The sequence below is a fragment of the Burkholderia sp. LFS061 genome (assembly GCF_047978125.1).
Taxonomy (GTDB): Bacteria; Pseudomonadota; Gammaproteobacteria; order Burkholderiales; family Burkholderiaceae; genus Burkholderia; species Burkholderia pyrrocinia_C.
In genome coordinates this window covers 115,344-173,014 of the sequence record NZ_JBFPFS010000009.1, presented here as the reverse complement: position 1 = coordinate 173,014, position 57,671 = coordinate 115,344, and the positions used below count along the sequence as shown (strand labels likewise).

The window sequence follows — 57,671 nt, the reverse complement described above, 5'->3', positions numbered from 1 at the left end:
GACCACCCGCGCGAGCGTTGCGTCGTCGAGCGCCTCGATTTCCGCGCCGAGGATCGGCTTGCCGGGTTCGAGGCCGACCTGGCGGCACACCTTCATCGTGACGGTCGGGTTGTCGCCCGTCAGCACCTTCACCGCGACGCCGTTCTCGCGCAGCGCGGCGAGTGCCGGCGCGGCCGACTCCTTCGGCGGATCGAGGAAGGTGAGGAAGCCGCGCACGACGAGGTCGCGTTCGTCGGCGGTGCGGTACTGCTCGCGTTCGTCGCCGCGCGCGATCGTGCGCGTTGCGAGCACGAGCACGCGGAAGCCGTCCTCGTTGTATGCGTTGGCCTGTTCGAGCAGCCGCTTGCGCGCGACGAAGTCGAGCGGGCGCACGCCGTCTTCATCCTGCACATGCGTGGAGACGGCCAGCATTTCCTCGACCGCGCCCTTGCAGACCAGCAGGTGCGTGCCGCGCGTATCCTCGACGACGACCGACAGGCGGCGGCGCACGAAGTCGAACGGCAGCTCGTCGATCTTCTTGTAGCCCTGAGGCTTCGCGCGTTCGCCGATCTCGTCGGCGCGTGCAACGACCGCGATGTCGATCAAGTTCTTCTGGCCGCTCTGGTGGAAGCTGTTCAGCCAGCCGAGCCGCAGGATTTCCTCATTCTTGCGACCGGACAGGTCGAGGTGGTGTTCGAGGATGATCTTGTCCTGCGTGAGCGTGCCGGTCTTGTCGGTGCACAGCACGTCCATCGCGCCGAAGTTCTGCACCGAGTTCAACCGCTTGACGACGACCTTGCGGCGCGCCATCGCGATCGCGCCGCGCGCGAGGTTCGCGCTGACGATCATCGGCAGCATCTCGGGCGTGAGACCCACGGCCACCGCGAGCGCGAACGTGAGTGCGCTCAGCCAGTCGCCCTTGGTCAGGCCGTTGATCATGAACACGATCGGCACCATCACGAACATGAACTTGATCAGCAGCCAGCTCACGCTCGCGACGCCGCGGTCGAAGCTCGTCTCGATGCGCTTGTGGCTCACGACGTTGCGCGCAAGCGAACCGAAGTACGTATCTTCGCCGGTCGCGACGACGACGGCCGTCGCCGTGCCGCTGACGACGTTGGTGCCCATGAAGCAGACGTTCTCGAGATCGAGCAGCGGCGTCGACGCATCGTTCGCCGCGCCGGCCGTGCCGGTGCTCGCCGATTTGCCGGCGACCGCGCCGAGCGTGTCGTATTTCTCGACGGGCAGCGCTTCGCCCGTGAGCACGGCCTGGCTGATGAACAGGTCGCGCGACGCGAGCAGGCGCACGTCGGCGGGGATCATGTCGCCAGCCGACAGGTGCACGATGTCGCCCGGCACGACTTCGCGCATCGGCACCTCGCGGCGCGCCGGCTCGGCGGTATCGGTGATCGCGCGCTGCACGGTGGCCGTCGTGCGGACCATCGCCTTGAGCTTCTCGGCCGCGCGCAGCGAACGGAATTCCTGCACGAAGCGCAGCAGCGCGCTGATCGTGACCATCGTCAGCAGGATCGTCATGCCGACGTAGTCGCGATCGCCGGGCGCCGCGAAGTAGACGTCGGTGAAGAAGCTGATGGCGGCCAGCACCAGCAGCACGTAGACGAACGGGTTGTGGAATGACATCAGCAACTGGCGGGACCAGTGCGGCGGCTTGTCGTGCGCGATTTCGTTCGGGCCGTGGTGCTGCAGGCGGTCGGCGGCCTGGCCGTAGGTGAGGCCGCGCGTGCTGGTGCGCAGCGACTTCAGCGTGTCTTCGAGCGGGCGGGCCGCTTCCTGCGCGGCGCGCATGATGCGCGGTTCGTTCTGCTGACCGGGGCCGGTCTTGATGAAGCCGCGCTGTTTTTTCTGGGAATGGTTTCGTTGTGTCATGGTCGCTCCTGGCGCGCGAGGCGGCGGGCGGGGAGCGGCCGTGACGTTATCGACGCACGAGCGCTCCCCGCCGCGTCGCGTCAAACGCGATCGGCTGTGGATCGGTAAAGGCGGGAACGCTCGCCGGCGCGCGGAGTGCGGTCGGACGGACGATGCGCAGCGTCGCACCGGCGAGCGGTAATCGACTACTGTCGTCTGAGTTCATCTGCACTCCTGTCGGTTGCGGGTAATCGGCACGGGCGATCGGTAGCCGCGCACGCACGAAGGCGCGCGGCCGGACGGCACGCGAACGGAAAACGCACGCGGCTGGCGCCGCGCGCAACACGAACGCACACGCGCGACGGCGCGTCGCGTGCATTCGACAACATCGAAAAATTCGGCGGGGAATCTGGCCGGTCAGGCCGGAAGGACGCCGCATCCTGCTTCCCGGGATGCGGCAGAAGACGAGGCTCTGCGCGTTTTCCTCAGGCAGCAGTCAAGTTGGTCGAGCACCAACTACAACTCGCATCGGTGTTCACAGAACACTCCATGTAATTAGACGGGGGCGATGGTAAAGGCTCGTCGTGCGAAGCGTCAACCTTTTTGTCAGGTGTTATTTCGAGAAACGGAACGGGCGATGAGCGATCGCCTGAGCGCCGGCCGCCGGATCGCCGGCCGCCGGAAAAAAAACAAACCGCGCGCACGCCATGTCGGCATGCGCGCGGCAGAGTCGAGGCAGGGCACCGGTTACTGGTTGGCTGCCGCGACGGCGATCCCTGCATCGAGAATGCCCGAGCCCGCCGGCATTGCGGTGCACGACGTGCCGGCCGCCAGCTTCGCCGCGCGCGTGCCGCCTTGCAACTTCTGCTGGATCTGCGCGGGCGTGAGGTTGCCGTTTACCGCGAGCATCAGCGCGGCGACACCCGTCACCTGCGGCGTCGCGAGGCTGGTGCCGCTCGCCGGGCCGTAGGTGTCGCCGCCCGGCGTCGTCGTGCCGCTGTTGGCCGTCGACAGGATGTTGACGCCCGGCGCGCTCAGCGTGATGTTGGCGCCGAAGTTGCTGAACGATGCGCGGCGGCCGCTCGCGTCGGTGGCGCCGACGCTGATCACGCCGCGGCAGTTCGCGGGCTGGTCGAGCCCGGTCGACAGGCCGTCGTTGCCGGCGGCGACGACGACGGTCACGCCCTTCGCGTTCACGTCGTCGATCGCCTGCTGGAACGTCGTGCTGCACGCGCCGACGCCGCCGAGGCTCAGGTTGATGATTTTCGCGGGCGTCGGGTTCGTCGGTACGCCGGTGACGGGAATGCCGGCCGCCCAGCGCATCGCGTCGGCGATGTCGCTCGTCACGCCGCCGCACTTGCCGAGCACGCGCACCGGCAGGATCCGGCCGAGCCACGACACGCCGGCGATGCCGATGCCGTTGTTGGCGGTCGCGCCAATCACGCCCATCACGCGCGTGCCGTGCCAGCTGCTGGCGCTCGGTTCGCTCGCGCAGTGATAGTACGGGCCGCTCGTGTTGTCGAGTTCCTGCTGCGTGACCCAGTCGCCCGGGTCGGTCGCGTCGGGGCCGCGCGACAGGCCGTTGTTGCTGGTGTTGACGTTGGTGATGAAGCTGTAGCCGGGCAGCAGGTTGCCGACGAGGTCGGGGTGCGGCCGATAGCCGGTGTCGAGCACGGCCGTGACGACGGTCGGCGAACCCTTGGTCGTGTTCCATGCGGGCGGCAGGTCCACGCCGGCGGTCGGGTCGGACAGATACCACTGCTGGCTGTAGCTGGGGTCGCTCGGCGTGTCGCGGACCTTCATCGGGTGATCCGGTTCCGCGTAGTCGACGTCGGCGTCGGCGGCGAATGTCTGCGCGAGCGCCGTCGCGTCGGCGGCCGCGACACGCTGGCCGAGCGACAGCACGGCCGCGCCGTTCGAGATCGTCCGCTCGACCTGCACGTTCAGCGGCGTTTGCGTCGTCGAGGCCGCATACGCACGTGCGGCGCCGGTCGCCGTCGGTGCCGTCCAGCGCGTCATCGAACGCTGGATCACCGCATCGAGCCGCGTGCCGTCGTCGATAGCCGCCATCGCACGCGTGGCCGTCAGCGTCTTCAGCTTGACGATCAGGTGGTCGACCGGCGGCTCGTCGGGCGTGGTCTGGGCGGCCATCTGCACGGCGGCTTGCTGGGTCGTGCAGGCGTTGCTGCCGGACGTGGTGGGCGGGGTCGTCGGGGCGGGCGCGGGGGCCGGCGTCGGGGCGGGGGCCGGTGCTGCGTTGGTCGGCGACGGGTTGCTGCCGTCGCCGCCTCCGCCGCCGCAGCCGGCGAGGGGCAGGAGGGCGGCGGCAGACAACATGCCGGCGAGCATGCGCGCATGAGCGGAACGCGCCAGCGCGAAATTGAAACGTTTGGCTTTCATGTTGAAAGTCGATCCTCGTATAGAACCGTCGTGCCGGCGGTGTGCCCGGTCCGGCAAAACCGGACCTTGTCGTTTTTTGTCTGGTGGTCGCGGCGGGGTTGCTGCGACGCGCCATGCACTGGGTAACGGCCGCTGTGGCGGCTTCTTGAGTATGTTTTGTGTGAAAAAAGAGCAAGACGCAAACGATTACGTTGCGGCATTGCAGCATGAACGCGCGTTTGGAACGGGTGGCACAGAAGGTGGGGGCGAGCCCGCAAGCGGCCGGTCGGGCGAAACGCGCGGGAGCGGGCGTTTTTGCGCGCCACGGAAAACGGCTGCCCGCGGCGTAGCCGCAGTTAGCCGCAGCGGGGTGCGCCTGACGCTTTCCCTGATACGGTGCGAATTTTGTCGGGCGTACGATCGCGACTCGATCAACGTTTCGTCAGGAGAAAAGCATGGATCGCCGCTTCCGTTGGCTGGCTGTCGCGCTGTCCTGTGCGCTGGCGGGCGCCGCGCATGCGCAGGCGCTCACCGGTACGCTGAAGAAGATCAAGGACACGGGCATCGTGTCGCTGGGCATTCGCGAATCGTCGGTGCCGTTTTCGTATTCGGACAACCAGCAGAAGAACATCGGCTATTCGCGGGACATCGCGGCGCGCATCATCGACCAGTTGAAGACGGACCTGAACCTGCCGAACCTCACGGTGAAGGAGATTCCGATCACGTCGCAAAACCGGATTCCGCTGCTGCAGAACGGGACGATCGATTTCGAATGCGGATCGACGACGAACACGCTCGAGCGGCAGAAACAGGCCGCGTTCTCGAACAGCATTTTTCTCTATGGGATCCGTTTCAGCACGCGCAAGGATTCAGGCGTGAAGGATTTTGCGGACCTGGCCGGCAAGACGGTCGCGACGACGGCCGGCACGTCGGACGAGCGCCTGCTGCGCAAGCTCAACGAAGAGAAAGGGATGAACATGACGATCATCAGCGCGAAGGATCATGCCGAAGCGTTCATGAACGTCACGACCGGGCGCGCGGTGGCGTTCGTGATGGACGAACCGCTGCTGTACGGCGAGATCGCGAAGGACCGCAACCCGGGCGCGTACGCGGTGACGGGCACGCCGCTCGTCCACGAAAACTACGCGTGCATGATGCGCAGGGACGATCCGCCGTTCAAGCATGTCGTCGACGGCGTGATCGCGAAGATGCAGACGTCGGGCGCGGCCGAGAAGCTCTACAACCAGTGGTTTACGCAGCCGATTCCGCCGAAGGGCGTGAGCCTCAACTATCCGCTGTCGGCGGAGATGAAACAGTTGTTCAGGAATCCGACTGACCAGGCGCAGTATTGATCCGAACTCGGTGCCGCAATGAAAAAACCGCAGGCGCGTGCCGGCGGTTTCGGGGAAGGGCGCGGGCGGCGCGACGCGCGTCAGGCCTTGATCTCCAACCCGCGTGCTGCCGGTGTGGCTGGCGCTGTCGGCGCCGTGGAGCGTGCGGGCGGTTGAGCCGGCACGAGGACGACGACTGGCTCAGGCATCGCCCAGGGCGGCATCGCGAACCCGACCGGTTGCGGCATCGGCATCGCAAGCGCGTTGGCGAGCGCGACTTGCTGTAGCGCCATCATCTGCTGCTGCAGCGCGATCATCTGCGCGTGTGCAGCCGCCATCCGATACTGCGCGGCCTGCATCTGTTGCAGCGCCGCCGGCGACATGCCGCCCGACGACGTCCGCATCTCGAAGCTCGTACCATCTTGCGGGCTGTGCCAGCTCCAGGTGCTGACCTTCATCGGGCCGATCGCTGTCTGGACGACGTGCGTTTCGGCTTTCACGGGCACGGCCTGCCCGTTGACATTGACGAACATCGGTTGTGCGGCCGGAGCGGTGCCTGCCTGCCCGGCCATCGCGAGCATGGGCATCAGCGCCAGCGCGCCCGCTGTCATATACGAATGGAATCGCATCTTCGTATCTCCATCGAACGATACTGATCGAATCAACAATGAACGAATCGTGCGGCTCACGGAGAGAGCCACCGGCGACTATGCGGACGCCGGCTTAAATCAGCATTAAAACCGTGGCCGAGCAGCCCGGCTAGCGCATTTCCAGGCGTGCCGCAATCGGCATTCAACCTCGCCCGCGCCAGGGGAATCCGGTCGCCCGACGCAACAACGGGCACAATACGGAATTCGCCACGATCGCACGCATGTTCGCAATTCGAACATGCGCGGCCGCGTCACCGCTGCCCGACATCCTTCCCAGTCGCATGAACGCCACGCTTACTTCCGCGCGCGAGTCGAATTCGCCGCGCTTCCTGCTGTTCCTGATCTGCCTGTTCGCGTCCGCTGGCCAACTCGCGATCGATATCTACGTGCCCGCGCTGCCCGACATGGCGCGTTCGTTCGCGACGACGCCGCAGGCGATCCAGTCGAGCGTGTCCGGCTACATGGCGGCCTACGCGCTCGGCCAGCTCATCTTCGGCCCGATCGCCGACGCGTACGGGCGCAAGCGCGTGCTCGCGTTCGGGCTCGTGATCTACACGATCGGCTGCCTGCTGTCGCTCGGCGCGCAGAACCTGGAGACGTTCGTGCTGGCGCGCTGCCTGCAGGGTTTCGGGATCGCGACCACCAACCTGCTCGCGAAGGCGATCATCACCGATTCGTTTTCCGGCCAGGCGCTGATGCACGCGTTCACGTACATGTCGATCGCATGGGGGCTCGCGCCGATCGTCGCGCCGGTGATCGGCGCGCACCTGCAGGAATGGTTCGGCTGGCGCGCCTGCCTCGTGTTCCTGCTCGTCTACTCGCTGGTGATGTGGGCGCTGCTGTGGCGCTATCGGGAAACCTTGCCGAAACCGGTGCATCTCGAGCCGCGTACGCTGATGGCGAACGCGGGCAAGGTGCTGGCGAGCCCGGTGTTCCAGAGCTGCTTCCTCGCGCAGGGGCTGTGCTACAGCATCCTACTCGTGTTTAACATCGTCGGGCCGTTCATGGTGCAGACCACGCTGCACAAGCCGCCGACGTTCTTCGGTTATCTCGCGCTCGGCATTGGCCTGATGTATTTCCTCGGCGGGCTGTCGAACCGGATTCACGGGCGCGGGCTGCCGAGCGCCGAGCAGCGGCTGCGCATCGGCGCGCGCGTGATGGCGGGTGCGTCGGTCGCGATGCTGGTGCTGGCGCTGACCGTCGGCCTGCGCGTGTGGACGCTCGCGACGCCGGTGCTCGTGATGGGCTTCTGCGCGGGCGCGATGTATCCGACGCTGATGGCCAAGGGCAATTCGCTGTTTCCGCATATCGCGGGCCTGACGAGCGCGATCCTGGGATGCGCGCTGCTGCTCGTGTCGTCCGCGATGATGGGGCTGGCCGGCTTCGTGTCGATCCACGTGCTGACGCCGCTCGCGGTGTTTTTCGTCGCGCTGTCGTTCATCGTCGTATGGATGGTGACGAAGCTGCTGCGGTATCTGACGCAGCAGCAGGCCGCGACCGTCGTGTGCGGGAGCAGTGAGGCCGCGTAAGCCGCTTACAGCGGATGCGCGGCGCCGGCCTGCATCAATAGCGAAACGGCAACCGGATCCGGCAATCCATTCGAATCGATCGCTCCCGCTTTCGCCAGCGCACCGAGATCGCTGTCGACACCCGGTTGCCCGACCACGAACGACGTGGTCAGGAACGCCGGCGTCGTCAGCGTGATCGCATACCGCTGCTGCAGATTCGTCACGACTGCGGATTGCGCGGCCTGCACGGCGTTCGGGCTGCCCATCACCTGCTGGAAGTGCAGATTGCCCCGGAAATTGCCGATCAGCCCGGCCGTGTTCGTGCCGAGCTGTGCCGCGAGATAGACCAGCATCAACTCGGTTTCGGGCGTCGTGTTGAAGGTGCCGCCCGCGTACGCGAGCGAATGCAGGCTCGTGCCGCCCGACGTCACGGTGATGACGCACGGCAGCGCGGCGTTGACCGTCACACGGTAGTTGCCGCCGCCGTCCGTCAGCGTCGTCGCCGAGCCTGCCGCGCAACTGACCGCCACCGGCGCGCTCGCGAGCGCGCTGCCCGTGGCAGCAGTGCCGGACAGTGAGACGGTTTGCGTGTTGCTGTTGAAGCAGACATCCACGCCGAAGCAGGCGTCGCCGTTGCAGGCCTGGAGCGTCGCGAGCGCCGCGACGCAGAGCGCGCCCAGCGCAGGGCGGGTGAAACGCGTATGGCGAATGTTCATGGTCGCGGGCGTCCGGGAGAAGGGGGCAGCCGGTGAGCGTCGTGGAAGCGGCGCAGATTCCATTCTAGGTCCCGAATCGGGGCGTTGCTTGCCCGCTTGTTCGAGAAGCGGCCGCCGGTCAGTAAGCGGCTCGCTCAAGGCTTGCGCGCGGCCGTTTTCGCGAACGCGCCGCGCACCTCGAAGCTGATCGCATCCGCGACGTTGCCGCGCGCGTCGACGAGTTCGAGCCGGTGCCGGCCTGGCCACGGCATCCACGCGACGCGGTTGGCATGCCCGATCACCTTGTCGTCGAGCCGCCACGCGAACCGCGCGGCGCGCCCGGCCGAGCGCTCGAACCAGATCCGCTGGTTCTTCGGCGGAATGTCCGGGTCGATCGCGAAGATCGTGCCGTCGGTCGGCGCGCCGATCGTCAGCGGCGCGCGCGCACCGTCCTTGCCCGGCGTGACGGGCGCGGCGAGCCGGATCGTGTCGACCGCCGTCCCCGCGATGAACCACTCGCTGCGCGCCGGCTCGATGTCGCGCTCGAACGTGATGCGGCGCGTCTCGACGCCGATAGGCGCGCGCGGCGCTCGGCTCGGCAGGTCGCGGTGCAGGTAGCCGACGACGGCCGACCACACGGGCGACGCACCCGTGACACCCGACACGTCCCACATCGGCGAACCGTCCGCGTTGCCGACCCACACGCCGACCGTATAGCGAGACGTGAAGCCGACGGTCCAGTTGTCGCGCATGTCCTTGCTCGTACCGGTCTTGACCGCCGAGAAGAAGCGCGTCGCGAGCGGGTTGTCGAAGCCGAACGTGCGTACACGCGCATTGTTGTCGGAGAGGATGTCGGTAACGACGAAGCTGGCCGCCTCGCTGAACACGCGCGTGCCGCTGTCCGCATGCGCGGGCGCGCCGGACGCCGGCGCCGGCAGGTCGACGACCTTGCGCGCGACGCCGCCGTTCGCGAGCGCGCGATACGCGTTCGTCAGCGACAGCAGCGTGACGTCGGCACTCCCGAGCGCGAGGCTGAAGCCGTAGTAGTCGCCTTCCTGCGCGAGCGGCAGGCCGAGCGCGGTCAGCGTGCGCGCGAAGCGGTGCGGCGTGACGAGCACGAGCGTGCGCACGGCCGGCACGTTCAGCGAACCGCCGAGCGCGCTGCGCACGCTCACCCAGCCCTTGAAATCCTTGTCGTAGTTCTGCGGAATGTACAGGCCGCCGCCGGCGGCGAGGTTGATCGGCGCGTCGTCGAGCAGCGACGCGGCCGTCAGCCGCTTTTCGTCGAGCGCCTGCGCATAGAGGAACGGCTTGAGCGTCGAGCCGGCCTGGCGCGGCGCGAGCACGGCATCGACGTCGCGTGCGCTCGACAACGCGCCCGACGATCCGACCCATGCGCGAATCTCGCCGGTCGCGTTGTCGATCACGACGACCGCGCCGTCCTGCACGTTGCGCCGGTGCGCGGGCGCGTTGAGTTCGGTCAGCGCGCGCATCAGCGTGTCGCGCGCAAAGCGTTGCAACGGTGCATCGAGCGTCGTGCGGACCTGCGCGCCGGCCGCCGGCCTGACCTCGGCCGCGATGCGCCGTGCGAAGTGCGGGGCGAGGGCCGCACCGTCGTCGCGCATGGCGTTGGCCGGCCGCGCTGTGACGAACTGCACGTAGCCGTCGAGCGACGCGCACGCCTGCTCGGCATGCATGTCGCGCAGGATCCGGCACGCGCGCTCGGCGACCTTCGCGGCCGTCGCGTTGGGCGCGCGCACGAGTGCGGCCGCGATCGCGGCTTCGCGCGCGTCGAGGCCCGACGGCGCCTTGCCGAACAGCACTTGCGACAGTGCGCCGAGCCCGACCGTCTCGCCGCGGAACGGCACGAGATTCAGGTACGCCTCGAGGATCTGGTCCTTGCGCCAGCCGCGTTCGAGCAGCAGCGCGTTCATCGCCTGCGTGGCCTTCTGCGGCAGCGAGCGCTGGCCCGAGCGGCGCGGCGAATCGCTGAGCAGCCCGGCGAGCTGCATCGTCACGGTTGACGCGCCGCGCGTGCGCTCGTTCCACAGGTTGCCCCACGCGGCGCCGGCGATCCCGCGCCAGTCGACGCCGCTATGTTCGTAGAAGCGCTTGTCTTCGGAGACGACGATCGCCTCGCGGAACGCGGGCGACACGTCCGCGAGCGACACCCAGTCGCCGCGCCGTTCGATGAGGTCGACGCGCGTGCGCTGCAGCGGCGTGCCGTCGCGCGCGAGCAGCACCCAGTCGGAACTGCGCCAGTCGCGGCGCACGTCGTCGTAACCGGGCAGCGCATGCGCGACGAGCGGCGCGGCCAGCACGATGGCGACGAATATGCGGCCGGCCAAACGCGCCGGCCGCGGCAAAACCCGATCGATCATCACGCGCTCACTGCTTGGCCGCGTCGGCCGGCTTCACGGTCATCGGCGGGTTCGGCCACAGGCCGTACACGGATGGCGCGTACAGCGCCTCGACGCGCGTCGGCGGCAATCCGAACGTGCCGACGTTGTTCAGCCGCACCGTGTACTCGACCGAGAATTTGCCCTTCGGCAGATAGTCGTAGTACGCGCGGTAGCCGTCGAAGTCGCGCTCGATGAACGCCGGCCACGCGCCGTCGGGCGTCTTCTCGCCCTGCGTCGCCGCTTCGGAGTCGCGGCCGAGGCCCGAACCGAGGATCGTCGCGCCGGACGGGATCGGATCGTTGACGACGACCCACGTCATGTCGCTCTGCGCATCGATGTCGAGATGCACGCGCACGACGTCGCCGCGCGTCAGCACGCCCTTGACGGCGGGCGACACCGGCGTGACGGTCTTCGTGATCCGGTAGCCGGCGGCGAACGGCGAGCGCAGCGGCACGGCCGCGAGGCTCTCGACCGTCGCCCACGGGCGCCCGGTGCCTTCCTGCGTGACGGACAGCGTGGCCGGCGCCTGCGACGCGCGCGGCCACGGCATCAGCACGCTGCGCGCGGCGGCGGCGCGGGTCGCGGCGGTGGCCGACGCCGGCGTGTCGGCCGGGGCCGGCGCCTGCGACCACGAGATCGCGCGCTCGTTGCCGCCGAGCGCGACCTTCGTCGCGCCGGAGACGGGCGTGCTCTCGTAGGTGCGCGAGAAGCGCTCGACCGCGAGCAGCCCGAGCGCGTTCGACGTCGTCGTCTGCCACGCGCCCTGATGCTGCAGCGCGAGCAGGCCGGCCGTGATGCGCGGCATCTCGTCCTTCCACGCCGGGTCGCCCGCGAATTCCATCGCGAGACGCGCGGCGTTGGTCTCGTTGCTCGTCATCAGCCACCACAGGTCGTCGTCGCGCGCGGTCGAGAACACGAGCTGCGTGCCCTGGTACGTGAGGCGCGCGCGCAGGATCTGTTCGACCTGCGCGCGTTTCTCGTCGCGTTGAGGGATGTCCTTCACGCGCGTCAGGATCGCGTGATAGTCGATCACCGCCGACGTCGGCCACTGGTTCGGTGCGATCTCGATCGAACCGAGCATGCGGCCTTGCGCGGCACCGTGGCGCGACAGCGCCTCGATCGCGGCGAGCTTGCGCAGGTCGCGATCCTGGCGCGGCGCCCACGCGTTGCGCTCGATGCGGCCGTCGACGAAGCGCGCGAGCCCGGCTTCGAGCTGCGTGCGCAGGTCTTCCGGCAGCGCGAAGCGCGGGTCGGCCCGGCTCGCCTCGTCGGACAGCACGAGCAGGTACGACGACAGCGTCGGGCTGCCGTAGTGAGAATCGTCGGACGACGGCGGGAAGTAGCTCGCGAGCCCGTCGCTGTCGAGATAGACGGGCATGCGCGCGACCAGCGCCTGCCATTGCGCGGGGTCGCGCAGGCCGATCGCGCGCGACGCCTGCTGTTCGAGGCAGCGGTACGGATAGCGCTCGAACCAGCGGCGCACGCCGGGCAGGCCGTCGGCAAGCTTCGACTGCAGCGACACGGCGATGCCGCCGCGCGGCGCGCCCTGTGCGTTGCTCACGGCGCCGGCCGGTGCCGACACGGGCACCGTCAGCGTGCCGTCGACCTGCGCGAGCGTCGCCTGCTGCACGGTTACCGGCAGTGCCGGGACGACCTTCTGCGCGACCGCCAGCGCGTCGGACGCGCGCTTGCCGCCTTGCTCGGCCGCTTCGATGCGCCAGTTCAGCGCGCCGGCCGCGTCGAGCGCCTGCTCGGGCACGGTGATCGTCCACGCGACCTCGGTTGCCGTATTGGCCGCGAGCGACACGGTTTGCGGCGCGACGTCGAGGCCCGTCACGCGCGGCGTCACGACGACCTGCATCGCGCGGTCGGTCGTGTTGCGCAGCGTGACCTGCGCGCGGAACGCGTCGCCTTCGCGCACGAGCGGCGGCAGGCCGGAGATCAGCTGCAGATCCTGCGTGCTGCGGATCGACGTGCTGCCCGTGCCGAAACGGTCGGGGCCGACTGCCGCGATCGCGACGATCCTGAAGCGCGTGAGCGCGTCGTTCAGCGGCACCTCGACGGTCGCGCTGCCGTTCGCGTCGAGCGTCACGCGCGGGTTCCACAGCAGCAGCGTGTCGAACAGCTCGCGCGTCGGCGCGCTGCCGCCGCCGCCGCCGGCCGGCACGGCCTTGCGGCCGAAGTGGCGGCGGCCGACGATTTCCATCTGCGCGGTGGCCGTCTCGACGCCGTACGCGCGCCGTCGCAGCATCGCGTCGAGCAGGTCCCAGCTGTTGTTCGGCATCAGTTCGAGCAGCGCCTCGTCGACGGCCGCGACCGCGATCTGCGTGCCGGCCGGCGCGGGCTGGCCGTTCGGCAGCGTGACCTTCACGTGCGCCTGCGCCTTGCCGCGCACCGTGTAGCGCGTCGCGTCGGTCGTCACGGTCACGCCGAGACGGTGGACGCCCGTGCCGACCTTGATCTCGCCGAGGCCGTAGCGGAACGCGGGCTTCGACAGGTCGACGAACGCGGTCGGCGCTTCATAGTGGCGGCCTTCGCGCCAGAACGCGCGCGCCCATTCGACCGGTGCTTTCCAGCCCCACGTGAAGAACGAGTACCACGGCACTTCGCGAATCCGGCCGCGCAGCGCGAGCACGGACACGTAGACGTTCGGCCCCCACGATTCGCCGACCTTCAGGTCGACGGTCGGGTTCTTGCCGTTCAGCTCGACGATGTGCGTTTCCATCACGCCGCCGCGCTCGACCGCGACGAGCGCGGTCGCGTAGCGGAACGGCATGCGCACCTGGAAGCGGGCCGTTTCGCCCGGTTCGTACGAGGTCTTCTCCGGGATCACGTCGATCCGGTCGGTGTTGTCGCCGCCGAACCAGAGTTCGTCCTCGCGCGTGACCCACACCGACGTCGATGCGTTCGACGTGCGGCCGTCGCCGTCCTTCGCGACCGCGATCAGCTGCACGTTGCCGGCCTGTTCGAGCGTCGCGTCGCAGGCCATGCGGCCCTTGTCGTCGGTCTTGCCCGAGCACAGCACGCCGAGGTCGCGCGTGTCGCTCTTGTTGTCGTACGCATAGAAGCCGCCGACCATCCGCTTGCGCGACGACGTCGTGATGTGCGCGACGCCCTTGATCTCGATCGGCACCGATGCGCGCGGCTTGCCCTGCAGGTCGACCGCGAGCGCCTGCACGGGCACGCGCTGGCCGACCGACACCCAGCGGCCGGCCTTGATGCCGGCCACCACCGCGGCCGGCCACAGGATCGTGTCGCCGCGGATCGTCTGCACTTCGCCGTTCGGGTCGGAGAACGTCGCTTCGAGCGCGATGCGCTTCGGCGCGTCGACGTCGGGCAGGCCCTTGAGCGTGACCGAGCCCGCGCCGTTGCGGTCGAGCGTCAGCGGCAGCTTGTCGGCGATCAGCTTCGTCGCGTCGGGATCGTGGTTCGACGACGACGCGTTGTCGCCGTCCTGCGAATCGTCGTCGGCGTTGCCGTCGCTCGTGTCGGGGCGATACGGCGTGAAGCTGAAGTCCTCGAAGCGATCCGCGAACGGCGGCGACGCCCACTTCATCAGCGCCGACACCTGCACCGGCAGGTTCGATGCGCCGCCGCCCGACACGTAGTCGATCTGCACCGCGAGCGGCGCTTCCTTCACCGCGACGAGCGGGCTCTTCTGAGCGTCGAGCGCGCCGATCGATCCCTTCAGCACCGGCAGGCGGAACGCCTCGACGCGGAAGCTGCCGCTGTAGTAGGTGGCGGTCGGCGCGTCTTCCGGGCCGGCTGCAAGTTCGACGCTGTATTCGCCGAGCTTCGCGGCCGGCGGCAGCGTGAACTGCGTGTCCGCGCTGTGATCGGCGGCCCACGTGAGCGGCAGCTTGTACGTCTGGCCCGTGCCGAGATGGCGGATCGTCACGCGCGTCGGGTATTGCGACGGGAACGCGAGGCTCTGCAGCGTCTCGGTACGGATGAAATGCTTCATCGACACGGTTTCGCCTGCGCGCAGCAGCGTGCGGTCGAACACCGTGTGCGCGCGCATGGTCGGTGCGCTGTCGGTGTCGGTCGGCACGTTGAAGCGCCAGGATTCGATCCCGCGGTTCCAGCCCGAGCTGACGAATGCCATGTCGGGGCCCGTCTTCGGATCGTCGACGCGCGCCGACACGAAGTAGTCGTCGAAACGCTCGGACGAGCGGCATTCGTGCTTCGGTTCGAACGGCCCGTCGATCTTCAGCAGGCCCTGCGCATCGGTCTTGCCGGCGGCGATTTCATCGCCGTTGCAGTCCGACACGCGAATCTGCGCGTTCGGCACGGGCTTGCCCTTGTCGAGCGTCGTGACCCACACGAGGTTGTTCTCGCGGCCCTGTTTCAGGTGCACGCCGAGGTTCGTGACGAGCACGGTGGTGCGCACGTACATGCTCGACGGCTTCGCGAGCAGCGAGCGGCCGAGCGCGGGCGACGCGAGTTCGAGCACGTAGAAGCCGGGCTTGTCGATCGGCACGCCGACGATCTCGAACGGGCGCAGCGTCTTCGGGTCGGCCTGCGGCAGCGTCAGCGCCTGCGCGCCGGGCTCGCCCTTGAGCAGCGACAGCGAGCGTACGTCGATGCGGCGGTCCTTCGGCGCGGGCTGCTTTTCGCCGGCCTGGAGCGGCACGTAGACGGGGTGCTGGCCCTTGCGTTGGAGCAGGCCGGGAATCTGGCTGTCGATCGAGCCGGCCGTCATCGACCAGTTGTCGAAGCGGTCGACGGTGCGCATCCACTGGCGGATCGCGGTGTCGTTCTCGACCTTCAGGTTCGCGAATTGCGCGCCGCCCGCGTTGAGGCCGGCGATATGCAGGTCGGCCTCGACGTTGCGCAGCGTGACGGGCACGAGCGCCGGCGTATCGGGTTCGGCGAAGCGCTCGACGATTCCGAAGGTGCCCGACGAGAATTTCGCGAGCGGCGGCATCGGCGCGGTGCGCGTCGCCAGCGGGAACAGGTCGGCGTTGGACAGCGAGCGGTCGGTCACGTCGCGCAGGCCCGACGGCAGTTCGATCGTCAGCGCGGCCTGCGCGGGCAAAGGCGGGTTGAACGTGACGGTCGTCACTTCCTCGCTGTGGTCGTCGGCCGCGAAGGTCGGCGACAGCGAACCGTCGGAGCCGCGCAGCTTGATCGCCTCGGCGTTCTTGCGCGAGATCGGCGCGTTGAACGACAGCGTGAGCGGGCGCAGCGGCGTGCAGGGCGCCTTCGCGTTCTCGCGTTCGCACGAGAAGCTCGCGGCGAACGGCGCGCGCACGGTGAAATCGAAGCGTCGTTCGGTTTCGTTCGCGATGCCGCTCGGGCTCGCGACGCCCTTGCCGTACACGAGCTGCATCTTCGCGCTCGCCGGCAGCGCCTGCGAGCACGACAGCGTCAATACGCGCGCGGCGTCCTTCTTCAGCCCGAAATGGTCGAGCAGTGCGTTGCGCGTATCGTCGTCGGCGGCCGTGACGGGAATGCGGTTGCCGATGCCGGCCGCTTCGCACCAGATGTTCGCGAGCGCCGAGCGCGGTTCGGCCGGGCCGTTCAGCTTCATCACGAAGACCTGCCGCTCCTCGATCTCGCGCGAGCCGGGGCGCACGTTCACCGGGAACGGGCCGCCCGTCTGGAACGTGAAGCGGCGCGGGCCGCTGGCCGCATTGCCGGCGACCGAGCGCAGCGTGTCGTTGAGCGCGACCGAGCAGCGCACCCCGGGCGGCAGGTCGTTTTCGAAATCGTAAACCCAGGTCTTGTCGTCGAGCCAGTGACCCTGGCCGCGCGCGGCGGTCGAGTCGTTGCAGGTCACGCGCGCGGGATTCGGCGCGGACGCCGAGCCGAACGCGACCATCGGTTCGTCGAACTTGACGACGGTCTGCCGGACTTCGGTGACGGTGCCTTGCGGCGACACGCTCACCGTGCGCGCCGCGAGCGCATGCAGCGACAGGGCCGCGGCGCCGCCGAGCGCCGCGACGGCACCGATGCGCCAGAGCAGCCGTGTGGTGTGGTTGGTTCGAATCGTGTTGTTCTGTTTGTCGTGCTGCTTCATCGCTCGATTGCCCTCGGAGGGAAGCTTTCTGTTTGATTGCACGGGATTCTAACCGACCGTCGTGCGCACGCATCGTCGCGCGCAGCCGCAGTGTGTCGCCGGTATGCGACACCGGTGCGTCCGTCGCAGATTTGTCGCGTCGACGACACAAAAATGCAGCGAAATGTCGATTGTCTCGGATTGCGGAACATTTAATGGACTATAAAAAGATTGTTCGATCCGATTTGTGCGCGTACATTTCAGGTCCGCGCCGAAGTTTGAGAAATATCAAGCGTGGTTTTCCCGAATCCGGCGTTCGAGAGAAGGAAACATGCACAACGACAACACTCCCCATTCGCGTCGCGATGGCGACGCAGCCGCAACCGGCATCACGCGGCGTCAATGGCTGCAGGGCGCACTGGCGCTGACGGCGGCGGGCCTCACGGGCTCGCTGGCGTTGCGGGCCCTGGCCGATGCGCCCGGCACCGCGCCGCTCGATACGTTCATGACGCTTTCCGAAGCATTGACCGGCAAGAAGGGGCTGAGCCGCGTGCTCGGCCAGCGCTTCCTGCAGGCATTGCAGAAGGGCTCGTTCAAGACGGCCGACAGCCTGCCGCAACTCGCCGGCGCACTCGCGTCCGGCTCGCTGAATCCCGATCAGGAAGCGCTCGCGCTCAAGATTCTTGAAGCGTGGTATCTCGGCATCGTCGACAACGTCGTGATTACCTACGAAGAAGCATTAATGTTCAGCGTCGTATCCGATACGCTCGTGATCCCTTCGTATTGCCCCAACAAACCCGGCTTCTGGGCCGAAAAACCGATCGAGAGGCAAGCCTGATGGCCGATACCGATACGCAAAAGGCCGACGTCGTCGTCGTCGGTTCGGGTGTCGCAGGCGCGATCGTCGCACACCAGCTCGCGATGGCGGGCAAGTCGGTGATCCTGCTGGAAGCCGGCCCGCGCATGCCGCGCTGGGAAATCGTCGAGCGCTTTCGGAATCAGACCGACAAGACCGATTTCATGGCGCCGTACCCGTCGAGCCCGTGGGCGCCGCATCCGGAATACGGCCCGCCGAACGACTACCTGGTCCTGAAGGGCGAGCACAAGTTCAACTCGCAGTACATCCGCGCGGTGGGCGGCACGACGTGGCACTGGGCCGCGTCCGCGTGGCGCTTCATCCCGAACGACTTCAAGATGAAGACCGTGTACGGCGTCGGCCGCGACTGGCCGATCCAGTACGACGACCTCGAGCATTACTATCAGCGCGCCGAGGAAGAGCTCGGCGTGTGGGGCCCGGGCCCCGAGGAAGACCTGTACTCGCCGCGCAAGCAGCCGTACCCGATGCCGCCGCTGCCGTTGTCGTTCAACGAGCAGACGATCAAGAGCGCGCTCAACGGTTATGACCCGAAGTTCCACGTGGTGACCGAGCCGGTCGCGCGCAACAGCCGTCCGTACGACGGCCGGCCAACCTGTTGCGGGAACAACAACTGCATGCCGATCTGCCCGATCGGCGCGATGTACAACGGGATCGTGCACGTCGAGAAGGCCGAGCAGGCCGGCGCGAAGCTGATCGAGAACGCGGTCGTCTACAAGCTGGAAACCGGCCCGAACAAGCGCATCGTCGCGGCGATCTACAAGGACAAGTCCGGCGCCGACCATCGCGTCGAAGGCAAGTACTTCGTGGTTGCGGCGAACGGCATCGAGACACCGAAGATCCTGCTGATGTCGGCGAACCGCGATTTCCCGAACGGCGTCGCGAACAGCTCCGACATGGTCGGCCGCAACCTGATGGACCACCCGGGCACCGGCGTGTCGTTCTACGCGAACGAGAAACTGTGGCCGGGCCGCGGCCCGCAGGAGATGACGTCGCTGATCGGTTTCCGCGACGGGCCGTTCCGTGCGACCGAAGCCGCGAAGAAGATCCACCTGTCGAACATGTCGCGCATCAACCAGGAGACGCAGAAGATCTTCAAGGGCGGCAAGCTGATGAAGCCCGAGGAGCTCGACGCGCAGATCCGCGACCGTTCCGCGCGCTACGTGCAGTTCGACTGCTTCCACGAAATCCTGCCGCAACCCGAGAACCGCATCGTGCCGAGCAAGACGGCCACCGACGCGATCGGCATCCCGCGCCCCGAAATCACGTACGCGATCGACGACTACGTGAAGCGCGGCGCCGTGCACACGCGCGAGGTCTATGCGACGGCCGCGAAGGTGCTGGGCGGCACCGAAGTCGTCTTCAACGACGAGTTCGCGCCGAACAACCACATCACGGGCGCGACGATCATGGGCGCGGATGCACGCGACTCGGTCGTCGACAAGGACTGCCGCACGTTCGACCATCCGAACCTGTTCATCTCGAGCAGCTCGACGATGCCGACCGTCGGTACGGTAAACGTGACGCTGACTATCGCGGCGCTCGCGCTGCGGATGTCGGACACGCTGAAGAAGGAAGTCTGACCGTGCGGAAATCTACTCTCACCTTCCTCGTCGCCGGCTGCCTCGCGCTGCCGGGCCTCGCGCGCGCGGCCGACGCGGCCGATCCGGCGCAGGTCAAGCGCGGCGAATATCTCGCGATCGCGGGCGACTGCATGGCGTGCCACACCGCGAAAGGCGGCAAGCCGTTCGCGGGCGGCCTCGGCATGCCGATCCCGATGCTCGGCAAGATCTACACGAGCAACATCACGCCCGATCCCGATACGGGCATCGGCAACTGGACGTTCGACGACTTCGAGCGCGCGGTGCGTCACGGCGTCTCGAAGAACGGCGACAACCTGTACCCGGCGATGCCGTACGTGTCGTACGCGAAGATCAACGACGACGACGTGCAGGCGCTGTATGCGTACTTCATGCACGGCGTCGAACCGGTCAAGCAGGCGCCGCCGAAGAACGAGATCCCCGCGCTGCTGAGCATGCGCTGGCCGCTGAAGATCTGGAACTGGCTGTTCCTGAAGGATGGCGTGTACCAGCCGAAGCCGGCGCAGAGCGCCGAGTGGAACCGCGGCGCGTACCTCGTGCAGGGCCTCGCGCACTGCAGCACGTGCCACACGCCGCGCGGCATCGCGATGCAGGAGAAGTCGCTCGACGAGACGGGCGGCAGCTTCCTGTCGGGCTCGGTGCTCGCGGGCTGGGACGGCTACAACATCACGTCCGACCCGAACGCGGGGATCGGCGGCTGGACGCAGCAGCAGCTCGTGCAGTACCTGCGCACCGGCAGCGTGCCGGGCGTCGCGCAGGCGGCCGGCCCGATGGCCGAGGCGATCGAGCACAGCTTCTCGAAGATGACGGAATCCGACATCGGCGCGATCTCGACGTACATCCGCACGGTGCCGGCCGTCGCCAGCGGCGACGCGAAGCAGTCGCGCTCGTCGTGGGGCAAGCCGGCCGAGGACGGCCTGAAGCTGCGCGGCGTCGCGCTCGCGTCGTCGGGTATCGATCCGGCGCGGCTGTATCTCGGCAACTGCGCGACCTGCCACCAGATGCAGGGCAATGGCACGCCGGACGGGTATTACCCGCCGTTGTTCCATAACTCGACGGTCGGCGCACCGAATCCGACCAACCTCGTGCAGGTGATCCTGAACGGCGTGCAGCGCAAGGCCGGCAGCGAGGACGTCGGCATGCCGGCGTTCCGCCACGATCTGTCGGATGCGCAGATCGCCGCGCTGACGAACTACCTGACCGGGCAGTTCGGCAATCCGGCCGCGAAGGTGACCGATCAGGACGTCGCGAAGCTGCGTTGACGCGGCGCGCGACGAAGCAGCAGGGCAACATCGCGACATCGCAACATCGAAGAAGAGAGCAGCATCGAACAAGAGGAGGAGCACAGCACATCGGGCCGAGCCCGATGCCGGTTGTTGCAGAGCGGGGCGGGCGGCGCAGGCGGCCGCCCGTCCCGGTTCATTGGCAATCCGGTGCGCCAGCCGCGCATCGTTTTTCGTTGATCGACACCATGACACCGAATCAACCGTTTCTCGCGTCCCAGCGCGATGTGCTGCTGCTGCTTTCCCGTATTCTTCTCGTGATCCTGTTCGTGATGTTCGGCTGGAAGAAGATCGTCGACTTTCCCGGTACCATCGCGTTCATGGGTTCGGAAGGCGCGCCCGCGCCGATCGTGTCCGCGGCGATCTCCGTCGCGATGGAGCTGTTCGCCGGGATCGCGATCCTGGTCGGCTTCCAGACGCGGCCGCTCGCGCTGCTGCTTGCGCTTTATACGATCGGCACCGGCCTCATCGGCCACCATTACTGGACGATGACGGGCGGCGAGCAGATCAACAACATGATTCATTTCTACAAGAACATCGCGATCTCGGGCGGCCTGCTCGCGCTCTGCGCGGCCGGCCCCGGACGTTTTTCGATCGATCGCGGATGACCGGGCGCGCGCATGGGGCGCGCGTCGGATGGTCGAGACTCCGAGGGGGCATCATTTTGCGACTCAAACATTTCGCATGGCTGATCGCGGCCGCCACGCCGGCGGCCGCATTCGCACAAACGAGCGTGACGCTGTACGGCCGTGTCGACGGCGGCGTCGAATACCTGAACCACATCGCGACGCCGAACGGTAGCAAGTCGCGCTGGAGTGCGGAAAGCGGCGACTGGGGCACCAGCATGTTCGGGCTGAAGGGCATCGAGGATCTCGGCGGCGGGCTGTCGACGGTCTTCAACCTCGAAACCGCGTTCCAGGTGATGAACGGCCAGACGGGCGGCGGGCGCATGTGGTCGCGGCGCGCGTATGTCGGCCTGAAGAGCGACACGTGGGGCCAGCTGCAGGCCGGCCGCAACCTGTTCATCGACAGCGACGGCGTGTGGGAATTCGATCCGTTCGTGCAGCAGGCGTTTTCGTCGGCGTCGCTCGTGCGCGGCCGCAACTGGCAGCAAAGCAGCAACAACATCGAATATCACAGCCCGGTGATCGGCGGCTTCGACGTGCAGGCGCAATATGCGTTCGGCAACCAGTCGCGCGGCTTCAACTACGGCGCGGCCGACGATTTCGGCCGCTCGGACGGGATCATGATCTCGTACCATTCGCCGGTGCTCGACGTGCGCGGCATCTACGACGAACTGCGCGACAACAACGGCAAGTTCAGCAATATCTTCACCGCGTCGCGCGAGTACTTCGTCGGCGCGAACGTGAAGGTGTCGAAGTTCAAGATCCAGGGCGCGTATACGCACTACCAGGCGCCGGACAGCCCGGCCGGCGTCGCCGATCGTGCGGATCACTACTGGCTCGGCGCGACCTACACCGCGACGCCGCAGTGGGCGGTGACGGGCGGCGGGTATTACGTGAAGGTCGGCGACGGCGGCGGCGATGCGTCGCACGATCCGTCGGGGCACGCGATGATGTATGTGCTCGGTACTACGTACAACCTGTCGAAGCGCACGTTCCTGTACGGCACGGTCGCGTATGCGCGCAACGGCGGGAATTCGAACTTCTCGTTGCTCGCGACGCCGCGGGATGCGACGTCGGGTACGAGCCCGCTGACGGGCGAGTCGCAGACGGGCGCGTATGTGGGGATGATGCATACGTTCTGAGCGGGGCGGTGTGCTCAGGGGAAGGCACGGGCTGGATAGGCTCGTGCCTTTTTGCGTATATGAGACTCGCTGGATAGCCGCCATGTTTGGTTGCATTTCTCGACTCATTTAATGTGTTGTGCTGGCGTTAAGTGACGCTATATGTGCGCCGCACGTAATTCGTCCGCCATTTTTTTGCCAATCTTGTAGAAAAAAATTATGAGGCGTCGCGCTACCGATAATGCGTGCTCGGTAGGTTCACATTCTATAAAGTTTTAACGAGCTAGAAATTGGGGTATCCGTATTCCGAGGTCGACTTGTCATCGTGCGGCGCAGCGGGGGCATTAGGATGCAAGCGGCTACTAATGCGTCTTAAAATGATTCGTGAAGCCAGCGTCCACGCGTTGCTTACCCGCCTCCCACTCCTGCTAGCAAGTCCTGTATCCCGGGCAAGCTAACGGTGCATTAGAGTGAGCGCTCGCGCAGAAACGTCCTCAACGGGTTCATCGTAAGAGATCGTCGGCAACAGTATTTTGTATCTCGGCAAGCAGAAAGTGATCGACATAATTGGTATCGCTAGCAGACTTGTTCGACGGACGACCAGCGGCCAGACGTAGATGCGGGGTAGCGATCCGTAATTGGCATCATGCGTGTTTGCGATTATGGACTCCTCGCACTTCGCTTGCGGTAGGTGTCTTTTCTCAATAGGCTGTACAGTAAGTTCCGTGCGTCGAAAATCACCATTGACTTTCCATAGAATTCCGATACCGTTATTCAACAATCTAAGAAGCGTGAGTAACTCCATCCCGCCCAGATTGCGATGCCTTTTAGCTTCCATACAGTGAACTATGCCCTTTGATCCGATAGCATTTTCGGCGGTACTGGTCGGTCTTTGCAGGGACCAAATACAAAGGTATACGCCCGGCATCGATCCGAGCGCACCCAACCTCCGGATTGCCGCCTTGTCCATCGCCATCGACAACGTCGCATGTGGCGATGCTGCACGAGCGCGCTTCCAGTCGGTCTTCGACGAGTTCGCCCTGGCTTGGGACCGTGCCAAGCATCACAGCCAAAGACCCGCAGAGATTGAGCAACTGGTTGACGCCGCTGGCGCATCGCTGCCGGCGATGATGGACCGCCTGCGTTCTCGCGATAGCACTGCGGGCGATGAATGGGCAGGCCGACTGTCTCAGATCAACGGCAGCTTGATGGAGGATGTCGCCCATTGGCGGGCAGAGGAAGCCAAGCTGGGCCCGGACGACGGGAGCTACTCTTCCGCGCATAACACCGTACGCGCCGGCTTGGATGCGATTGGCAACTGCCTGCGTGTCGTTCGCGATGAAGCTGAATATGTGGCCAGCTCCTCGTTTAAGGTGCTCTTCGATCCAATCCTCCTGATCGGCGGTGAGTGGGGTACGGGTAAGACACACCTGATGTGCGATGTCACCAGTGAACGCCTTATCCGTGAAGAGCCCACAGTCTTGGTGCTGGCAAAGAACTTCGAGGGCAACGTACTTGCAGATATTGGCGCGCGTCTCGGAGAGGTGATTTCGGTTGAGGACAAGTTTGCCGAGCTAGAGAATGTTGGAAGAGGGGCAAGGGGACGGACTGTTGTCATCATCGATGGCGTCAATGAGGGACGTCGGCGCGAGTGGCGACAGGCGATCGGTGCCTTGCTCTCGCTCGTCGCTGAGCACCCAAACATTGGGTTGGTCGTGACATGTCGGACTCCGTTCGAGGCCATAGCCATTGAAAAGGCCGATCTAGAGAAATTTCATCGACTTCAGCATTACGGTTTCGACGATCAGGAGTTTGATGCACAGGCGGCCTTCTTTCAGTACTATCAGCTGCCACTACCGGAGGTTCCGCTGTTGGACCGCGAGTTCTCGCGCCCTCTCACGCTTAAGCTCATATGCCAATCGCTTCAGAGCCTGTCGGGCAAGAAGCTGGCAAAGGGCTTCGCAGGCATCGCCTCCGGACAGCGCGGTATGACGTATGTGTTGGAGTCATTCGTCAATCGTATTGGGGAGCCAATCGAACACGGATTCGGGCTGCAGCCCAAGGGGTGCTGGGTCTTGCTGAAAGGTGGCGATCAGTTCGCCGACAAACGGATTGCCGGTTTTGCGCCCTGCATGGCAGCGAACCTGCGCGGTTATGTTCTTCCGTCAGAGGCGGACCGAATCGTCGCCGCGAGCTACCCTGCATTACGACCTGCTCAACGGCGCGGGCTTTTGGAGACGATGCGTACGAACGGGCTCATCGAAGAGGACGCCATTTGGTACTCAACGAAATCCGGACAGTACAAGTCACGAGTGGTGTACCGATTGCCCTATCAGAGGTTCAGTGACCACTTGATAGCTAGGCACCTACTCAAGGCATACCTAGATGTGTCATCACCAGCTGCCATCAAGCGCAGCTTTGCGGCCACCTCTCCACTCGCGAAAGTCTTCCGGCTGACCAATCAAAACTTCGGCCACTATGCGGAGCCTGGATGGGCGCAAGCACTGATCACGGAGTTTCCGGAGCGCGTCGGGAAGAAAATCCCTCCAAGGCACCGTGAGCTCTTTTTCGCGTTGTCAGAGGACGTGCAGGACCTGGACGCGTATTTCGAGCCGTTCATCGAGGGCCTTTTCTGGAGGAGTCCGACCGCCTTCACCGAGGGTACGCGGATGATCATCAACAAGTACTTGGGCGTAGGTTCCATGACCTGGGAGCGCGTCGTGGATGCGTTGGCGGCCGTCGCAACGAAGCCCAACCATCCCTATCATGCCAAGCGACTATACAAGTATCTGTCGCGCTACCCGATGGCTGACCGCGACCTGCACTGGTCCGAATACCTACGACGTAGATATGCGTCCCCGACCATCCATCGACTGCTGACATGGGCAGAGAAACTCGACACCGTGAACATGAATCGTGATGCGGCAACCGAGCTTGTGGTGCTGTTTTCCCTGGTCCTGACGACTGTTGTCCGCAGCGATCGCGATCTTGCGACCAAGGCACTCGTACTGATTGGAGAGCAACATCCGGATGTGCTGTTCTCGCACGTTGTGGCATGCTTGAACTTCAACGACCCGTATCTGCCGGAACGGATGCTTGCCGCCGCCTACGGGACGGCTCTGTCGCTGGTCGATTCGAAAAAGGCGACTTCGTTTCGACCGCTACTTGGAGATTTGGCTCAGAAGGTTTACCGGCAGATGTTCGCTCCTCGCGCGCGCCACGCGACGCACCACACGCTCATGCGGGATTACGCGCTTGGCATCATCGAGGTGGCGCAGCGAGCGGGGTGCGTCAATTTGCCGAGAACGGCTGGCCGCTACCTCAGCCGACCATTCCCAAATACCCCATCACCATTCTCCAGCGATGGAACGCCTGACGACTCCGTCAAGGATGTGATTGGGAACGCCATCCGAATGGACTTCGGCAACTACACCATCGGTGGTCTGATCCCTAACAGGGCAAACTACGACGAGACCAAGCCGGACTACGTTCGGGTGCGAGCAAAGATCGAGCGGCGCATGTTCGACCTGGGGTACCGGGCCGAGCGGTTCAAGCATATTGAGTCCGAGATTGGCCGGGACTCCTGGAATGCTGGCGACGAAAATAAGGTTGATCGCTACGGGAAGAAGTATTCCTGGATCGCATTCTTCGAGATGTGGGGTGAGCGCGACGCAAACCGGAAGCTACCGGATTGGCGCCAAGGCAGTCGGACTGCCGACTGTGGTGTAGATCCTACTTTCCCCAAGGCGCCCCCCGAGTGGATGCCCCCCTTGCCGGATCTCTTTGGACCGCCTGCTGCGACTACCGAGGAATGGGTGGCCGGCGGATACACGCCGAACTGGCACACGCTCCTGGTTGTCCCCGAGATCAATGGGCATCAAGGTGAATGGGTGCTCGTTGAAGGATTTGTCCAAGGGGCTGACAGCGCGCGCGATCGAGAGCTCTTCGCATTCCTGCGCGGGATGTTCGTTGCCAAGCAGGACGTGGACACGATCAGGTCGAGGTTCCTGTCGATCGACTACCCAGGGAACCACAAGGTCCCGGACGGAGCCAACGAGTACTATCTGTTCGCAGGAGAACCCGGCCACCGGCATAGCTTCGCGCGGCATCTTCTCAAGCGCAACGACGAATACCGCCGCCAGACGGTGGAGGCGTTCGATGAGTATTTGGCGGACTACAGCTCCGGCGGGAAGCGGTCCACCACTATCAAGATTGCATCGATGTCCGGCGTGACAACGGCCGATGAGGAAGCGTCGGTCCTTGAGTTCGACGTTCCCACCACCCGCCATATTCCGGGTGTCCGGATTGAGCTACCGTCTATCCAGTTTGGGTGGGAATCCTACCACTCCGCGTACAACACCTTCTCGGGCTTTGACATTCCAGCGCCAAGCCTGATCCAGCGTCTTGGCCTCTCCTGCTGTAACCGCGAAATCGACTTCTTCGATTCAAGCGGCCGTCCCGCAACACTCTACAGAGAAGCAGGCGAAGGCTATTTTGGCGGCAAGCACAAGCTGCTCTACGTCCGGGCCGACTTGCTTCGCCGCTACCTCAAAGAGACCCGCCAGGTCCTCATCTGGTGCAACTGGGGCGAACGTGACTGGCTGAAGAAGATGGAAGGATACAGGTTGCTTCCGAACGAGGGCAGACAGCGAGTCTTTCAGACTCACGCGCACATCCATCGGACCTTTTCCCAATGGTCCGCGAAAGATTGCGTCGTGCTGTAGGTGGAAACTTGCTCTAAGTGCTGCGCTTGCGGCGCGTTTCGGCCGCTCACCCGCGACAGCACCGGCATGTCGTCCACGTTACGGTGAGTGAGGCTATTACAATGAAGGTGCACTGGACGCATTTCGAGGTCGATCCAGGTTCCGGTGGGGAATCCATCGAATTCAGTTTCGAGTGGTTTCCCTTTTTTGAAACGGAATGCGCGCTGATCGGAAGGCGTGATTTCTTCCTGCCGATGCTGAAACACTTCATGAGTGAGCATTCGGATGCGTGATTGAACAGAGACCGAAACATGAAGGTTTGCATTATCGGCCCGTCGGGCGCGGGGAAATCGACGATTGCCGTGGAATTGGCACGCAAGTTTAGTGTCACCACGTACGAATTCGACAACGTCTATTGGGACATGAGTGGTACGGAGTTCGTGAAGAACTCGGATGCGTCGATGGCAGCGACCATTGAGAAGATCATCGAGCAGGACAACTGGTTTGTCGAAGGTGCGTACGACAAGCGGATGTATCCGCTGCTTGCCGAGTGTTCACTGATCCTGAGGGTGGAGGTTGCGTTCAGTGTGAGAGCGATACGCTTGATCAAGCGTTTCGTTGGCTCAACGATGACGGGAAAGTTACCCAAAGAGACTTTCAGGAACACCGTCGACTTGATCAAGTTCTCATATCGTTTCGACAAGCGGCTCAGCGAATTTCTGTCGAGAGATGCAGTGCTCTCGAGGAAGGTCGTTTCAGTTCACGACACTTCCTCGTGCATCAAGGCAATCGATGCGGCGACACTTTGCTGAAGCGATCGCGCTCGGACTTCGTCTTGCGAGCACTGTGCATCAGAACCCGCACGCCTCGGTCGTCGTCAGCACCGCGAACGGTCCGCCAAGCGTCGCATTGTGATGCGCGACGATCCGCTCGGCCGGCAGTGCCGGCGTGTCCATGCAGGTGTGCGCGTCGGCAACGAGCACCGCGCGAAAGCCGAGATCGGCGGCGGCGCGGCAGGTCGTATCGACGCAGTACTGCGTCTTCATCCCGGTGACGACGAGTTCGCCGATGTTGGCCGCGCGCAGCCATTCGGCGAGCCGCGTGCCCGCGAAGCAGTTCGGCCGGGTCTTGTCGAACACGGTGTCGCGCGCGGGATCAATCGCAAGTTCCGGCAGCAGCGCGGCGAGCGGCGAATCGGGCGCGATCGGCGTGCCGGCGGCCCCGGTGTGACGCACGGCGAACACCGGCGCACCGCCTTCGTGCGCGAGGCCGATCAACCGGTTGATGTTCGCAAGCACACGTTCGCCGTCGTGCGGACGATCGGGACCATGAAACAGCCCGACCTGCATGTCGACGACGAGCAGCGCGCGTTTGGGGGAAGGGGCTTCGGACATCGCATTCTCCTGAGTGACCGGTACGGACGGAGAAGCGGAAAGACCCCGTCCGGAACCGGCGGGGCCTGTGAGGAATCGGTGGCGCTACGACCTTGCGCGCACTCGCCGCACGAGCCCGCCGAAGGCGGTCGTGCGCGTGGTGGTCGAATGAGTGGTCGTGGCGTGGCGCATGGAACGATCATGCCCGATGCGCGCGCACCACGTCAATCGCGTGCCGCGCATCGGCCGCCGCTCAATCGAGCGACTTCCCGGCCTTCTCATCCATGCATCGCACCGCGAGCAGCGTCAGCACGCCGCACCCGATCGCATACCACGCAGGCGCGTTCGGATTGCCCGTCGCCGCGATCAGCCACGTGACGAAGAACTGCGCGAAGCCGCCGAAGATCGCGACGCCGACGCTGTACACGAGCGCGCCGCCGGTCGCACGCACCGCACGCGGGAACAGTTCGCCGAGCATCGCGCCAGTCGCGCCGATGTTGATCGCATGCACGATCGACAGCGCCGCGATGATCGACAGCAGCGACGCGGCGCCCGGCCAGCGGTTCAGCGCGATGAACGCCGGGTAGATCGCGGCCATCAGCACGATGCGCGTCCACCAGACGATCCGGTTGCGCCCGTAGACGTCGGACAGGTGGCCGCCGATCGGCGTCACGAGCATCAGGATCGCGCCGGCGACGCAGCCGGCCGTCATCGACAGCCAGGTCGGCAGGTGCAGCACCTGCACGCCGTAGATCGCCATGTAGAACACGATGATGTAGTGGATCGACGTGCCGCCGATCGTCACGCCGAGGCCCGCGAACACGGCCTTGCCGTGATGGCGCAGCACGTCGGCGAGCGGCAGCGACGCGACCGGTTCGTCGTGCGCGGCAGCGGGGGCGGTAGCCGGTACCTCCTCGACGGTCTTGCGCAGCCAATAGCCGATCGGCACGAACAGCGTGCCGATGATGAACGGCACGCGCCAGCCCCAGCTTTCGAGCTGTGCGGCATTCAGCGTCGACGTCAGCGCGACGCCGGTGAGCGCGCCCGCGAGCGCGGCGAGCCCCTGGCTCGCGAACTGGAACGATGCGTAGAAGCCGCGACGATGCTGCGGCGCCTGTTCGAGCAGCAGGGTCGTCGATGCGCCGACTTCGCCGCCCGACGCGAACCCCTGCAGCAGGCGCGCGAGCACCAGCAGCAGCGGCGCGGCGAGGCCGATCTGCGCGAAGGTCGGTGCGACCGCGATCGCCGCGGTGCCGAGCGCCATCAGCAGCAGCGTGAGGATCATCGCTTTCTTGCGGCCCGCGCGGTCGGCGTACATGCCGATCACGAGCCCGCCGAGCGGACGCGTGACGAAGCCGACGCCGAAGCTCGCGACCGCGAGCATCAATTGCCCGAACGACGAATGCACGGGAAAGAACAGCTTGCCGATCAGGATGGCGAAGAAGCTGTAGACCGTGAAGTCATAGAACTCGAGCGCGTTGCCGACGGCGGCGGCCGCGATCAGGCGGCGTTTCTTCGCGGCGGCACGTGCATCGGCCGGCGTGCCGGCGAGCGAAAGGGCGGACGTTTCCATGGGGTTCCCCCGGTAAGCGCGAAACTGCGTGGTGAAGGGCCGTCAGGCCGCGAGCCAGGCTTCGGCGACGCGAACCCAGTAGCTCGCGCCGATCGCGAGAATGTCGTCGTTGAAGTCGTAGCCGGGGTTGTGCACCATGCAGCCGCCCTTGCTGCCGATCCCGTTGCCGATGAATGCATAGCAGCCGGGGCGCGCTTCCAGCATGAACGCGAAATCCTCGCTGCCCATCAGCGGCGCGGCGCCGGTTTCGACCCGTTCGGCGCCGAGCATCCCGCGCGCGATATCGGCTGCGAACGCGGTCGGCTCCGCGTGATTGACGAGCACCGGGTGGCCGTAGTCGTAGTCGACTTCCGCGGTGATGCCGAAGCTTTCCGCCTGGCCTTTCACGAGCGCTTCGATGCGGCGCGCGAGCAGCGCGCGCACGTCGGCGTTCAGCGCGCGCACCGACAGCTTCATCACGACGGTTTCGGGAATGATGTTGAACGTCTCGCCGGCCTGCACGCTGCCGACCGTGATCACGGCCGCATGCTGCGCGTCGACCTCGCGCGCGACGATCGTCTGCAGCGCGACCATGATGCTGCCCGCGGCCGACATCGGATCGCGCGCGAAATGCGGCATCGCGCCGTGCCCGCCGACGCCGCGCAGCGTGATCGTCACGCGGTCGGCCGACGCCATCGCGGCGCCGGTGCGGAAGGCCATGTCGCCGGCCGCGCGGCCCGGCATGTTGTGGATCGCGAAGATCGCGTCGCACGGGAAGCGGTCGAACAGGCCATCGTCCATCATCGCCTTCGCGCCGCCGAAGTTTTCCTCGGCCGGCTGGAAGATCAGGTTCAGCGTGCCGGAGAACTGGCGCGTCGCCGCGAGATGGCGCGCCGCGCACAACAGCATCGCGGTGTGGCCGTCGTGGCCGCATGCGTGCATCTTGTTCGCATGGCGGCTCGCGTACGGCAGGCCCGTGGCTTCCGCGAGCGGCAGCGCGTCCATGTCGGCGCGCAGGCCGACCGTGCGCGTGCCTTGTCCTTCGCGCAGCACGCCGACGACGCCCGTCTGGCCGATGCCGCGATGCACTTCGTAACCCCAGCCGGTGAGCAGCTCGGCGACGAGATCGCTCGTGAGTGTCTCTTCGAACGCGAGTTCGGGATGAGCGTGGATGCGGCGGCGCACCTCGACCAGCTCGGGGGCGATCGCGGCGATGCCGGGGATGACGGGGTTCACGGCTTGCAAAATGGTGTCTCCTGTGGGGCCGGTGGGGCGTTTGACGCGCATATGACGTGCAAGCATATAAATTTCTTTTGCGCACCAGAAGCTGCTAAATTGCTTTGGTGCTCACCATCGGTTGCCGCTCGGGAATACCCTTAACCGGCACGCACGGCCACGCACAGGGTTTCCACGGATCACGCATCGCCGCCATGAAATACCATCAGTTGAAAGCGTTCGTCACCGTCGCGGAAGAAGGGAGCATCCGCGCGGCCGCGCGGCGCCTGAACGTGTCTCCGGCGGCGCTGACGAAGGCGGTCAAGGAACTGGAGATCGCGCTCGGCGTGTCGCTCGTCGTGCGCACCGCGCGCGGCGTGCAGCTCACCGCATTCGGCCAGCAATTGCAGGTGCGCGCGCGGCTGATCGTCGCCGAAATGCAGCGCGCCCGCGACGACATCGAGCAGGCGCAGGGGGCGACGACGGGCTCCGTCGCGGCGGCGATCACGCCGGCCGCCGCGGTGACGATCCTGCCTGATGCGTTTCGCGCGTTCCGGCGCCGCTTTCCAGTGGCGCGCGTCAACCTGATCGAAGGGTTTCCGGGCGTGGCGTTGCCGCGCCTGCACGACGGCTCGCTCGATTTTGCGGTGGCTGTCGTCGTGCCCGAATTGCTGGCGGCCGAGTTCGATCATGCGGAGCTTTATGCGAGCCGTTCGCTGATCGTCGCGCGCAACGAGCATCCGCTCGCGTCGGCCACGTCGCTCGCCGATCTCGTCGAGGCCGACTGGCTGATGAATCCGTCGCCGGAAAGCTCGACGCAGGCGCTGTTCAATTCGTTCGTCGCGCATGGGTTGCCGGTGCCGGCGCGCATCGTCGAATGCCCGAGCTTCGGGCTCGCGCACAGCCTGATGACGGGTTGCGACCTGATCGCGTCGATGCCCGAGCAACTGCTTCAGGGCGAGTGGGCACGCGATCGGTTGACGGTGCTGCCGATTCGCGAGCGTTTGCCGGCCGTGTCGGTGCAGGTCGTCACGCGCCGCGACAGCCCGCTGACGCCGGCCGCGGCGATGCTGCTCGATTGCCTGCGCGATTCGGCGCGACGCAAGGGGCTGCGATGAGCCGCTATCTGTCGGCTGCGATCGTCATCGCGTAGTCATCCTGACAATCCGGCATGCAGCGCCGCCGTCGTTTGACGGGCACGCAGTTCCGGAGTAAGCCGCGCGAGCCGGTATCATAGCGGCCGGCCCGCCGCTCCGGCCGGCTTCCAACAACATCGCCATCCGGCATCCAGCAAGCAGAGGCATCACATGACCAGTGCAACCCAATTCGACAACGTATCGGTCGTCAAGCGCGCGAACGTCTATTTCGACGGCAAGTGCGTGTCGCATACCGTGCTCTTCCCGGACGGCACGCGCAAGACGCTCGGCGTGATCCTGCCGTGCGCGCTCAACTTCGGTACGGACGCGCCCGAATTGATGGAAGTGCAGGCCGGCAAGTGCCGCGTGAAGCTCGACGGCAGCAGCGAATGGCAGACCTACGGCGCCGGCGAATCGTTCTCGGTGCCGGGCAAGAGCCGCTTCGACATCGAAGTGCTCGAGACGCTCGACTACGTCTGCAGCTACCTGTAAGCGCGGGCGGCAGCAAAAGAAAAGCCCCGCCGAAGCGGGGCTTGTCGCAAGCGGATGGCGCACGGCCATCCGGAGCGCCTGTTCTCGTCTCGTTACAGGCAGGCGTTGATGTCGCCGGCCGACGACGCATCGCCGCCGCGGAAACCGACCCAGGTCTTCGCGTTTGCGGCGTTGGCCGGGCGCACCACGGCAGCGGCGCCATTCGGCGGTTGCTGGCCCGGTGCATAAACTGCCATCGCGAGGCCGTTCGCCAGTTCATACTGCGACGTCACCTGTTGCTGCGACTTGTCGGCCCAGGTCTTCGCGATGCACTGCGCCACCTGGTCGGCGGGTTTCTGGCTTTGTCCCACGTTCTGCAGGGCAGAATCGGCTGCATGAGCAGAAAATGCCACGGTCAATGCGATGAGCGGTAAGTATTTCACGTTCACGTTATCTCCCTCGAGTCGTGATTGATTGAGTGGGATGCGCAGCAGTACTGCGTACTAATGAGATCGCAGCGGACAAGCACGGTTCCGGCTATTCCGAAACAAGTTGTTAACGCGCTTGCCAAACGGCAGCTACGGTGCTGTGCACTCTGTTGCGGCGCGGCATGCATCGTGTGCGGCCCGTCGATGGACGGGCGATGCGGCAACGACGTCATGCGCTGCCCGGTCGTGTGGTGACGTGACGGTCGCGGCGAGCGGCATATGTCTGCATGCCGTGCCGCGACTCTTTATCTGATCGCGAAGTGGAATGGCTGATTATGGTGGCCCCGTCGCATGGGTACCATGATGACAAACTTTCGTCGGTTGGATTGTTAACCAACTTTAAACGCGGGAAGCAGCGGAAAGCGATGCGGTGCGCGAGGCGCGCGCCGCATCGTGCAGCGAGGTGAGGCGAGGGCGCGTTGCACGCCCTCGCATGCTGGACGCGTCAGCCGGCCTTGCGCGTGCCGATGTCGCGCAGGTTGGCCGGGACGATCGGACGGAAGCGCTCGCGCTTCTGTTCGTCGTCGAAGTGCTGGAGCGCGGGCTTGATCAGGTCGCTGCGCGACACGATGCCCGTGATGCGCAGCGATTGCTCGTCGTCTACGACCGGCAGGCGTTCGAAGCCGAGCATCGCGAGGCGCGATGCGACGACGCGGCACGTTTCGTGCGCAAGCGCGACGGCGGGCACGCGGTTGGCGAACGCGGCCGAGATCGGCGTGTCGACCGCGGCGTGTGCGCGCTGCGCGTCGAGCGTCGCGCGATCGACGAGGCCGAGCAGGCGGCCGTTCTGCACGACCGGGTACGCGCGATGCGTCTGCTTCGCACCGAAGTACTGCGTGTCGACCGCATCGAGCGTCGCCGCGCCGTCGATCGCGACGAGCCGGTCGGCGGACGTCATCACTTCGTCGATATCATGCCGCTCGAGCGGATCGACGCCGTATTCGCGGTAGATGTGATAGCCGCGGCGCGCGATCTTTTCCGTCATGATCGAGCGCTTCATCACGACGGTCGCGAAGCCGTGCGCGACGAGCGTCGCCGCGAGCAGCGGCAGCAGCGCGTTGGCGTCGTGCGTGAGGCCGAACGCGAACACGATCGCGGTCAGCGGTGCGCCCAGCGTCGCACCGAGTGTCGCAGCCATGCACACGAGCGGCCACAGTGCCGGGTCGCCGCCCGGCAGCACCGGCGACAGCACGGTGCCGAGGCCGGCGCCGAGCATCAGCAGCGGGGCGAGCACGCCTCCCGACGTACCCGAGCCGAGTGCGATCACCCACATCACGGCCTTCACGATCAGCAGCGCGAGCGCGATCTTCAGCGCGATGTGCTGGTGCAGCAGGTCGCCGATCACGTCGTAGCCGACGCCGAGCGCGCGCGGTTCGAGCCAGCCGCCGATGCCGATCACGATCGCGCCGAGTGCTGGCCACCACATCCAGTGCACGGGCAGCTTCGCGAAGGTGTCCTCGACGCGGTACAGCGCGGCCGACAGGCCGCAGGCGAGCATGCCCGACAGCAGGCCCGCGACGATGCACGACAGCAGCGCGACCGGCGTCGGCGCGGCCGTGGCGAGCGGAAACAGTGGATCGACGCCGAAGAACAGCGCACGTGCGAAACCGGCCACCGCGCACGCGAGCGCAACCGGCAGGAAACTGCGCGGACGCCATTCGAATAGCAGTAGCTCGACCGCGAGCAGCACGGCGGCGACCGGCGTGCCGAACACGGCCGTCATGCCGGCGGCCGCACCGGCGACGAGCAGCGTCTTGCGCTCGGCCGCGGTCACGTGCACGCACTGCGCGATCAGCGAGCCGAGCGCGCCGCCCGTCATGATGATCGGGCCTTCGGCGCCGAACGGGCCGCCGCTGCCGATCACGACGCCGGACGACAGCGGCTTGAGGATCGCGACCTTCGGCGACATGCGGCTCTTGCCGAACAGGATCGCCTCGATCGCTTCCGGAATGCCGTGGCCGCGAATCTTTTCCGAACCGAAGCGCGCCATCATCCCGACGATCAACCCGCCGATCACCGGCACGACGATCACCCATGCGCCGAGCGCGTTGTTCGCCGGAGAGCGGTCGGCGAACGAGAACTGCTGGAAGAAGAACAGGTTCGTGAACAGGCGGATCAGACTCAACAGCACGAACGCGGCGAGCGTGCTGAGCAGGCCGATCCCGGCGGCAAGCAACGCGATCCTGGGCAGGCGTTCGTTGGTCGAGAAATCGCGTTTGTGCGGTGCATTCATCGGAGTGGTAAAAGCGAGGGTCAGTAATCGATCTGGGGAACCTGGAACGTGCCCTTGAGCGACTTCAGCTCGGCGCGATGCATCGCCGCGAGGCGGGCGAGCAGCGTCTCGCCGGCTTGTTCGAGATGGACCTCGACTTGCCGGCGGTCGGCTTCGCTCGTCTTGCGCTTCACGAGCCCGAGCGCTTCGCAGCGCGTCACCAGCGCGACGACGCCGTGATGCTGCGCCTGCAGTCGTTCCGCGAGCTCGCCGATGGTTGCCCATTCGCGATGCGGATAACCCTTGATGTGCAGCAGCAGCAGGTATTGCAGCGGCGTCACGCCTTCGCTTTGCGCGGCGCGTTCGGAGAAGCGCTCGAAGCGGCGCATCTGGTAGCGGAACTCGGACAGTTGCTGGAAATCGCTTTTGTTCAGTGCGCGTCTGGTATCGTTCATCGAGGGCGGGCAGTCGGTTTCGGAATCGGGAAATATATCATAACATGATATAAATGGCCGAACTAAAGCGAAATTAATGCATTCCGCGTTGCGTCGGTGCGTTGCGCTTGCGTCAAGCAGCCTCGAGCATCTGCGTCTGCCGGTAGAGGCCCGTGACGAGATCCGTCTGCGTAATGATCCCGACGAGCCGGCGCGACGCATCGACGACCGGAATATGGTGATGGCCCGAATGCGTGAACAGCGGCACGAGCACGGTGATCGGCATCGTTTCCGGCACGAACGCAACGTCGCGCGTCATCACCGACGCGACGCTCGCGGGCTGGCCGCCGAACGATTGCGGCAGCCGGGCGGACAGGCGTTGCCACAGCGGGGTCGGGCGGCACAACTGGCGCGTGAGGTCGGCGCGCGTGACGATGCCGGTCAGGCGGCCCTCGCCGTCGACGACGGGCAGCGCCTTTACGCGGTGACGGTCGAGCAGCGTGAGCGCGGCCTTGACCGACGTCGACGGCGCGACCTCGATTGCGTTCTTCGTCATCAGGTCGGCGCACTTGAACTGGCCGAACGTGCGCGTATAGGCCTGCATCTCGGTTTCGCGCAGCAGCGTTTCAAGATCGTCCGGATCGACGTCGAGCCATTCGCCGCGACGCTTCAGCACCGCGTCGAGGTCGCCGCGCGTGAAGCCGCCGCGCGCCGGTGCGGCGCCGCCTGTCTGCGGTTTCGCTTCGGCGCGCGCGCCGCCATGCGGGTAGCGATGCCCGGTCAGCGCGTGATATGCGAGCGCGGCCGACAGCAGGATCGCCGATTGCAGTGCGATCGGCTCCAGCACGAAACTGAATCCGAGCGAATGGATTGCCGGGCCGCCGACCACGGCCGTGAGCGCGACGGCGCCCGACGGAGGATGCACGCAGCGCAGCGCGAACATGCCGCCGATCGCGCATGCGATCGCGACCGCGGCGGCCGTGATCGGATCGGCGATCCATTGCGCGCACGCGACCCCGACCGTCGCCGCGACGAGATTGCCGCCGATGATCGACCACGGTTGCGCGAGCGGACTCGCTGGCACCGCGAACAGCAGCACGGCCGATGCCCCCATCGGCGCGACGAGCAGCGGCACGAGGCCCGGTACGCCGGGCAGCCACCGCATCGTGACGCCGACCGTCGCGATGCCGACGAGCGCGCCCGTGCACGAACGCAGTCGCTCGCGCCAGCCGAGCGACATCGGATGGGGAATGAAACTGTGCAGCCATTGGCGCAACGTGCGGCGCGACGAAGATGAGCCTGACGACATGGACGGGTAAGCGGTAAAAATGACAGCGCGGGTATGTGCGGCGACAAGGGCGGAATTGTATCGTGTTGTGATGTAAATTGTCGCGCTCCATCAAGCCGTTACACGCGCACGACGCATGCGCCTTGCATGAACTTTTCATCAGACGAAAGTTTGGGCTGCTGGCAATAGCGCAAATTTGTCTGCGGCGGCGTACAATTCCGGCCACTGAATCCCCGACATACCAGAACCACGTACGCGATGCCCGCTCTCCCGCCTTTCCCCCGGCACGGTGATCATCGATTCGGCATGGTTCGCGGCCGCGCTCCGTTCCCCACCTGATGCGAGCGCCGCCGACGCCTCCCCACTGACTCTCCCCAAGCCAATTCAATGGACATGCTCGAAAACATGCGCCTGTTCGTGCGCGTTGTCGAAGCCGGCAGTTTTACGGCGGTCGCGAAAGAAATCGACGCGACCACCGCGCAGGTGTCGCGCGCGGTATCGAACCTCGAAGCGCACGTACAGACGCGCCTGCTGCATCGCACGACGCGCCATCTCGGCCTTACCGAAAGCGGCGAACGTTATTTCGAGCGCGCGAAATCGATCCTCGCGGAAATCGACTACGCGAACGCGGAGGCGCGTAACGCACTGCTGCGGCCGAGCGGCAAGATGCGCATCCATGCGATGACGGGGCTCGGGCAGAGTCATGTCGTGTCGTCGATCGTCCGCTACCAGGAGGACAACCCCGACGTGTCGGTCGAGTTGACGCTCGCGCAGCGGATGCCGAATCTCGTCGAGGAAGGCTACGACGTGTCGATCGTGACGGCGTCGCAGTTGCCCGATTCGGGTTACGTCGCGCAGACCTGCGGCACGAGCTGCAGCGTGCTCGTCGCGTCGCGCGAATACCTGGCGCGGCACGGCACGCCGCAGTCGCCCGACGATTTGCCGAACCACGTGTGCCTGCGCCTGGATACGCCCGCATCGCCGGCCGGCGAATGGCGGCTCGAGCGCAACGATGGCGAGGAGACTGTCTACACGCTGCAGCCGGCGCCGTTCCAGGTCAACGTGCCGGATGCGCTGTGCGTCGCGGTGCGCGCCGGGCGCGGGATCGCGTGCGTCGCGCTGTATACGGTGCTCGACGACATCCGCGCAGGGCGGCTGATCCGCGTGCTGCCCGAGTACCGGCTGCAGACGGTGAGCGTGTACGCCGTCTACGCGACGCGCCGTTATCTCGACGCGAAGATCCGCACGTTCCTCGATCACCTGCGCACGACGCTCACGCCAGCGCTGGAGAACGACCTGCGCGAACTCGACCGTCTGACGGTCGAGCAGATGCCGGGCGGCCGCAAGCGCGCGTGACGGCGCGGCCCGCCGACCGAACCGCGTGCGCCGTGGCGACGCTCATGCGCCCGGAGGCGTGATGCGAATCCGCTCGAACTCGCCCGCGAGCCACGGCGAGCCACGTATACGCAGCGATGCCGATCACCCGTGCGCGGCGACGAACCGCAATGCGCCGACGAGTCATGTAGGTCTCGGTCGTCGTGTGCGGCGCGGGCCGCGCATCAGGTGCAACCGAGCATGGAAATCGTATCGATATCGGTCTAACCTCGAAAGACCATCGATCGATACAAAATCTGGATGATTGAACTGCACCAGCTTCGCTGCTTCGTCGCGGTGGCCGAGGAGCTTCATTTCGGCCGCGCGGCCAGACGGCTCTTCATGACGCAACCGCCGCTCAGCCGGCAGATCCAGTTGCTCGAGCACGCGCTCGGCATCGCGCTGCTCGAACGCAGCAGCCGGCAGGTGAGCCTGACCGCGGCCGGCGAACGCTTCCTGCGCGACGCGCGGCACATCCTCGAATTCTCCGCGCGGGCCGAGCAGGCCGCGCAGCGCGTCGCGCACGGCGGGGCCGGCCGCATCACGCTCGGCTTCACGGCCGTCAGCGCGTACCGGATGATCCCGATGCTGCTGGCGCACGCCGCGCACGCGCTGCCGGACGTCGACGTCGAATTGCGCGAGATGGTGTCGACCGTGCAGATCGACGCGCTCGCGTCGCGGATGCTCGACGCGGGTTTCGTGCGCCAGCGCGCCGCGCGCCAGCCGCTCGAATACCGGCTCGTGCAGCGCGAACCGATGCTGGTCGCGGTCGCGCAAGGCGTGCCGCTCGCCGCGTGCGAGCGCATCGGCCCCGACGATCTCGACCGGCAGCCGTTCATCGCGTATTCGCCGAACGAGGGGAAGTATTTCCACGACATGATCTCCGGCCTGTTCGCGAACGCAGGCAGGCTGCCGAACTACCTGCATTACGTCGGGCAGACGCATACGATCCTCGGCCTCGTGCGTGCGGGGCTCGGCGCGGCGCTCGTACCGGCGTCGGCGCGCGAGCTGCATGTGGACGGCGTGGTGTTCCGGCCGCTTGCGGGCGTCGACGTGGCGGCCGAGCTGTATCTCGCGTGGCGGGCGGACAACGACAACCCGGCGTTGCCCGTGTTCAACGCGATGGTCGAGCGGTTTCTCGCACAGGAGCAGGGCGGCGCGGCGGCATAGCACGTTCGTGCCGTGTCACAAGCTTTCAATCCGGAAGCTTGCGGTGCCGCGATGGCAAGCAATCCTGATCGAGCGCGGCCGGCTGGCGTCGTGCGAATCCTTACCGTCACGAAAGCTGCCTCGATACCAGCGTTTCAACGGCAGAACCGGGCGGTTTGCTGCACCGCGACAACCGCTTGACGCTGCATGCCGGTCGGCGCACGATACGCCAGTGCATTTGGAGCGGGACGCGCCGGCCGCGCGGTTCCTGCACCCGCGATACGCAAAAAAGAACAACGATGAGCCTTTACGCACTCGTACCGGAATCCCGGCGCCGCTTCTGTCGGCCCGCCGGAACAGCGATTCTCCCGACGCCCGTCGCGTCACGTATCCGTCATCCCGTTTCGTACCGTGCGTCGGTACACTTCCCCGTCCGCGCGCTGGCCGCGTCGATGAGCGGTGCCGCCCGCACCATCGGGCCGCAGCCTGCCGCTCCCGATCTCCGCATCCTGAACGGCGTCTATACCGGCGTCTCGTGACGCCCGCCGGCGGCTGTCCTTGCATTGCGCCGCCGGTTTCCCGATCGTCCGGCGGCACCGGAGTCCGAAGCATTTCGAGTGAGCTTGAAGAAGCAAACGCACGCAGTTCCGTTCGAGATTCAAGGAGAAGAACTCATGTCGCAGCTTTCGAATGAAGCAAACGGCAGTTCGGGGAGTGGCAAGGCAAAGCTGATCAAGTGGGCGATCATCATCGCCGGCGTCGCGATTGCGGCACCGGCCGCGCTATTCGTACTGAAGGGGATGGTCGCGCTGATCACGGCGGCCGTCATCGGCCTCGGCGCGATCTATTTCGCGCCGGTCGTCGCGATGAAGTTCGCGAACCAGAAGGTGAAGATGATCGTCGAGGAGGCGCAGTCGAATCCGATCGAGACGCTGATCAACCAGCTCGCGGAAAAGCGCCAGGCGGCTCAGAAATTCGCGGACAGCATCACCGCGTTCCGCACCGAGGTGAAGAACTTCGAGAACAAGACGGAACTGTTCGAGAAGCAGTATCCGGACGATGCGCCGCGCTTCCGGTCGCAGCTCGACACGATGAAGCAGCTGCTCGCGTTTCGCGAAGGCCGCTACAAGCAGGTGCAGGCCGAGCTGAAGAATTTCGCGACGGCGATCGACCGCGCGAAGGCGATGTGGGACATGTCGCAGGCCGCGCAGCAGATGAACAAGCTCGCGGGCCGGCAGACGGCCGACACGTTCGAGCAGATCAAGACCGACGTGGCCGTCGATTCGGTGATGCGCTCGGTCAACAAGGCGTTCTCTGAAATGGAGACGTCGCTGATGGATAACCCCGAGGTCAAGCAGGCGCAGCAGCAGGCGTTGAACGGCGGCCACGTGCCCGTTCCCGGCCCCGATGCGGCGAATCCCGCTGTGCTGCCGTCGAAACAACAATAACTTCCTGCAGGCACGCAACCATGAAAAAACTTCTCGGCGCAATCGCGTTTCTGGTGGTGCTCGTCGGCGTATGGATCGTGCATCAGGGCGGCCTGTCGACACTGATTCCCGCGCATGACGCGGCCCCGGCCTCGACGTCCGCACAGGCGGGCGACACTGGCCGGCCCGCGCAGCCGTCGCCGTCGGCCAACGTGCTGCCGGCCGGCTTCACGCCGCAGGCCAGCACGCTGAAATCGATTGCCGAAAACGGCATCGTGCGGATCTCGGTGCAGAACCCGAGCGAGCCGTTCTTCGGCGAGGACAAGGGCGCGCCGCACGGCTTCAATGTCGAATTCGCGCGGCTGCTGTTCGCGGATCCGTCGTTCTCGCACGGCGGCAAACCGGTTGCCGTCGATACGCGTCACGAGGTCGACACGTACCCGGGCGTGCCGAAGCAACTGCTCGACACGGACGCGAAGGGGAACCACGTCGTCGACGTGGCGATGGACGGGCTGACGTTCCCGGACAACACGCCGGCCGGCGTCGTCTATTCGGTGCCCTACGTCGACGATTTCGGCTATTCGCTGATCGTGCGGCAAGGGTCGGCGATCCGCTCGACCGACGATCTCGCGGGCAAGACGGTCGGCATCCTGAAGGGCGACCCCGACGTGCGCGCGTTCGTCACGCGCCAGTATCCGAACGTCCGGTTCGTCGAGGTCGACGATTCCGATCCGGCGTTCATCGCGAAGAGCATCGACGGTCATGCGGTCGACGCGTTCATCTACGACTATCCGTTCGCGGTCAGCTCGATCAAGGGCACCGACCTGAAGTTCGCGGCGACCAAGCTCGACGGCTCGAACATCGCGTACAAGATCGGCGTGCGCGCCGACGACCAGGATCTGCTGATCTACCTGAACGCCGCGATCGCGAAGCTCAAGCAGTCGCCGCAGTATCTCGACCTGCTGCGCAAGTACTTCGTCAGCGACCAGGCGGTGACGACCGCGGCCGCGTCGGGCGAACACACGTACGTGGTGAAGGCGGGCGACACGCTGAACCTGATCGCGGCGAGCAAGCTCGGCAGCGGCCAGCGTTATCGCGAGATCCAGCGCCGCAACAACCTCGCCAATCCGAACCTGATCCTGGCGGGCCAGCATCTCGTGATTCCGGTCCGATAGCGGCGGCTCGAAGCGAATGACGGGAAGACTGCGCGCGGCCCGGCGGAGGCGACCCGCCGGGCCGCGCGCAGGTTGGCGTCAGTGGGTGACCGACAGGAACAGGTACGCGGCGAACAGCGACAGGTGCACGACGCCGTGCAGCACCGTCGTGCGCCCCTGGCTGAGCGTCAGCGTGCTGACCAGCAAGGTGAGCGCCAGCAGCACGGTTTCCATCGCGCCGATGCCGAGCGTGAGCGGCTGGCCGACCCAGATGAACACGGCCGCGACGGTCGGGATCGTCAACCCGATGCTCGCGAGCGCCGAGCCGAGCGCGAGGTTCATGCTGGTCTGCAGGCGGTTCGCGCGTGCGGCGGTGACGGCCGCGAGCCCTTCCGGCAGCAGCACGAGCGCGGCGATCACGATGCCGACCGCGGCTTCGGGCGCGCCGAGCTTCAGCACGGCGTGCTCGACGGCCGGCGACAGCAGCTTCGCGAGCAGCACGACCGCGACGAGGCTCGCGAACAGCAGCACCATGCTGATCGCCGCGGTGCGGTTGCTCGGCGGCGCCGCGTGCACCGTTTCGTTCGCGCTGTCGTGATCGGCGAGGAAGTAGTCGCGGTGGCGCACGGTCTGCACGAACACGAACACGCCGTACAGCACGAGCGACGACACGCCGGCGAACGCCAGCTGCGATTTCGAGAACTGCGGGCCCGGCACCGCGTTCAGGTAATTCGGCATCACGAGCGACAGCACCGACAGCGAAGCCAGCACCGCGAGCGCCTTGCTCGCGCCGCGCCCCTGGAAGTCCTGTTCGCCGTGCTTCCACGCACCGACCAGCAGGCAGATGCCGACGATGCCGTTGCAGATGATCATCACGGCCGCGAACACGGTGTCGCGCGCGAGGCCCGATTTCTCCGGGCCCGCACCGAGCATCACCGACACGATCAGCGCGACTTCGATGACGGTCACGGCGACCGCGAGCACCAGCGTGCCGAACGGTTCGCCGACGCGATGCGCGACGACTTCCGCATGGTGGACGGCGGCGAACACGGCGCCGGCGAGCGCGGCGGCGAGCACCGCGATGACGAGGCCTTCGGCCGGCACGACGCGCGACAGCGCGAGGACCAGCCATGCGGCAAGCGGGGCCATGAGGGTCCAGCGCGGGAGCTGGTTGGACGAGAGCGGCATGGAGGGTTTCCTTATGCGAGTGGCGGCGCGCGACGCGCCGTCACGGGGTGACGAAGCCCGGCCGTACTATCCGCCGAACGAGGATGATGAAACCGAAGGGGGGCCGCGCGTAATGGCGCTGCCTCGAGTTCGCCGCGATGAGGCGGCGAGGGGCGCGGGCGGGCTGGAGCCCGTCGCTGGGTGAAACGGTTCGATGCGGCTGGCCGCCGATGGCGGGGCGAATAATCGTGACGACGCGCCGGCCGGACGCTTGGTTCCGACCCCGAAAGGGCGGCGGACGGTGGACATCCATGGCGGCGTGACACGCGGTTTCCCCCTGAAATCCGTCGAGTTGTCGAATTTTATCAGGCGTTTGGGGGCCGCAATCTCATATTCGAACGCTTTCATTGACCTTTCGGTTTACAAAAAGTGCCCCAATCCTTCATTTTTTGTCTTTGCAGTTTCCGTAACGGTCTCTTGCACGACAAATTCGGGCTCGCCCTGACATAAATCTACCGACCGGTCGGTTTATAATCGCTCGCACTTCCACTTCATGACGGATCGCAAGCGATGGCTGTTTCCTCTGCACATTCGGTGAACTCGGGCGCGCTGGCGCCGTCGGCCATCGTCGGCGTGATCGGCGCCGGCGCGATGGGCGCGGGCATTGCACAGGTTGCGGCGGCGGCCGGCCATCCGGTGCTGCTGTACGACCTGAACGAAGCGGCCTGCGACAACGCGCTGGCCGGCATCCGCGCACAGTTCGCGCGGCTCGCGGAGAAGGGCCGGCTCGAACCGGCGCAGGCCGACGCGGCCGGCAACCGGATCCGCGCGGTGCGCGCGCTGGCCGATCTGGCGGGCGCCGCGCTGATCGTCGAGGCGGCGGCCGAGCGGCTCGACGTGAAGCGCGACATTTTCGCGACGCTCGAGCGACATGTCGACGACGCGTGCCTGCTGGCGACCAACACGTCGTCGATCTCGATCACGTCGATTGCGGCCGGGCTGCGCGTGCCGCAGCGCGTCGCCGGTCTGCATTTCTTCAACCCGGCGCCGCTGATGGCGCTCGTCGAGGTGGTCAGCGGGCTTGCGACCGCGCCCGACGTTGCGCAGGTCCTGTATGCGACCGCGGCCGCGTGGGGCAAACAACCCGTGATGGCGAAATCGACGCCGGGCTTCATCGTGAACCGCGTCGCGCGGCCGTATTACGCGGAGGCGTTGCGCGTGCTGAACGAGCAGGGCGGCGCGCCGGCATCGATCGACGCGGTGATGCGCGAGGCCGGCGGCTTCCGGATGGGGCCGTTCGAGCTGATGGACCTGATCGGCCAGGACGTGAACTTCGCGGTGACCGAATCGGTGTTCCGCGCGTATTTCAACGACCCGCGCTACACGCCGTCGCTGATCCAGCAGGAACTCGTGAACGCAGGCTTCCTCGGGCGCAAGTCGGGGCGCGGCTTCTATTCATATGCGGACGGCGCGACGCCGCCCGCGCCCGATCTCGAACCGCAGTGCGATGCGCCGGCGGATGTCACGCTGTACGCGCAGGACGGCCCGGCCGCCGCGCTGCACGCGCGCTTCACCGAACGCGTCGCGCTCGCCCGGCAGGCCGGCGCGCATCCGGACGACCTGCTCGCGACGGCCGGCCGCGCATCGATCGCGCTGACCGACGGCCGCACGGCCACCGCGCGCGCCGCGCAAACGGGCGTGGTCGATCTCGTGCTCGTCGACCTCGCGCGCGATTACGCGCAGGCCGGGCTCGTCGCGCTGACGCGTGCGCTTCAGTGCAGCGACGCGGCCTATGCGGACGCGGTCGGCCTGTTCCAGCAGGCGGGTTTTCGCGTCGTCGGCGTGGCCGACGTGCCCGGGATGGTCGCGATGCGTACCGTCGCGATGCTCGCGAACGAGGCGGCCGACACCGTGAACCAGGGCGTGTGTTCGCCCGCCGATCTCGATCTCGCGATGGAGAAGGGCGTGAACTACCCGTGCGGCCCGCTCGCGTGGGCCGATGCGATCGGCATCGGCCGCGTGTTTCGCGTGCTGTCGAACCTCGCTGCGAGCTACGGCGAGGACCGCTATCGCGTGTCGCCGCGCATCGCCGCGCTGCATGCGGCCGGCCGCACGTTCCGGTCGTAGCCGCCGGCCCCGGTCACCCCGATTACCCCGAACACGATAACGACATCACTCCATTGGAGGAGCACCCCGATGACTCACCCGACGCATCCCGCCGCCGCCCTCGAGCCGATCGAGACCGCCAGCCGCGACGAACTGCAGGCGCTGCAGCTCGAGCGCCTCAAATGGTCGTTGCGCCACGCGTACGACAACGTCCCGCACTATCGGCGCACGTTCGATGCGGCGGGCGTGCATCCGGACGACCTGAAGACGCTCGCCGATCTCGCGAAATTCCCGTTCTCGACGAAGAACGACCTGCGCGACAACTATCCGTTCGGGCTCTTCGCGGTGCCGCGCGAGCAGGTCGTGCGCGTGCACGCGTCGAGCGGCACGACGGGCAAGCCGACCGTGGTCGGCTACACGGCGCGCGACATCGACACGTGGGCGAACGTGACCGCGCGTTCGATCCGCGCGGCCGGCGGCCGCCCGGGCGACACGCTGCACAACGCGTTCGGCTATGGCCTCTTCACGGGCGGCCTCGGGATTCATTACGGTGCGGAGCGGCTCGGCTGCATGGTCGTGCCGATGTCGGGCGGGCAGACCGAGAAGCAGGTGCAACTGATCCGCGATTTCGAGCCGAAGATCATCCTCGTCACGCCGTCGTACATGCTGAACCTGATCGACGAGATGGTGCGGCAGGGGATGGACCCGGCCGAGTCGTCGCTGAAGATCGGCATCTTCGGCGCCGAGCCGTGGACGCAGGCGTTGCGCGAGGAAGTGGAGACGCGCGTGGGCATCGACGCGCTCGACATCTACGGGCTGTCGGAAGTGATGGGCCCGGGCGTCGCGTGCGAATGCGTCGAGTCGAAGGACGGCCCGGTGATCTGGGAAGACCACTTCTATCCGGAGATCATCGATCCCGTCACGGGCGAAGTGCTGCCCGACGGCAGCCACGGCGAGCTCGTGTTCACGTCGCTGACGAAGGAGGCGATGCCGGTGATCCGCTACCGCACGCGCGATCTCACCGCGCTGCTGCCACCGACCGCGCGCGCGATGCGCCGCCTCGCGAAAATCACCGGTCGTTCCGACGACATGCTGATCGTGCGCGGCGTGAACGTGTTCCCGAGCCAGATCGAGGAGATCGTCGTCGCGCTGCCGGCGCTGTCGGGCCAGTTTCAGATCACGCTGTCGCGCGACGGTCACATGGACCGGCTCGAGCTCGCGGTCGAACTGCGCTCCGAGGCTGCGGCGTCCGTTACCGAAAGCGATCGCGCGGCGCTCGCGCGCGAGCTGCAGCACCGGATCAAGACGATGGTCGGCGTGTCGTCCGGCGTGACGGTGCTCGCGGCGGGCGGCATTCCCGCGACCGCGACCGGCAAGGCCCGGCGCGTGATCGACCGCCGCCAGGCCGCGTGATTCCGATGTTTGCCGTTCTACCCGAGGAAACCTGTTCGATGGATGGATTGAAGACCCTGGCCGTCGCGGTCGATGCGCGCGGCATTGCGACCGTGGCGCTGCAGCGCGGCGATGTGCTCAACGCATTCGACGAGACGATGATTGTCGAGCTGACCGACGCATTCACGGCGCTCGGCCGGCGTGACGACGTGCGCGCGATCGTGCTGCGCTCGGACGGCCGCGCGTTCTGCGCGGGCGCCGACCTGCAATGGATGCAGCGCGCAAGCGCGAACGACGCGGCGGCGAACCTGCGCGATGCCGAGCGGTTCTCCGCGATGATGCGCGCGATCCGGCAATGCCCGAAGCCGACGGTGGCACGCGTGCAGGGGCACGCGTTCGGCGGCGGCGTGGGCCTGTGCGCGGCCTGCGACATCGTGATCGCGAGCGACCATGCGCGCTTTTCGGTGAGCGAGGCGCGTTTCGGAATCCTGCCGGCCGTGATCGGCCCGTATCTGGTCGAGGCGGTCGGTCAGCGCCAGGCGCGCCGGCTCGCGCTGACCGCGACGCAGCTCGCCGCCGGCGAGGCCGTCGCGATCGGCCTGATCCACCAGGCCGTGCCGCTCGACGCGCTCGACGAAGCGCTCGACCGGACGCTTGCCGAACTCGCTCGCAACGGCCCGAACGCGCTGATGGAAATCAAGCGCTTCTTCGACGCGATCGGCGAGTATCCGCCGTCGGACGAGCGCGCGGCGTTCACCGCACAGACGATCTCCCGCGTGCGTGCAACGCCGGAGGCGAAGGAGGGCTTCGCCGCGTTCTTCGCGAAGCGGCCGCCGGCGTGGGAAGCGGGCGCCGAGTAAGGAAAAACCGCGACGATCGCCGGCTAAGCGCGCCCGGCCGCATTTTGCGTCTCGGGCGCGGGCGCTTGCTCTACAATGCGTGACCCCCGGCACGCTGCCGGCCCAGCCCCGACCGATTCTTCGCCCGATGATCGTCAACCGCCTTATCTCCGAGATCCTGTTCGGCTTCACCGGCCTGATCGGCATCATCAATCCGATCGGCATCGCATTCCTGTTTCTCGAACGGACCGAGGCGCTCACCGAGCACGAGCGCGACCTGCTCGCGAGGAAGGTCGCGTTCAACGCGTTCGTCGTGCTGATGGTCGCCTTCTTCGCCGGCACGCCCGTGCTGCATTTCTTCGGCATCTCGATGGAAGCGTTGCGGATCGGCGGCGGTTTCGCGGTCGCCGTGGCCGGCTGGCAGATGCTGAACGAACCCGACGGGCCGGGCGGCGGCGACACGCCGGTCAAGCCGATCGACGCGAACGCGATCATGACGCGCGCGTTCTTCCCGTTGACGGTGCCGCTGACGGTCGGCCCCGGCTCGATCGCGACCGCGATCGCGCTGAATGCGAACCGCACGCACAAGCTGTCGGAGTTCATGCTGTCGAGCATCGTGTCGATCGCCGTCTCCATGCTGGTCGCGGTCGTGATCTGGCAGGTCTACAGCCGCTCCGCGCTGCTCGCGCGCTACCTCGGCAGCGAAGGGACCAAGGTCGCGAAGCGCGTGTCGGCGTTCCTGCTGCTGTGCATCGGCTGCAGATCATGCTGACCGGCTTCTCCGCGTTCCTGCAGCCGATCGCCGACCAGGTCAAGTAACCGGCCCGTCCTTTCCCGCGTTGAGACCGGGCGCCCGAGGCGCTCGGCGTGCCGGCGTGCGCGCCCTGCGCGTTTGCGCGGCGCGGGATAACATGCGACGTCTGGCGGATGCGCGGCGCACCGTTCGCGCCCTGCGCGCCGAACGGCGGTGCGCATCCGGCCGCAAGCTCAACTTCAATGACGAGGCGTGCGATGGAATACGTGAAATTCGGGTCGACCGGGCTGGAAGTATCGAAACTGGTGCTGGGTTGCATGACGTTCGGCGAGCCGTTGCGCGGCACGCACCCGTGGACGCTGCCGGAAGCGGAAAGCCGCCCGATCATCCAGCGGGCGGTCGAAGCCGGCATCAACTTCTTCGATACCGCGAACATGTATTCGGACGGCACGTCGGAGGAGATCGTCGGCCGCGCGCTGCGCGATTTCACGAAGCGCGACGACGTCGTGATCGCGACCAAGGTGTTTTACCGGATGCGGCCGGGGCCGAACGGCGCGGGGCTGTCGCGCAAGGCGATCATGACCGACATCGACCAGAGCCTGAAGCGGCTCGGCACCGATTATGTCGACCTCTACCAGATTCATCGCTGGGATTACGGCACGCCGATCGAGGAGACGCTCGAGGCGCTGCACGACATCGTGAAGGCCGGCAAGGCGCGCTATATCGGCGCATCGTCGATGTTCGCGTGGCAGTTCGCGAAGGCGCTGTACACGTCGAAGCAGAACGGCTGGACCCGCTTCGTCAGCATGCAGAACCACCTGAACCTGCTGTATCGCGAGGAAGAGCGGGAAATGCTGCCGCTGTGCGAAGCCGAGGGCATCGCGGTGATTCCGTGGAGCCCGCTCGCGCGCGGCCGGCTGACGCGCAACTGGGACGAATCGTCGGAACGGCAGCAGAAGGACGACGTCGGCCAGCGGCTGTACGACGCGACGGCCGATGCGGACAAGGCGGTCGTCGACGCCGTCGCCGCGATCGCTGCCGCGCGCAACGTGCCGCGCGCACAGGTCGCGCTCGCATGGGTCGCGCAAAAGCGCGGCGTCACCGCGCCGATCGTCGGCATCTCGAAGCCGCAGCAACTGGACGATGCGCTCGGCGCGCTCGCGTTGAAACTGACCGACGACGAAATCGCCACGCTCGAAGGCCCGTACGTTCCGCACGCGGTTGCCGGGTTCAACTGAAACTGAGCGCGGTATCTCGCCGGGCGGTGCCGCGAGCCGGGGTCAGCGGGCGGCGTCGAGCATCGGGTAGGTGAACAGCCCGAAGTGGACGACGTTCAGCCCCGCATGCGCGAGCGCGGAGGCGAGCAGTCCGCCGCGCCGCCACGCGAGGCCGTAGCCGATGCCGGCTACCGTGCCGAGCACGATCCAGTGCCAGCCGCCGGCCGCGTGCGCGGCGCCGAACAGCACCGCGCCGATCGCGAGCGCGGCCCATGGCCCCCATGCAAATGCGTGGAGCACGCGCGTCAGCCCGCCTTGCACGTAGCCGCGGAACAGCGCTTCCTCGGCGAGCGTCACGAGCAGCAGGTTGTTCACGAGCCACAGCCAGCCCGACGCCGGCCATTTGGGCGCCCAGCCGACCATCCCGAACGCGAGCGCGCCGGCCAGGCACGCAGCGGCCGTCGCGACAGCCGCCACCGCGCCCGTGCGCAGCGCGCGCGACAGCGCGACGTCGGGTGCGACCCACGGCAGCACCCACAGCAGCCACAGGCCGATCAGCGGCTTGTCGAGATTCAGGTACATCGTGAACGGCACGGCGTCCGGCGTGAAGCGCGTCGGGGCGATCACGAGCGGATTGTGGAAACCGGGGATCAGGTGCAGGCTCAGCGCGATCGCGAGCGCGGCAAACACCGCGTGCGCGGCGATCCGCACCGCGAGCGGGCGTGCGGGCGACACGCCCCATGCGGCCGCGGCCAGCAGCGCGAGCGGCGCCAGCGCGACCGGCTCGAGCTTGCCGAACGCCAGCGCGCCGGCATAGCCGAGCGCGGCCAGGATGAGGCTCAGGCCGTGCTGCGGGCGATGCCACACGAGTGCGGCGGCCGCGAACAGGGCGAGCCAGATCGTGGCGCACGGAAGGAGCGAAAGGGACATGACAGGAAACGCATAGGTCGGACAAGACGCCGCGCATCATACAGCAGGCGCGGCGACATGCCGCCGCGCCGGCGCCGGCCGGTCGGCCGTCAGCGGCCGGCGACCTCGGTGACGCCGTCGCGGGTCGGGATGTCGACGCTGTTGCGCACGCGCATCCGCCGCCGGTACCAGAACGTCCACATCAGCAGACAGCCGAACACGGTGTAGCCCATGATCGGCGACACGACCAGCACGCGCTCGACGGGCCAGGTCACGACCATCCAGCAGCGCAGCAGCATCTCCAGCGTCATGAAGGCGCCCCACACGAAGGTCATCCGGCGGAGCATCTGCCGCAGCCCCGGCTGTGCGGCCCAGACCGATTCGAAGTGCGCGGCGCCGCCGGCCATTTCCCGCGCCACGGTGGCGCGGGCGAGATAGAAGATCAGCGGACGTTCGCGGAACAGGGACAGCAGGAACACGATGCCGATCGTGCCCGACGCGAGCGATTCTCGCATCAGCAGCGTGCGCGGGCTGCCGCCGAACGCCATTCCGGCGATCGACAGCGCGATGCCGAGCAGCACGACGGCCGCCACCGCATCGACGCGGCGCGAGCGGACGAATTCGACGATCGACCAGATGATCGGCGGAACCGCCGACGCGTACAGCGCGCCGGTTTCGCCGAAATACGGATGCGCGACCCGGTACGCGACCCAGGGCAGCAGCAGGTTGACGAAGAGTTCGAGAATCAGGCCGGCTCGCGGTTTCACGGTACGCAATTCCACGCAGGTTGGGGCGAACGCGCGACGGGTGTGGTTGCCCGCGGTTGCCCTGAAAAGGGTTCGGTCCAGTATATCGAAGAATCGCGTCGGGCTGCGGTGCCGCAACGGCCGTTTGCGGCCGGCTGCGTGATCCGGGAGGCCGGGTCGCGCCGTGCAGCGGAGGATCGCGTCGCGCCACGTTTCTGTCGACACCGGGGCGCTTGTTCGGCGGGGGCGCATTGCGGCTGATGGTTCGGATTGCGAATGCTTTTAATCTTCGTATTCGAACGGAAAGCGGCACGAGGTCCGCTTCGGATGACGACGGCAGGGAACAAGGCGCCGGAGGGGAATCGTCGGCAATCGGATGCGTCGCCCGGGCGCGTGGCGATGCTTGCGGGTGGAACAACAGCACGCGTGCCGCGGCACGAATCGTTGCCGCGGCCGCGGCCGCGGCCGCGTGCGCCGTCAGGCGACGTCTGGCTGGACGATGATCTTCACGTTCCGGTCCTTGTGGTTGACCAGTTCCTCGAAGCCGTGCGCGACGATGTTGCCGAGCGCGATGCGTCCGGTGATGAGCGGCTGGACGTCGATGCGGCCGTCGGCGATGAAGCGGATCACGTCCGCGAATTCGCCGTTGTACGCGAGCGAGCCGATCACTTCCTTCTCGGTCGACACGATGTCGAAGAAGTTGAACGACGTCGGTTCCTCGAAGATGCCGACCATCACCGACTTGCCGGCCTTGCGGATCACGTCGATCGCCAGCTTCGCGGTGGCCGTGTGCCCGATGCACTCGAACGACACGTCGGCGCCGTAGCCGCCCGTCAGCGCCTTGACTTCCGCGATCGCGTCGGACGTCTTCGGATCGATGACGACGCTCGCGCCGACCTCCAGCGCCTTCTGCTTGCGCGCGGCCGACATTTCGAGCGCGATCACGCGGCCGGCGCCCGCGGCCTTCGCACACATGATCGTGCACAGGCCGATCGTGCCCGCGCCGACCACGACGATGGTCTGCCCGACGATGCTGCCGGCCTTCTTCACCGCGTGCAGCCCGACCGCGAGCGGTTCGATCAGCGCGCCGGCTTCGGTCGGGAAGTTGTCGGGCAGCTTGTACAGCAGCTCGGCAGGCACGTTCACGTATTCGGCGAACGCGCCGTTGTTCATCAGCCCGGTAAACGCGAGGTTTTCGCAGATGTTGTACAGCCCGTGCCTGCAATACCAGCATGTGCCGCAATGCTGGCACGCGTCGGCCGTCACGCGGTCGCCGACCGCGAAGCCCGTCACGCCCGCGCCGAGTTCGGCGATCTCGCCGCTGAACTCGTGGCCGAGGATGCACTGGCCCTTCAGCCCCGTCAGCGGATGCGGCGCATCGACCGGGATGAACACGGGGCCCGCGACGTATTCGTGCAGGTCGGAGCCGCAGATGCCGCACCAGTGCACACGAATCGTGACCCAGCCTGCAGGCGGGCGCTCCGGAACGGGAACCTCTTCGACGCGGATGTCGTGGCGGCCGCGCCAGACGGCGGCTTTCATGCTGCGGGCGGTAGTCGGTGCCGGTGTACTCACGTTGCTGTCTCCGTCAGGTTGTCGTCGGGCGTGAGGCGTCGCTGCCGGTGCGCCCGTCGCGCGATTGCGCGATCGAACGGTATGCAGGAACGGGGCCAGCGTGAATCGGGCGGTGCGGGGTGGTCGGACAGGGGCGGAAGTGTGCGACGCACCATTGCGCGACACGTTCGCTGGAAGCGATATGACGAGAATCGTGCGTGAAGTTTGCTGCGATTGCGCAGTCGCGGGCCGGGTGAGACGCCGGGACGTTCGTCTCAGCGAAATGAGACGAATCGCGAGACGAACGGGGATGGCTCGCGTGGGGCGAAGCGCGCTCAGGCGACGACTTCGTCCACCGCGACCGGTGCGAGCGGCGTGAATCCGGCGGCGCGGTACAGCGGCTGACCGGCCTCGGTCGACACGAGCCATACACGCTGCGCACCACGCCGCCGCGCATGCGCGACGATCGCGGCGAGCAGTTGCGTCGCGAGGCCACGGCGCCGGTATGCGTCCGCCGTCCCGACCCGGTCGACGACGATATCGCGCGCCGACGCGAAGCCGTAGCGCGCGGTGGCCGCGATTTGCCCGTCCAACCGGTGCGCGAACAGGAACGCGGCCGGATTCCGCTGGAACGGCGGGAATGACGCGCTCGCATTGAACGCCGCGATGTCGTCCGGCGTGTGACAGGCGAGTGCTTCCGCGAGTGCGTCGTCGCTGGACAGCGCGCCGATATCGGCGGCCATGAAATGCTCGTCCGACAACCGGCGCGTCCTGCCTTGCAGCGCAAGCGGCAACGGCGCGGCGCCATAGCGCGTGATCCATGCGCCGACGGCGAACGGGCCGTCGCTGCGCGCGGGCGCACCCTCGATCATGAAATGCTCGAAAGGCCGGCCCATGCCGGCGTCGAACCGCACGACCTGGCCGTCCGGGCTGTCGTGCAGCGGCGCGTCGCGGCGGTCGCGCGCGGCGCAGTACCCGGCGATGAAGGTGCGCACGGCGGCCTTGCGGTGGGGGAAGGTCGACCAGACCAAGTCGAGCGGAAGCGTGGCGTCGGGAGCGGGCGAGGCGGTCTGCATGCGTATGTGCGCATCATTGTCGGGCGAAGCCGACAGCTTAGATCAGGATGCCGTCGCTGTCGCGCCGGCCCATTACAGCGATCGGCGAAACGCATCGTTGCGCAACTTTCCCTTTACTTGAAGTTAACTTCAATTTGTATCATGTGCGCCAGTCCGATCGCGGCCGCGCGGGACATCCCGTTGCGCGCGGCGGCCCCAACGGAGGTGGAGATGACCGAATCGCCTGTCGCGGCCAACGCCGCCACGCTGCCTGCGCGCAGTTACCGGGCCGCCGTCACGAACGTCGTGCTGGCGAGCATCGTGTCGGCGTTGCACGTCGGCAAGGCGACGATCGCATTGCCGTCGCTTCAGCACGAGTTCGGCGGCTCGCTCGCATCGCTGAGCGGGATCATGTCGGTGTTTCCGTTCGTCGGCGTGTTCAGCGGGATCGCGGCCGGCCTGCTGGTGCGCCGCTGGGGCGACCGGCTGCTGCTGATGGCGGGCCTCGTCATCCTCGGCGTGGCGATCGGCCTGTCGCTGCTGCGCGAACCGATGGGCCGGCGCTGAGCGTGGCGCCGGTGCCGTTCAATCAGCACGTCAGTCCGTCAAGCATGCCGAACACCATGGAAAGCATGATCTGCAAAGAAGACCTGTCGAGCGAAGCGCCGTCATCTGGCGAACACGATGCGATGCCACCGCGCGGCGGCGGCGTCGCGCATCCGCTCGTGACGATCGGCCGCGCACCGGTTCCGGAGCAAGCGTCGGCCGCGGTGTCGCCGTTGCGCCCGCAACTGTTCGTCACGGTGCTGGAGGCCGGCGACGACGGGTTGCTGATTCGCTGGGTCGAGAGCGGCCGTTGCCATTACGGCGAGCAGCGCTGGCGCCTGCGCGTCGCATTGCAGCCGGGCCGCTGTGCGATCTCGGGGCGGCCGATCGAGCCCGGCGAGCCGGTGTTCCGGCCGGTGCGGCGGCCCGTGCCCGCGAACGGCGACGAGATGATCTGCCCGGCGTCGGTGTCCTGCGCGGCCGGCGCGGCGCGGGCGGACGTTGCGCCCGAGGACGACGCTTCAAGGGATTCGGCCGACGTCCTCGACTGAACGCCGGCCGGCCGCTGAGCCGCGTTACTTCTTCAGATCGTGCCGGTACTGGATGAACCCGGCATTGTTCGCGAGCCTGTCGTACAGCGCGCGCGCGGTCGTGTTGGTTTCATGCGTGAGCCAGTACACGCGGCTCGCGCCGGCTTCGCGGGCGCGTTCGTACACGGCCTCGATCAGCGCGCCGCCCGCGCCTTGCCCGCGTGCGTCGGGCGCCGTGTACAGGTCCTGCAGGTAGCAGTACGGCCCTTCGGTCCAGCACGAGCGGTGGTAGATCGAATGCACGATCCCGACCAGCGCACCCGATGCGTCGAATGCGCCGAGCACGAACATCGGCTCGGCGGGATCCATCAGGCGCGCCCACGTCGTCGCGAACACGGCATCGCTCAGCGCGGTGTCGTAGAACTTCTGATAACCCTGCCACAGCGGGCGCCACGCAGCTTGGTCGGCGGCGACGAGCGGGCGCACCGTGACGCGCGTCGCGTCGTTCGCGCGGGCGGCTGCGTCGCGCGCGTTCGCCTGCGCGTGGCGGATCGCGATGAGCGACTGGCGTTGCTCGCCGTGTGCATCGAAGTTCTCCGGCGCGAGCCACGCGTCGAACGCGGCGCGCACGGCCGGCCATTCGCCGTCGACGATCGAATACCACGCGGTGTCGCGACTACGGCCCTTGTAGACGATCGCCTGCCGGAACGTGCCTTCGTAGCGGAAGCCGAGCCGCGCGGCCGCCTTGCGCGACGGCGCGTTCAGGTCGTCGCACTTCCATTCGTAGCGCCGGTAGCCGAGCGTGTCGAACGCGTACTTCATCAGCAGGTACTGCGCTTCGGTCGACACGGGCGTGCGCTTGAGCCGCGGCGAGAACGTGACGGAGCCGACCTCGATCACGCCGTTGGCCGGATCGATGCGCATCAGCGCGAGCGTGCCGACCGCGCGGCCCGTGGCAACGTCGATCACCGTGTAGTGCAGCGGATCGGCGCTCGCCTGCGCGCCGCGCGCGTAGTCGCGGTAGCCCGACTCGTCGGCGTACGGCCCGTGCGCGAGATAGGTCCAGTCGCTGCCGTCGGGCGCCTGCGCATAGGCGGCGTACAGATCGGCCGCGTGGCGCTCGGCGTCGAGCGGTTCGAGCCGGCAGTAGCGGCCCTCGAGCGCGATGCGCTCGGGGCGCGGGCGCGCGGACCAGTCGGGAACGGGGTGGCCGATGGGTTGCTGGAAGGCGTTGGTGAGCGTGGACAAGGTCGATCTCGCTTCGGTTGGCGGCCGGCGACATGCCGGCATGCAGACGATCGTAGTCGCGGCGAGGTACCATGAAAAGCGCCACAGGCCGGCAAATTTATGGTGCCACGGTCCGTGCGCCACGTTCCGACACTTTCACGCTGCGATGTTCCGATGACGACTGCCTTTCCTTCCGGCGACTCTCCGTTGCTGCCGCTCGACGCGCCGCTGGCGCGCACGCCGGGCGCGCCCTCGCTGCAGCGCCAGTTGCTGCGCCGCGTGCGCGACGCGATTCTCGGCGGCGCGATGCCCGCCGGCACGCGGCTGCCCGGCACGCGCGCGCTGGCCGAGACGCTCGGCGTGTCGCGCAACACGACGGCCGCCGTCTACGAGCAGCTCGTCGCCGAAGGCTTCCTGCAGTCCGACCGCCGCGGCACGCGCGTCGTCGGGCTGTCGCGGCCGGCGCCGCCGCACCGGCGTGCCGCGCCGCCGGCCGTCGCGCAGCGGCTCGGCCGGATTCGCCCGAGCCTCGTCGGCAGCGGCGAATCGGAGGGCTTCCGGCCGGGCGTTCCCGCGCTGTCGCATTTCCCGGTGGATGCGTGGCGGCACGCGATCGACCGCGCGCTGCGCCGTGCCGCCCGCGACCTGCTCGCCTATGGCGATCCGCTCGGCGAACCCGCGCTGCGCGAATCGATCGCGCGGCACCTGGCCGTGACGCGCGGCGTGCGCTGCGATCCCGAGCAGATCGTGATCACCGAAGGCGCGCAGGGCGCGATTGCGCTGTGCGCGCAGTTGCTGACGAACCCGGGCGAGACGGTGTGGGTCGAGGAGCCCGGCTATCGCGGCGCGCGCACCGCGATGCAGGCGGCCGACCTCGATGTCGTGCCGATGCCGGTCGACACCGAAGGGCTGCGCGCGGAAGAGGACGACTGGCGCGAGCGGACGCCGCGCCTCGTCTATACGACGCCGTCGAACCAGTTCCCGACCGGCGCCGTGCTGTCGATCTCGCGGCGGCTCGCGCTGATCGATGCCGCGCGCCGGCATCGTGCGTGGATCATCGAGGACGATTACGACAGCGAATTCCGTCACACCGGCGAGCCGATCGGTGCGATGCACGGGCTCGCGCCCGATTCGCCCGTGGTCTATCTCGGCTCGTTCAGCAAGACGATGTTTCCGGCGCTGCGGATCGGCTTTCTGGTGCTGCCCGAGGCGCTGCTGGCCGCCGTGCGGACGGTGCTGCCGGAGATGCTGCGCGGCGGGACGCGCCATGTGCAGCTCGCGCTGGCCGATTTCATCGAGACAGGCGAGTATGGCCGCCATCTCGGCCGGATGCGCCG

Annotated in this window: 42 protein-coding genes and 2 pseudogenes (2 of these 44 cut by a window edge); 24 read left to right on the top strand and 20 right to left on the bottom strand. The window is 66.7% G+C overall.

Annotation, left to right across the window (positions count from 1 at the left end; genetic code table 11):
• The 3 genes from mgtA to ACNQQL_RS11325 all read right to left on the bottom strand — a co-directional run.
• Positions 1–1,866: the 5' portion of a magnesium-translocating P-type ATPase gene (mgtA, locus tag ACNQQL_RS11335; RefSeq protein ID WP_347064173.1), read on the bottom strand. It extends 897 nt beyond the left edge of the window; only the first 1,866 of its 2,763 coding nucleotides appear in the window; the start codon lies at positions 1,864–1,866; its stop codon lies off the left edge, out of view.
• A 46-nt stretch (positions 1,867–1,912) separates the two neighbouring features.
• Positions 1,913–2,071 (bottom strand): hypothetical protein, encoded by a 159-nt coding sequence (locus ACNQQL_RS11330; RefSeq protein ID WP_175959268.1) that lies wholly within the window; start codon positions 2,069–2,071, stop codon positions 1,913–1,915.
• A gap of 521 nt (positions 2,072–2,592) precedes the next feature.
• Positions 2,593–4,245 (bottom strand): S8 family peptidase, encoded by a 1,653-nt coding sequence (locus tag ACNQQL_RS11325; RefSeq protein WP_347064172.1) that lies wholly within the window; start codon positions 4,243–4,245, stop codon positions 2,593–2,595.
• 434 nt (positions 4,246–4,679) lie between these two features.
• Between ACNQQL_RS11325 and ACNQQL_RS11320 the strand changes: the two genes are divergently transcribed.
• Positions 4,680–5,576: a glutamate/aspartate ABC transporter substrate-binding protein gene (locus ACNQQL_RS11320; RefSeq protein WP_347064171.1), complete on the top strand. Its 897-nt coding sequence runs from the start codon at positions 4,680–4,682 to the stop codon at positions 5,574–5,576.
• Positions 5,577–5,656: 80 nt separating this feature from the next.
• On the opposite strand, the gene ACNQQL_RS11315 is transcribed toward ACNQQL_RS11320, so the two are convergent.
• Positions 5,657–6,184 carry a hypothetical protein gene (locus ACNQQL_RS11315; protein ID WP_347064220.1) on the bottom strand — a complete coding sequence of 176 codons (528 nt, stop codon included), beginning with the start codon at positions 6,182–6,184 and terminating at the stop codon, positions 5,657–5,659.
• A 302-nt stretch (positions 6,185–6,486) separates the two neighbouring features.
• On the opposite strand from ACNQQL_RS11315, the gene ACNQQL_RS11310 reads away from it, so the two are divergent.
• Positions 6,487–7,734 (top strand): multidrug effflux MFS transporter, encoded by a 1,248-nt coding sequence (locus ACNQQL_RS11310; RefSeq protein WP_347064170.1) that lies wholly within the window; start codon positions 6,487–6,489, stop codon positions 7,732–7,734.
• 5 nt (positions 7,735–7,739) lie between these two features.
• Here ACNQQL_RS11310 and ACNQQL_RS11305 read toward each other — a convergent pair whose 3' ends face one another.
• The 3 genes from ACNQQL_RS11305 to ACNQQL_RS11295 all read right to left on the bottom strand — a co-directional run bounded on the left by ACNQQL_RS11305 (position 7,740) and on the right by ACNQQL_RS11295 (position 16,832).
• Positions 7,740–8,429: a hypothetical protein gene (locus ACNQQL_RS11305; RefSeq protein ID WP_347064169.1), complete on the bottom strand. Its 690-nt coding sequence runs from the start codon at positions 8,427–8,429 to the stop codon at positions 7,740–7,742.
• A 134-nt stretch (positions 8,430–8,563) separates the two neighbouring features.
• Complete coding sequence (pbpC, locus tag ACNQQL_RS11300) at positions 8,564–10,789, bottom strand: penicillin-binding protein 1C (RefSeq protein WP_347064168.1); 2,226 nt, start codon at positions 10,787–10,789, stop codon at positions 8,564–8,566.
• Between the two features lie 7 nt (positions 10,790–10,796).
• Positions 10,797–16,832 carry an alpha-2-macroglobulin family protein gene (locus ACNQQL_RS11295; RefSeq protein WP_347064167.1) on the bottom strand — a complete coding sequence of 2,012 codons (6,036 nt, stop codon included), beginning with the start codon at positions 16,830–16,832 and terminating at the stop codon, positions 10,797–10,799.
• A 310-nt stretch (positions 16,833–17,142) separates the two neighbouring features.
• Here ACNQQL_RS11295 and ACNQQL_RS11290 point away from each other — a divergent pair, with 310 nt between their 5' ends.
• The 8 genes from ACNQQL_RS11290 to ACNQQL_RS11255 all read left to right on the top strand — a co-directional run bounded on the left by ACNQQL_RS11290 (position 17,143) and on the right by ACNQQL_RS11255 (position 27,831).
• The gene (locus ACNQQL_RS11290; RefSeq protein ID WP_072438784.1) at positions 17,143–17,649 is read left to right on the top strand and encodes a sugar dehydrogenase complex small subunit; all 507 of its coding nucleotides are present in this window, start codon (positions 17,143–17,145) and stop codon (positions 17,647–17,649) included.
• Complete coding sequence (locus tag ACNQQL_RS11285) at positions 17,649–19,268, top strand: GMC family oxidoreductase (protein WP_072438782.1); 1,620 nt, start codon at positions 17,649–17,651, stop codon at positions 19,266–19,268. The genes ACNQQL_RS11290 and ACNQQL_RS11285 overlap by 1 nt, the downstream gene beginning before the upstream one ends.
• Before the next feature lie 2 nt (positions 19,269–19,270).
• Positions 19,271–20,548: a cytochrome c gene (locus tag ACNQQL_RS11280; protein ID WP_347064166.1), complete on the top strand. Its 1,278-nt coding sequence runs from the start codon at positions 19,271–19,273 to the stop codon at positions 20,546–20,548.
• 209 nt (positions 20,549–20,757) lie between these two features.
• On the top strand, positions 20,758–21,177 hold the full coding sequence (locus ACNQQL_RS11275) for a DoxX family protein (protein ID WP_347064165.1): 420 nt from the start codon (positions 20,758–20,760) through the stop codon (positions 21,175–21,177).
• A 56-nt stretch (positions 21,178–21,233) separates the two neighbouring features.
• Entirely contained in the window at positions 21,234–22,337 is a 1,104-nt protein-coding gene (locus tag ACNQQL_RS11270; protein WP_347064164.1) for a porin, read from the top strand.
• A 941-nt stretch (positions 22,338–23,278) separates the two neighbouring features.
• Positions 23,279–27,040 (top strand): hypothetical protein, encoded by a 3,762-nt coding sequence (locus ACNQQL_RS11265; RefSeq protein WP_347064163.1) that lies wholly within the window; start codon positions 23,279–23,281, stop codon positions 27,038–27,040.
• A gap of 101 nt (positions 27,041–27,141) precedes the next feature.
• Positions 27,142–27,312, top strand: a complete 171-nt coding sequence (locus tag ACNQQL_RS11260; protein WP_347064162.1) for a hypothetical protein — start codon at positions 27,142–27,144, stop codon at positions 27,310–27,312.
• 18 nt (positions 27,313–27,330) lie between these two features.
• Positions 27,331–27,831 carry an AAA family ATPase gene (locus ACNQQL_RS11255; RefSeq protein ID WP_347064161.1) on the top strand — a complete coding sequence of 167 codons (501 nt, stop codon included), beginning with the start codon at positions 27,331–27,333 and terminating at the stop codon, positions 27,829–27,831.
• A gap of 39 nt (positions 27,832–27,870) precedes the next feature.
• Here the strand turns inward: ACNQQL_RS11255 and ACNQQL_RS11250 are convergent, their stop codons facing one another.
• From ACNQQL_RS11250 to ACNQQL_RS11240, 3 genes are all read right to left on the bottom strand, one after another.
• The gene (locus tag ACNQQL_RS11250) at positions 27,871–28,413 is read right to left on the bottom strand and encodes a cysteine hydrolase family protein (RefSeq protein WP_347064160.1); all 543 of its coding nucleotides are present in this window, start codon (positions 28,411–28,413) and stop codon (positions 27,871–27,873) included.
• Between the two features lie 232 nt (positions 28,414–28,645).
• Entirely contained in the window at positions 28,646–29,965 is a 1,320-nt protein-coding gene (locus ACNQQL_RS11245; RefSeq protein WP_347064159.1) for an MFS transporter, read from the bottom strand.
• A gap of 42 nt (positions 29,966–30,007) precedes the next feature.
• On the bottom strand, positions 30,008–31,231 hold the full coding sequence (locus ACNQQL_RS11240; protein ID WP_347064219.1) for a M20 aminoacylase family protein: 1,224 nt from the start codon (positions 31,229–31,231) through the stop codon (positions 30,008–30,010).
• A gap of 143 nt (positions 31,232–31,374) precedes the next feature.
• On the opposite strand from ACNQQL_RS11240, the gene ACNQQL_RS11235 reads away from it, so the two are divergent.
• Both ACNQQL_RS11235 and ACNQQL_RS11230 read left to right on the top strand, forming a co-directional pair.
• Positions 31,375–32,277, top strand: coding sequence for a LysR substrate-binding domain-containing protein (locus ACNQQL_RS11235; protein WP_072438769.1), 903 nt, complete (start codon positions 31,375–31,377; stop codon positions 32,275–32,277).
• Between the two features lie 189 nt (positions 32,278–32,466).
• Complete coding sequence (locus ACNQQL_RS11230) at positions 32,467–32,787, top strand: pyrimidine/purine nucleoside phosphorylase (protein ID WP_006478890.1); 321 nt, start codon at positions 32,467–32,469, stop codon at positions 32,785–32,787.
• 92 nt (positions 32,788–32,879) lie between these two features.
• Here ACNQQL_RS11230 and ACNQQL_RS11225 read toward each other — a convergent pair whose 3' ends face one another.
• From ACNQQL_RS11225 to ACNQQL_RS11210, 4 genes are all read right to left on the bottom strand, one after another.
• The gene (locus ACNQQL_RS11225; RefSeq protein ID WP_174418674.1) at positions 32,880–33,215 is read right to left on the bottom strand and encodes a hypothetical protein; all 336 of its coding nucleotides are present in this window, start codon (positions 33,213–33,215) and stop codon (positions 32,880–32,882) included.
• A 484-nt stretch (positions 33,216–33,699) separates the two neighbouring features.
• Positions 33,700–35,487, bottom strand: a complete 1,788-nt coding sequence (locus ACNQQL_RS11220) for a chloride channel protein (protein ID WP_347064158.1) — start codon at positions 35,485–35,487, stop codon at positions 33,700–33,702.
• Positions 35,488–35,507: 20 nt separating this feature from the next.
• Positions 35,508–35,921: a MarR family winged helix-turn-helix transcriptional regulator gene (locus ACNQQL_RS11215; protein ID WP_072438765.1), complete on the bottom strand. Its 414-nt coding sequence runs from the start codon at positions 35,919–35,921 to the stop codon at positions 35,508–35,510.
• Between the two features lie 112 nt (positions 35,922–36,033).
• Entirely contained in the window at positions 36,034–37,209 is a 1,176-nt protein-coding gene (locus ACNQQL_RS11210; protein WP_347064157.1) for an HPP family protein, read from the bottom strand.
• Between the two features lie 366 nt (positions 37,210–37,575).
• Between ACNQQL_RS11210 and ACNQQL_RS11205 the strand changes: the two genes are divergently transcribed.
• From ACNQQL_RS11205 to ACNQQL_RS11190, 4 genes are all read left to right on the top strand, one after another.
• Positions 37,576–38,544: a LysR family transcriptional regulator gene (locus ACNQQL_RS11205; protein WP_347064156.1), complete on the top strand. Its 969-nt coding sequence runs from the start codon at positions 37,576–37,578 to the stop codon at positions 38,542–38,544.
• Positions 38,545–38,823: 279 nt separating this feature from the next.
• The gene (locus ACNQQL_RS11200; protein WP_347064155.1) at positions 38,824–39,732 is read left to right on the top strand and encodes a LysR substrate-binding domain-containing protein; all 909 of its coding nucleotides are present in this window, start codon (positions 38,824–38,826) and stop codon (positions 39,730–39,732) included.
• Between the two features lie 653 nt (positions 39,733–40,385).
• A complete protein-coding gene (locus ACNQQL_RS11195) occupies positions 40,386–41,159 on the top strand; it encodes a hypothetical protein (protein ID WP_072438757.1) in 774 nt (257 codons plus the stop codon).
• Positions 41,160–41,179: 20 nt separating this feature from the next.
• Positions 41,180–42,313 carry a LysM peptidoglycan-binding domain-containing protein gene (locus ACNQQL_RS11190; protein WP_347064154.1) on the top strand — a complete coding sequence of 378 codons (1,134 nt, stop codon included), beginning with the start codon at positions 41,180–41,182 and terminating at the stop codon, positions 42,311–42,313.
• Between the two features lie 78 nt (positions 42,314–42,391).
• Here the strand turns inward: ACNQQL_RS11190 and ACNQQL_RS11185 are convergent, their stop codons facing one another.
• Positions 42,392–43,480 (bottom strand): ionic transporter y4hA, encoded by a 1,089-nt coding sequence (locus tag ACNQQL_RS11185; protein WP_347064153.1) that lies wholly within the window; start codon positions 43,478–43,480, stop codon positions 42,392–42,394.
• A 549-nt stretch (positions 43,481–44,029) separates the two neighbouring features.
• Between ACNQQL_RS11185 and ACNQQL_RS11180 the strand changes: the two genes are divergently transcribed.
• From ACNQQL_RS11180 to ACNQQL_RS11160, 5 genes and pseudogenes are all read left to right on the top strand, one after another.
• Positions 44,030–45,586 (top strand): 3-hydroxyacyl-CoA dehydrogenase, encoded by a 1,557-nt coding sequence (locus ACNQQL_RS11180; protein WP_347064152.1) that lies wholly within the window; start codon positions 44,030–44,032, stop codon positions 45,584–45,586.
• A gap of 69 nt (positions 45,587–45,655) precedes the next feature.
• Positions 45,656–46,978 carry a phenylacetate--CoA ligase PaaK gene (paaK, locus tag ACNQQL_RS11175; RefSeq protein ID WP_347064151.1) on the top strand — a complete coding sequence of 441 codons (1,323 nt, stop codon included), beginning with the start codon at positions 45,656–45,658 and terminating at the stop codon, positions 46,976–46,978.
• A 38-nt stretch (positions 46,979–47,016) separates the two neighbouring features.
• The gene (locus ACNQQL_RS11170) at positions 47,017–47,817 is read left to right on the top strand and encodes an enoyl-CoA hydratase-related protein (RefSeq protein WP_347064150.1); all 801 of its coding nucleotides are present in this window, start codon (positions 47,017–47,019) and stop codon (positions 47,815–47,817) included.
• 127 nt (positions 47,818–47,944) lie between these two features.
• Positions 47,945–48,615 (top strand): annotated as a pseudogene (locus ACNQQL_RS11165) (MarC family protein).
• Between the two features lie 192 nt (positions 48,616–48,807).
• Positions 48,808–49,788, top strand: coding sequence for an aldo/keto reductase (locus tag ACNQQL_RS11160; RefSeq protein WP_347064149.1), 981 nt, complete (start codon positions 48,808–48,810; stop codon positions 49,786–49,788).
• 42 nt (positions 49,789–49,830) lie between these two features.
• On the opposite strand, the gene ACNQQL_RS11155 is transcribed toward ACNQQL_RS11160, so the two are convergent.
• The 4 genes from ACNQQL_RS11155 to ACNQQL_RS11140 all read right to left on the bottom strand — a co-directional run bounded on the left by ACNQQL_RS11155 (position 49,831) and on the right by ACNQQL_RS11140 (position 54,052).
• The gene (locus ACNQQL_RS11155) at positions 49,831–50,697 is read right to left on the bottom strand and encodes a CPBP family intramembrane glutamic endopeptidase (RefSeq protein ID WP_347064148.1); all 867 of its coding nucleotides are present in this window, start codon (positions 50,695–50,697) and stop codon (positions 49,831–49,833) included.
• Between the two features lie 89 nt (positions 50,698–50,786).
• A complete protein-coding gene (locus tag ACNQQL_RS11150) occupies positions 50,787–51,443 on the bottom strand; it encodes a VC0807 family protein (protein WP_072439081.1) in 657 nt (218 codons plus the stop codon).
• Between the two features lie 456 nt (positions 51,444–51,899).
• Entirely contained in the window at positions 51,900–52,964 is a 1,065-nt protein-coding gene (locus tag ACNQQL_RS11145; RefSeq protein ID WP_347064218.1) for a 2,3-butanediol dehydrogenase, read from the bottom strand.
• 347 nt (positions 52,965–53,311) lie between these two features.
• A complete protein-coding gene (locus tag ACNQQL_RS11140; protein ID WP_347064147.1) occupies positions 53,312–54,052 on the bottom strand; it encodes a GNAT family N-acetyltransferase in 741 nt (246 codons plus the stop codon).
• 210 nt (positions 54,053–54,262) lie between these two features.
• Between ACNQQL_RS11140 and ACNQQL_RS11135 the strand changes: the two are divergent.
• Positions 54,263–54,556 (top strand): annotated as a pseudogene (locus tag ACNQQL_RS11135) (MFS transporter); the annotation flags it as partial.
• An 86-nt stretch (positions 54,557–54,642) separates the two neighbouring features.
• On the top strand, positions 54,643–55,128 hold the full coding sequence (locus ACNQQL_RS11130; RefSeq protein ID WP_347064146.1) for a DUF3331 domain-containing protein: 486 nt from the start codon (positions 54,643–54,645) through the stop codon (positions 55,126–55,128).
• A gap of 24 nt (positions 55,129–55,152) precedes the next feature.
• On the opposite strand, the gene ACNQQL_RS11125 is transcribed toward ACNQQL_RS11130, so the two are convergent.
• On the bottom strand, positions 55,153–56,355 hold the full coding sequence (locus tag ACNQQL_RS11125) for a GNAT family N-acetyltransferase (RefSeq protein ID WP_347064145.1): 1,203 nt from the start codon (positions 56,353–56,355) through the stop codon (positions 55,153–55,155).
• A 153-nt stretch (positions 56,356–56,508) separates the two neighbouring features.
• On the opposite strand from ACNQQL_RS11125, the gene ACNQQL_RS11120 reads away from it, so the two are divergent.
• A protein-coding gene (locus tag ACNQQL_RS11120; protein WP_347064144.1) for a PLP-dependent aminotransferase family protein crosses the window boundary here: on the top strand, positions 56,509–57,671 show its 5' portion. Its footprint extends 310 nt past the window's final position; the window shows 1,163 of its 1,473 coding nt (coding positions 1–1,163); its start codon is at positions 56,509–56,511; its stop codon lies off the right edge, out of view.

Coding starts and splice junctions, on each gene's coding strand:
- ACNQQL_RS11330 (WP_175959268.1), bottom strand. CDS start 2,071: ATGAACTCAGACGACAGTAGTCGATTACCGCTCGCCGGTGCGACGCTG.
- ACNQQL_RS11325 (WP_347064172.1), bottom strand. CDS start 4,245: ATGAAAGCCAAACGTTTCAATTTCGCGCTGGCGCGTTCCGCTCATGCG.
- ACNQQL_RS11320 (WP_347064171.1), top strand. CDS start 4,680: ATGGATCGCCGCTTCCGTTGGCTGGCTGTCGCGCTGTCCTGTGCGCTG.
- ACNQQL_RS11315 (WP_347064220.1), bottom strand. CDS start 6,184: ATGCGATTCCATTCGTATATGACAGCGGGCGCGCTGGCGCTGATGCCC.
- ACNQQL_RS11310 (WP_347064170.1), top strand. CDS start 6,487: ATGAACGCCACGCTTACTTCCGCGCGCGAGTCGAATTCGCCGCGCTTC.
- ACNQQL_RS11305 (WP_347064169.1), bottom strand. CDS start 8,429: ATGAACATTCGCCATACGCGTTTCACCCGCCCTGCGCTGGGCGCGCTC.
- pbpC (WP_347064168.1), bottom strand. CDS start 10,789: ATGATCGATCGGGTTTTGCCGCGGCCGGCGCGTTTGGCCGGCCGCATA.
- ACNQQL_RS11295 (WP_347064167.1), bottom strand. CDS start 16,832: ATGAAGCAGCACGACAAACAGAACAACACGATTCGAACCAACCACACC.
- ACNQQL_RS11290 (WP_072438784.1), top strand. CDS start 17,143: ATGCACAACGACAACACTCCCCATTCGCGTCGCGATGGCGACGCAGCC.
- ACNQQL_RS11285 (WP_072438782.1), top strand. CDS start 17,649: ATGGCCGATACCGATACGCAAAAGGCCGACGTCGTCGTCGTCGGTTCG.
- ACNQQL_RS11275 (WP_347064165.1), top strand. CDS start 20,758: ATGACACCGAATCAACCGTTTCTCGCGTCCCAGCGCGATGTGCTGCTG.
- ACNQQL_RS11260 (WP_347064162.1), top strand. CDS start 27,142: ATGAAGGTGCACTGGACGCATTTCGAGGTCGATCCAGGTTCCGGTGGG.
- ACNQQL_RS11255 (WP_347064161.1), top strand. CDS start 27,331: ATGAAGGTTTGCATTATCGGCCCGTCGGGCGCGGGGAAATCGACGATT.
- ACNQQL_RS11250 (WP_347064160.1), bottom strand. CDS start 28,413: ATGTCCGAAGCCCCTTCCCCCAAACGCGCGCTGCTCGTCGTCGACATG.
- ACNQQL_RS11245 (WP_347064159.1), bottom strand. CDS start 29,965: ATGGAAACGTCCGCCCTTTCGCTCGCCGGCACGCCGGCCGATGCACGT.
- ACNQQL_RS11240 (WP_347064219.1), bottom strand. CDS start 31,231: ATGCGCGTCAAACGCCCCACCGGCCCCACAGGAGACACCATTTTGCAA.
- ACNQQL_RS11235 (WP_072438769.1), top strand. CDS start 31,375: ATGAAATACCATCAGTTGAAAGCGTTCGTCACCGTCGCGGAAGAAGGG.
- ACNQQL_RS11230 (WP_006478890.1), top strand. CDS start 32,467: ATGACCAGTGCAACCCAATTCGACAACGTATCGGTCGTCAAGCGCGCG.
- ACNQQL_RS11220 (WP_347064158.1), bottom strand. CDS start 35,487: ATGAATGCACCGCACAAACGCGATTTCTCGACCAACGAACGCCTGCCC.
- ACNQQL_RS11215 (WP_072438765.1), bottom strand. CDS start 35,921: ATGAACGATACCAGACGCGCACTGAACAAAAGCGATTTCCAGCAACTG.
- ACNQQL_RS11210 (WP_347064157.1), bottom strand. CDS start 37,209: ATGTCGTCAGGCTCATCTTCGTCGCGCCGCACGTTGCGCCAATGGCTG.
- ACNQQL_RS11205 (WP_347064156.1), top strand. CDS start 37,576: ATGGACATGCTCGAAAACATGCGCCTGTTCGTGCGCGTTGTCGAAGCC.
- ACNQQL_RS11200 (WP_347064155.1), top strand. CDS start 38,824: ATGATTGAACTGCACCAGCTTCGCTGCTTCGTCGCGGTGGCCGAGGAG.
- ACNQQL_RS11195 (WP_072438757.1), top strand. CDS start 40,386: ATGTCGCAGCTTTCGAATGAAGCAAACGGCAGTTCGGGGAGTGGCAAG.
- ACNQQL_RS11190 (WP_347064154.1), top strand. CDS start 41,180: ATGAAAAAACTTCTCGGCGCAATCGCGTTTCTGGTGGTGCTCGTCGGC.
- ACNQQL_RS11185 (WP_347064153.1), bottom strand. CDS start 43,480: ATGCCGCTCTCGTCCAACCAGCTCCCGCGCTGGACCCTCATGGCCCCG.
- ACNQQL_RS11180 (WP_347064152.1), top strand. CDS start 44,030: ATGGCTGTTTCCTCTGCACATTCGGTGAACTCGGGCGCGCTGGCGCCG.
- paaK (WP_347064151.1), top strand. CDS start 45,656: ATGACTCACCCGACGCATCCCGCCGCCGCCCTCGAGCCGATCGAGACC.
- ACNQQL_RS11170 (WP_347064150.1), top strand. CDS start 47,017: ATGGATGGATTGAAGACCCTGGCCGTCGCGGTCGATGCGCGCGGCATT.
- ACNQQL_RS11160 (WP_347064149.1), top strand. CDS start 48,808: ATGGAATACGTGAAATTCGGGTCGACCGGGCTGGAAGTATCGAAACTG.
- ACNQQL_RS11155 (WP_347064148.1), bottom strand. CDS start 50,697: ATGTCCCTTTCGCTCCTTCCGTGCGCCACGATCTGGCTCGCCCTGTTC.
- ACNQQL_RS11145 (WP_347064218.1), bottom strand. CDS start 52,964: ATGAAAGCCGCCGTCTGGCGCGGCCGCCACGACATCCGCGTCGAAGAG.
- ACNQQL_RS11140 (WP_347064147.1), bottom strand. CDS start 54,052: ATGCAGACCGCCTCGCCCGCTCCCGACGCCACGCTTCCGCTCGACTTG.
- ACNQQL_RS11130 (WP_347064146.1), top strand. CDS start 54,643: ATGCCGAACACCATGGAAAGCATGATCTGCAAAGAAGACCTGTCGAGC.